A 55,923-nucleotide genomic window follows, 5' to 3' on the forward strand; every position below is an offset into this window, starting at 1 on the left:
GGGGTCCATGTTCGTTCACGCCGCGCGAGCAGCAGATTCGCGCGTTGCCGTTGTGTCGTTTGCGTTGTTTGCGTCGCTTGAGCCGCTTGAGTCGTTTGCACCGGCAGCTTTCTGCACGCCGGTTCCGGGAGCGAAACGCTCCGGATAGCGGATGCAGAAGCGAATACTGCTGTCGTAGGGAAAGAAGTCGGGCAGTTCGCCTTTCAGTAAATGATCCTTATGTCGTTGCCATAGCGCCGGATCGAAGAAGTCTGCGTGATGCTGCATGAAAGCGCGGCGCACGCGCGGGTCGCCGAGCAGGAAGGTACCGTAGGTTTCGGGAAAGATGTCGTGCGGGCCAACCGCGTACCACGGCTCGCCGGACATCTCGTCTTCCTCGTTGCGCGGCGGCGGCACCGCGCGCACATTGCAATCGGTCAGGTATTCGATCTCGTCGTAGTCGTAGAACACGACGCGGCCATGACGTGTCACACCGAAGTTCTTGTACAGCATGTCGCCGGGGAAGATGTTCGCCTGCATCAGCTCCTTCACCGCGTCACCGTATTCGCGGATGCCGTGATCGACGTCCTCGTCGCTGCCATTTTGCAGATAGAGGTTCAACGGCACCATGCGGCGCTCGATGTACAGATGGCGGATCACGAGGTTGTCGCCCTCGTATTCGAGCATCGACGGCACTTCCTTTTCGAGTTCGCGCAACAGCGCTTCGTCGAGGCGCGAGACAGGCAGCGCCACGCTCGAATACTCCAGCGTATCGGCCATACGTCCTAAACGGTCGTGTCGTTTGACGAGCTGATATTTGCCCTGAATCTGTTCGCGCGAGGTTTCCTTGGGCGGCGGGAAATTGTCCTTGATCAGCTTGAACACATAAGGAAACGACGGCAGCGTGAACACCAGCATCACCATCCCTTTGATGCCGGGTGCGATGATGAACTGATCGCTCGAATGCGACAGGTGATGCAGCAGGTCGCGATAGAACAGATTCTTGCCCTGCTTCTGCAAGCCGAGCGAGGTATAGATTTCCGCCTTGGGCTTGCCCGGCATGACGGTGCCGAGAAACTCCACGTACGCGGACGGCACTTCCATATCCACCAGAAAATATGAGTGCGAGAAGCTGAAGATGATCAGCAACTGGTCGCGCTTGAGCAGCACGGTGTCGAGCGTGAGCAGACCGGGCTTTACGTGACGCAGCGGCACGGCGAATGGGAGCAGCGCGTCACCGTTGATGATGCGCCCCACGATATACGCCGACTTGTTGCGATAGAACAGCGACGACAGCACATGAATCTGGAAATTGGCGGCTTCGTCGAAGGTGCCGAACGCGTCGTGAATGGACTGCATCACGCAGCCAACATCGCGCTGCAGATCCTCAAACGGGGGCTCCAGCTGGAAGTTGGTGACGACGCGCTCGAGCGTTGCAGCGAGACCGTCCTTACCGGGGTAATACGCGCGATAGGTCGGTTTGGCCGCGGGTTCGTCGTTCTCGATGTATTCGGTCGAGATCGCTGGCCGCACGAAAATAAAATCGTTGTTGAAATACGAGCGATGCAGAATCTTGCAGCACACCGAATTGAAAAACGTTTCCGCGCATTCAGGCTGATGATGCGTGGTCAAGAGGCCGATGTAGTGTAGCTTGATCTGCTGCCACACCTCGTCGTCGATATTTTCGGCATCGTATTCGTCTTCGAGCAGCTTGACGCATTCCGCGACCCGTTCGTCATACGAAGTAATCCGTTCCCGCGCAAGTCGTTGCAGGCCATGCCAGTCACCGGCTTCGAACAGGGCCTTCGCGTGGATCGCGGCCTCGCGGAAGACGCGATAGTGGCGATCGAATCCTTCGAGCATCGTCTGCGCAAGATCGAAGCCAATCTGCGACGACAGCAGTTTGGGAAAGTGATTCATGTCGAGCGGGCGTCCGACACCAACCCTTGCGGCTCGCGTTCGCCGCTTTCAAGCAGCGCGCGCGCCTGGGCTTCGTATTGCGCGAGGTCTTCGAGCGTCGCGTTCAGGTCTTCGAGCTGGCGCTCCAGCACTTCGCGATGCCGTGTCACGGTGGCGAGAAACGCGTGCAATTGCTGAGCCGTGTCGGTCGGCGATTCGTACAGATCGAGCAGATCGCGGATTTCCGACAACGTAAAGCCGAGCCGCTTGCCCCGCAACGTGAGTTTCAGACGTGTCCGGTCGCGGCCCGAGTAGACGCGCCGCAGTCCACCTGACCCTTCACGGCTTGGTGAGAGTAAACCCTGGTCTTCGTAGAAGCGGATCGCTCGCGGGGTGACGTCGAATTCACGCGCGAGCTCGGTGATGGTGTATTGCGTGTTCATGGGACGCCCCGTGGCCGGGCAGAAAAACCGATTGGACGATAGAATCGACGTTTACGTTATCGTCAACTTGAGTAAAGCGCAACCAGGGCGCGCGGCGACGAAGTGGCAGGTATTGCCGCGACGCCGACCGCATGACCGATGGAAAAAGACCCCCACAATGAATGCTCTCGAACACCAGCTCGACTACCCGTTCAACGACACCTTGCCGGAGGCCGGCCACGCATTCGAAGTGACGCCTGGCGTGTTCTGGCTGCGTATGCCGCTGCCGTTTGCGCTGGACCACATCAACCTGTGGTTGCTGCGCGATGAGATCGATGGTCAGAAGGGTTGGACGGTGATCGATTGCGGCATCACCTCGGACACGATCAAGGCGAACTGGGAGCAGGTGTTCGACACGGTGCTCGAAGGCCTGCCGGTGCTGCGTGTGATCGTCACGCATTGCCATCCGGATCACATCGGTCTTGCGCACTGGATCTGTAAGGGCGGCGACAAGCAGCGCTGGGACGTGCGTCTGTGGATGACGCTTGGTGAATACATGCAGGCGCGCGTGATGGCGTCAGGCGACGGCTCGAACGCGGGTGGCGCCGGCGCAGCGCGCCACTTCGCACTGCATGGGCTCACCGACGAGGCCTCACTCGACAAACTGCGCAATCGCACGAGCTACTACTCGAACCTCGTTCCGGCGATACCGGGCCAGTATCGGCGCGTGCGTGAAGGACAGGGCATCGATATTGGCGGCAAGACGTGGCGCGTCGTGACCGGCTTTGGTCACTCGCCGGAACACTGCGCGCTGCATAACGAAGCGGACGGCGTGCTGATTTCGGGTGACATGGTATTGCCGCGTATCTCTACCAACGTTTCGGTGTTCGACATGGAGCCGGAAGGTACGCCGCTCGCGCTATATCTGGAATCGCTCGGCCGCTACGAGACGATGGCTGAGGATACGCTCGTACTGCCGTCGCACGGCAAGCCGTTTCGCGGCGTGCGAACCCGTATCAGGCAACTGCGCGAACATCACGATGCCCGGCTCGCCGAAGTGCGCGAAGCCTGCGCGCAGAAGCCGCAAAGCGCCGCGGATATCGTGCCGTTGATGTTCAAGCGGCAGCTCGATATCCATCAGATGACGTTCGCCATGGGCGAGGCGCTCGCGCATTTGCATCTGCTGTGGCTTGCGGGCGAGTTGAAGCGCACGCACGACGCGGACGGCGTGATCCGGTTCTCGCCGCTCTAGACTCTTTGCTGGTCTGGTCCACGAAAAGAGAAAGGCCCGGTGCAACGCAACCGGGCCTTGTTGTTTGTGCTGGCAGCTTTTCGGCTCGGCGCCGCAGTCTTACTGCACGACCACTGACGTAAAGTTCTGCCGCCCAAACGGACTCACGTGATACCCGCTCACATCGGTCCGCGTGATAGCCGCAGCCGTCGGATACCCAAGCGGAATCCACAACGCCTGATCGTGGATGAGCTGCTGCGCAGCTTCATATGCCTTCGCGCGTTTGGCCTGATCCGGCGTGGCCTTCGCATCGGCGATCAGCTTGTCGAGATCGGCGTCGCAAAAGCGCGCGAAGTTGATGCCCGACTTCACCGCGTTGCAGCTAAACAGCGGCGACAGGAAGTTGTCCGGATCGCCGTTGTCGCCGGCCCAACCCATAAACAGCGTGTCGTGCTGGCCCTGCTTGGCTTCCTTGATCAACTCACCCCACTCGATCACCTTGACGTCCGCTTTCACGCCGATCTTCGCGAAGTCGGCCTGCAGCAGTTCGGCGCCGGCCTTCGGGTTCGGATTGAGCACGCTGCCCGTCGGCCGCACCCAGATGGTGGTCGAGAAACCGTTCGGAAAGCCTGCCTCGGCGAGGAGGTTCTTCGCCTTCACCGGGTCGTACGGCCACGCCTTGACTGACTTGTTGTAGCTCCAGGTGTTGGGCGGATACGGATTCACAGCCGGCGTCGCCGTATTGTCGAACACGGTCTTCAGATACGTCGTGCGGTCGAACGCCATGTTCAGCGCGGCGCGAACCTTCTGGTTGTCGAGCGGCTTCTTGTCCGTATTCAGCGCGACGAACGCCGTCATGAACGCGGGCGTCTGCACGATCGCGAGCGACTTGTCGGTCTTCGCGTCAGCCACGTCCTGCGGCTTCGGCGAGAGCGCGATCTGGCATTCGCCGGTCTTGACCTTCTGCGCCCGCACCGTAGCGTCCGGCGTGATCGCGTAGATCAGACGGTCGACCTTCGGCTTGGAACCCCAGTACGTCGGATTCACGTCATAGCGGATCACGGCGTCCCTCGTGTAGCTCTTCAGCACGAACGGCCCGGTGCCAATAGGTTTGGCATTCAGGTCGACCTGCTTGCCCGCTTTCAGCAGCTGATCGGCGTATTCGGCGGAGTAGATCGAGGCGAAGCCCATCGTCAGGATCGAGACGAACGTCGCGTCCGGCTGGTTCAGCTCGAACTTCACCGTGTTGTCGTCGACCTTCGCGACCGATTTGATCAGCTTCGGCAGCCCCATCGATTGCGCGTGCGGGAAGCCGCTCGCCCCCGTCACCTTGTGCCACGGGTTGCTGTCGTCGAGCATCCGGCTGAAGGTGAACACGACGTCGTCGGCATTCAGCGCATGGGTGGGCTTGAAGTAGTCAGTGGTCTGAAACTGCACGTTGGGGCGCAGATGGAACGTATAGGTGAGGCCATCGGCGCTCACGTCCCAGCTCTGCGCCAGCGCGGGCACCACCTTCTTCGCGGCTTCGTCGTAGGCGACCAGCGAGTTGAAAATCACGTCGGCTGACGCATTGGTCGTCACGAGCGAATTGAACTGGACGACATCGAAACCGTCGGGGCTCGCTTCGGTGCAGACGGTCAGCGGTTTGGCCAGCGCGAGCGCGGGCGCCGTGACGAGTAGAGCGGCGATTACGGCGACGGGCAATTTAATGCGCATAGGATCTCCCATAACAAGCGCGGCCGGGCACGCGGCCTGCGCGGACCACCGACTTCATTGTGATACGTTTCCGGCGCTGGCGCAGGTCGTGCCTGCGCGAAACCGCCAGCGCGCAAGCTTATCGAACGGTGGTTGTGCCGACAACAACCGAATCGGCATATCCATATGGACGCAGCGCCGCGGCTTTGAACACTTTCGCGCTCACGGCCTGCCTACCCTATTCAGCGGCGCGCGGCTTGCGCGGGGCCCGTTCGAAGGCGCGGTCGTAGATCCAGCGCGGCAGCACGTGCAACAGCATGGCCACGACGCGCATCTGCCACGGGAAAATCGCGAAGCGCGTGTTACGCGCAACTGCGTCGGCGACCTTCGCGGCAAAGCGGTCGGCGTCCATCAGAAACGGCATGCGATACGGATTGTGCGCGGTCATCGGCGTGCGGATGTAGCCGGGAGCGATCGTGACCACGTTGACGCCCTTGGGCCGCATCTCGACGCGCAGCGCCTCGAGATACCTGAACGCGGCGGCCTTGGAGGCGCTATAAGCGCCCGAACCGGGCAAGCCGCGCACGCCGGCCACACTCGCCACGCCGACCAGCGAGCCCTTGCCTGCCGCCATCATGGCGGCCGCGAACGGCTCGAAGGTGGCGACCATGCCGAAGTAGTTGACGTCCATGACCTCGCGGAACGCGCGCAGGTCGCCATGTCCGGTGAGCGCGCCGCGGCTGACGCCGGCATTGGCGATCACGATGTCGGGGCAACCGTACTGCGCGATGAACTGCGCAGCGGCGGCCGCGAGCGCATCGGCGTCGCGCACGTCGGCGGGGTAAATCGAGATGGGATGATCCGGATGGGACTGCTGGAAGCTGGCGAGGGCGTCGCCGCGACGGGCAACCAGCCCGAGAATCGCGCCGCGCCGCGCGTATTCGGCGGCGAGCGCGAGGCCGATGCCACTGGAAGCGCCGGTGATGAAAACCTTGAGAGTCGTACTCATACCGGCGCCTCAGGCTTTACATCTTTTTCGCGCGGACCTGGGCGACGAGATAATCGAGGACCTGGAGCGTGCCCGGCAGGCTGTTGGTCGCAGCCGGGCCGGTTTCATACTTGCCTTGCACGGCCAGCGTCGGCACACCGTCGATCTTGTAGTCGTCCAGCATCTTCTTGTCGCGCTGGATCTCGCTTTGCGTCGAGAACGAGTTGTACGCGTCCATGTACTTCTTCGGATCCACGCCGTTCTTGGCAAGGAATTTCTGCTGGTCTTCCGGCGTCAGCAGATAGTCCTTGTTGACGTGGATTTCGTTGAAGACCACCGGCGTGAGCTTTTCTGCAAGACCTAGCGCGTCGAGCGCGTGGTACATCTTCGAATGGGGGATGAAGTCGTCGCGGAAGGCCACCGGCACACGTTTGAACACGACGTCTGGGCCTTGCTTCTTGATCCACGTTTCGAGGTACGGGTTGAATTCGTTGCAGTGCGGGCAGCCGTACCAGAAGAATTCGGTGACTTCGATCTTGCCGGCCGGCACGTCCACCGGCTGCGCCTGCGGCAGCACGGTGTAGTCCTTACCGGCGACCGGGGCACCAGGAGACGCCTCTACGGCCGCACTGACGAGGCCGATAGAGAGAAAGAGAATGCTCAGCAGTTTTTTCATGTCTTGTTGACCCAATTAGGCGGAGTAACGATGCGACGGCGGTGCGGTGACCGTCCAGGCCGCTCCGTTATGAGGTTTTGGCGGCAGGCCTCTAAGGTGCTTGAGACTCGCGCCGCACGCTGAGGTTCAGCGGCGGCGCATGACGGAACATTACTGCTTGGTAAAGCGGATCACGGCGGTATCGACGCCGGCGTCGGACAGACGTTGGCGGGCCGAATTCATGTCCTCGAACTTCGAGAACGGCCCGATGCGCACGCGGTAGTAGGTGACTCCGCCGGCATCGCGCTGCGTGACCTTCGATTCGAAGCCCTGGAAGGCGAGGCGGGCGCGCTGCTGCTCCGCATCCGCCGACGTCTTGTACGCGCCAACCTGCAGGAAATAGCCGCTGTTCGCATCGGCTGCGTTCGAGGCCGGCGCGGCCGCCGTGCTGGACGGAGCGCTAGTGGCCTGCTGCGGTTTCTTCACGGTACCGGAGGCGGCCTGATCCTGTGCGGGCTGCGGCGCAACCGCGACGCCGTTATTCGCTGCCGGGCTGCTGGCCGGCGGTACTTCGACGATTTGCGGTTCCTGCAACATGCCGCCCGGCGGATTCGCGCCGTTGGTCTGGCCCGGCGCGGTGTTCGGCGGCGCCGGCTGGTTAGCCTGCGGCACCGGCTGGCCTGGTGTTTTGCCTTGCAGCGGACGGTTCGGATCGTATTGCGCCTCGCTCGCGCTGGTGTCGGAAGCCGCAGGCGGGGCGACCTTGGCGACGAATGGCGTAGGCGCCCGGGTGATATACAGCGCCACCACTACCGCGATTGCCAGGCCGACAATCAGGCCCAGTACGATGCCGAGAAATGTGCCCCCGGTTTGTTTCGACTGCTTTGTTGTGCGGCGTGGTTTTGCCATCGTCTAAATCACCTGCAAAAAGAATCCTGGAACGGTCGTCGATTATAACGACGGCCGAGTGCATGTCGTGCCGGAGGACTTACATCTTTTCGGGAGCAGAGACGCCGATCGTCGCAAGGCCGTTTGCCAGCACCTGGCGCGTGGCGGCGAGCAATGCAACGCGGGCGTTACGCGCCGCTTCGTCGTCGACGAGGACGCGTTCAGCCTTGTCATTGTAGAACGAGTGGAATTCGCCCGCGAGGTCGCGCAGATAGAAGGCGACCGCGTGCGGCGCGAGTTCGTCGGCGGCGTGTTGCAGCATGTCGGGGAATTCCGCGAGTTTTTGCAGCAGTGCCATGGCCCGCTCGCTGGTCAGCAACGACACGTCCACCGACGGCAGAATGGCCTCGTCGGCGTTGTAGCGCGTCTTCCACTCGCTGATGACCGAGCATATCCGGGCGTGCGCGTATTGCACGTAGTGCACCGGATTTTCGTCGTTCTGCTTGAGCGCCAGGTCGATATCGAACACAAATTCCGTGTCGGCTTTGCGCGAGATCAGGAAGAACCGCACGGCGTCGCGGCCACGGCGAATCGTTGCTTCGTCGAGCAGATCCGGCGAGGTTTCCGAGCCCGGCGTCGCGCCGCCCGACCATTCGATCAGGTCGCGCACCGTCACATAGCTGCCCGCGCGCTTCGAAATCTTCACTTCCTCGCCATCGCGCATCACCGTGACCATCTTGTGCAGGATGTAGTCGGGATAGCCCTTCGGAATGCCGATGCCGAGACCCTGCAGACCGGCGCGCACCCGCGCGATCGTGCCGTGATGGTCCGAGCCCTGCACGTTGATGACCTTGGTGAAGCCGCGTTCCCACTTGGCTACGTGATAGGCGACGTCCGGCACGAAGTAGGTGTAGGTGCCGTCGGTCTTGCGCATGACGCGGTCTTTGTCGTCGCCGTCGTCGGTCGTGCGCAGCCACAGCGCGCCTTCCTGCTCGTAGGTCTTGCCGGCGGCGATCAGCGCCTTCACCGTTTTCTCGACGCGGCCTTCCGCATACAGCGACGATTCGAGGTAGTACTGGTCGAATTTCACGCCGAAGGCCTGCAGGTCCATGTCCTGCTCGTGGCGCAGGTAGGCCACCGCAAAGCGGCGGATGGCCTCCAGGTTGTCCACGTCGCCTTCGCCCTTGACCGGCTCGACGTCTTTCGCGGCGACCGTTTCACCGTTCATGTAGTCGTGCGCAATATCGGCGATGTAGTCGCCGTTATAGGCCGACTCCGGCCAGCCGGCATCGCCCGGCTTCAGGCCGCGCGCACGCGCCTGGGTGGAGACGGCCAGCGTATGGATCTGCACGCCCGCATCGTTATAGTAGAACTCGCGATGCACGCCGTAGCCCTGCGAAGCGAGCACGTTAGCGAGCGCATCGCCCAGCGCCGCCTGGCGGCCATGGCCGACGTGCAGCGGGCCAGTTGGGTTGGCCGAGACGAATTCGATCAGCACACGCTTGCCGGCATCGCGCTGCGAGCGGCCGAACGCTTCATGTTCCGCGAATACGGCGGCGATCACTGCCTGTTTGGCCGCGGGCGAAAGGCGCAGGTTGATGAAGCCGGGGCCGGCCACTTCTGCGGCTTCCACGAGACCTTGCGCTTGCGGATGGGTGAGCACTGCATCGACGATCTGCTGCGCGAGCTGGCGCGGATTCGCGCGCAGCGGCTTGGCGAGCTGCATCGCGACGTTGCAGGCGACATCGCCGTGAGCGGCGACCTTCGGGCGTTCCAGCGTAATGGTGGGGGCGACGAAGGCGGCTTCGGCCGTGCCTTGGGTCGCTTCGGCGACCTGCTTCACGGTGTCGGCGAGGAGTAGTTCGAGCGTTTGTTTCTGTGCGGGCAGCATGCTTGTTGCGAGTCCAGTGAGGCAGTGCGGTGAAACGGGAGCAGCGCGCGAGGCGGGGGCAGACCACGGCCGATCGGCCGTGCGAACCATTGTCCGGCACGGAGCGGCGCGCTTTTGCGTCAGGACGGATTTTAGCAGGTGCTAATATGTCCAATGAGATGCCCAACACAGGGCCGTGGCCGCCGGCGCTCGCCGGCCCGCCAACGAAACGCACGCTGACGGTCGTCCCACGGCCATCGGCGCGTAAATCAAACAAATGAAAAAGGGAACTGTCATGCTGATTACTTTCAAATGCCGCGCCGCTCCGGACGTGATGATGCTGGAAAATCTGGCGCAATACCTTGTTGGCATTGTCGGCAAACGTCTTGGTGAGCGAGGGGTCATCATGCACGATGAACTGGGCGAAGCAATCACCAAACTGGAATCGGCCATCAGTTCCGACAAGCAGGAACGTGCCGAGCACGAGGGCCACTTTCACGAAGGCGAAGAGGGCCACGAGCACCACGAGATTCCGGTCGGTCTGGCGCAACGGGCCTATCCGTTCCTCGACATGCTTCGCGCCGCGCAAAAGGAAAACGCCGATATCGTCTGGGGCGTTTGACGGGCGTCAGCGCGCTGCTGCGGCGTTGCCGCGCGGCTCCTGCGCGATGCGATAGCTCCGAAGTCGGCGCCCGGGTCGGACCTTGCCCCGCGTAATCGACACATCCAAACACAAGAGCCCGCTTCAAGCGGGCTCTTGTGTTTTATGCAACCGCATAAGCCAGCTATCCGTCTCGCTGCAACAACAACGAGCGTGACAGCGACGGGCTGCGGGCGCGCGACTGTCCAGCCTTTCGGGCCGGCGCGGCTTATTGGCTGGCGGCCGGTGCGGCTGCTGCGGACGAGGCACCCTTCTTCATCTTCTGCTTCTTCGGCTTTTTGACGTGCTTCTGGGTAGGCGGCGAGTACGAGCTGACCGCACTGCTGCCACCCGGAGCGGCTGTCTGCGCGAAGGCTACGGAAGTGCCGACTGCAAGCGAAAGACCAGCCAAAATCAACGTCAGCTTTTTCATGCGAGATTCTCCGTGTCGGTTGCAAGTAGTTGAGCCGACGCGTTTTATGGCCGCGTCTGGCAGGTAAAGCGCTTGCAGTCTACAAAGCCGAAAATCTGCCTGCCTGAAATATTCAGCCTTACGTTCTGGATATAGTGGGGCGATTTTTGGCGGTGCTATGCCGCTGACCTTACAGCAGCGGGGCCAAGGCCCGTTCCGCGTCCTGCTTCGACAAGGCCATCCGTTTCGCGAAGTCTTCCACCTGATCCGCGGCAATCTTTCCGACCGAAAAATAGGTGCTTTCCGGATGCGCCAGATAAAAGCCTGAGACGCTCGCTGCCGGCAACATGGCGAGCGATTCCGTGACGCTCATGCCGATTTCGTTCGCATGGAGCACCTCGAACATGTCGCGTTTCACGAGGTGATCCGGGCAGGCAGGGTAACCGGGCGCGGGACGGATGCCGCGATACTTTTCACCGATCAGCTCGTCGTTGGAGAGCGTTTCGTTCGTCGCGTAGCCCCACAGGTCGCGGCGCACGCGGGCGTGCATCGCTTCGGCGAAGGCTTCTGCGAAGCGGTCGGCGAGCGCCTTCAGCATGATTGCGCTGTAGTCGTCGTGATCCTTTTCGAACTGCTTTTCCTTCACGTCGACGCCGAGTCCCGCCGTCACCGCGAACATGCCGATGTAGTCGGCGACGCCCGAATCCTTTGGCGCAATGAAGTCGGCGAGCGACCGGTTCGGCCGCATCACGCCGTCCACCACTGGCCGCACGCTTTGCTGGCGCAGGTTGCGCCACGTCAGCGCGACTTCCGAGCGCGATTCGTCCGTGTAGATTTCGATGTCGTCGTCGTTCACCGTATTGGCCGGCAACAACGCGATCACACCATTGGCCTGCAGCCAGCGACCCTGGATCAGGCGTGCGAGCATCGCCTTGCCGTCGGAGAACACGCGCCGCGCCGATTCGCCGACGATCTCGTCATTCAGAATCGCAGGGTATGGGCCGGCCAGATCCCAGGTCTGGAAGAACGGCGCCCAGTCGATATAGTTCGCCAGCTCGCTGAGGTCGAAATTCTTGAAGACGCGACGGCCGATGAACTTCGGCTTGACCGGCTGGTAGCTGGCCCAGTCGATCTTCGTCTTGTTGGCGCGAGCTTCGGCCAGCGTGACCATGGGCTGCGCCTTGCGGTTGGCGTGCTGGTCGCGGATACGGTCGTAGTCGGTCTTCAGTTCTTCCAGGTATCTTGCGGCGCCTTCGTCGGACAGCAGGCTCGAGGCCACCGAGACCGAGCGCGACGCGTCGGGTACATATACCACCGGCCCTTCGTAGTGCGGTGCGATCTTCACGGCCGTGTGCACGCGCGAGGTCGTTGCGCCGCCAATCAGCAGCGGAATCTTCTTGATGCGGAAGTAGTCGTCGCGCTGCATTTCCGATGCGACGTACGCCATTTCTTCGAGGCTCGGCGTAATCAGACCGGACAACCCGATGATGTCCGCGCCTTCGACCTTCGCTTTCGCGAGGATGTCGTTGCACGGAACCATCACGCCCATGTTGACCACTTCGAAGTTATTGCACTGAAGCACCACCGAGACGATGTTCTTGCCGATGTCGTGCACGTCGCCCTTCACCGTGGCGATGACGATTTTGCCCTTGGCGCGCACGTCGGCGCCGGCTTCGGCCATCAGCTTCTTTTCTTCTTCGATGTACGGGATCAGATGGGCGACTGCCTGCTTCATCACGCGTGCTGACTTCACTACTTGCGGCAGGAACATCTTGCCCTGACCGAACAGGTCGCCGACAACGTTCATGCCGTCCATCAGCGGGCCTTCGATCACGTTGATCGGACGTCCGCCTGCTGCGGCGATCTTGGCGCGCACTTCCTCGGTATCTTCGACGATAAAGTTGGTGATGCCGTGCACCAGCGCGTGCGAGAGGCGTTTCTCGACGGGCTGGTTGCGCCACTCGAGGTTCTCTTCCTTCTTCGCTGCGCCCGTCTTGAACTTGTCGGCGATCTCCAGCAGACGGTCGGTGCCGTCTGCACGGCGGTTCAGCACGACGTCTTCAACACGCTCGCGCAATTCGGGATCGAGGTCTGCGTACACGCCGAGTTGGCCGGCGTTGACGATGCCCATGTCCATCCCCGCCTGGATCGCGTGGTAGAGGAACACGGTGTGGATCGCTTCGCGCACCGGGTCGTTACCGCGGAACGAGAACGACACGTTCGAGACGCCACCGCTGACCTTCGCGTACGGCAGGTTTTCCTTGATCCAGCGCGTGGCGTTGATGAAGTCGACGGCGTAGTTGTTGTGCTCTTCGATGCCTGTGGCGACCGCGAAGATGTTCGGGTCGAAGATGATGTCTTCGGGCGGGAAGCCGACTTCATTGACGAGGAAGTCGTACGAGCGTTTGCAGATCTCGGTCTTACGCTGGTAGGTATCGGCCTGGCCTTTTTCGTCGAAGGCCATCACGACGGCTGCGGCGCCGTAGCGGCGGATCAGGTTGGCATGATGACGGAACGCATCCTCGCCTTCCTTGAGCGAGATCGAGTTGACGATCGCTTTGCCTTGCACGCACTTCAGGCCCGCTTCGATCACTTCCCACTTCGACGAGTCGATCATGATCGGCACGCGTGCGATGTCCGGTTCCGATGCGATCAGATTCATGAAGCGGACCATCGCCGCTTTCGAATCGAGCATGGCCTCGTCCATGTTGACGTCGATGATCTGCGCGCCGTTTTCGACCTGCTGACGCGCGACCGCGATCGCGTCGTCGAACTGGTCGTTCAGGATCATTCGCGCGAACGCCTTCGAGCCGGTCACGTTGGTGCGCTCGCCGACGTTGATGAAGAGCGTCCCGGATGTGACGTTGAACGGCTCGAGGCCGGAAAGGCGCATGGTGTGATCGGTCATGGCGTGTGTGCGGTTCGGTTGCGTGCGTCGACTACTTCGTGCGGGTGATGCGGCGCGGCTTAGGCCGCGTCCCGGTACTGACCGGGCCATTTGCGCGGTTTGATTTCGGCGAGCGCTTTCGCAATCGCCGCAATATGCTCCGGCGTCGTCCCGCAGCAGCCGCCCGCAATATTCACAAGCCCCGCGCTGGCAAACTCCTTCAGGAGCCCGGACGTATCCGCGGGCAATTCGTCAAAGCCCGTATCGCTCATTGGATTGGGCAAGCCAGCGTTCGGATAGCAAGACACGTACGTATCGCACAGCTTCGCCAGTTCCGCGACATACGGGCGCATCAACGCAGCGCCGAGCGCGCAGTTCAAACCAAAGGTGAGCGGCTTCGCATGACGCAGCGAATTCCAGAACGCTTCGACCGTCTGCCCAGACAGGATGCGCCCCGACGCGTCGGTGACTGTGCCCGAGATCATGATCGGCAAACGCTCGCCGGTATTTTCAAACAGTTCATCGAGCGCAAACAGCGCGGCCTTCGCGTTGAGCGTATCGAAGATCGTTTCGACGAGGAACAGGTCCGAGCCGCCATCGAGCAACGCCTTGGCCTGCTCGTAGTAGGCCGCGCGCAATTCGTCGAAGGTCACGTTGCGCGCGCCCGGATCGTTCACGTCAGGCGAAATGCTCGCTGTCTTCGGCGTCGGTCCGATTGCGCCCGCAACGAAGCGCGGCTTGTCCGGTGTCGAGTATTTGTCGCAAGCCGCTCGCGCGAGTTTTGCCGATTCGAGATTCATTTCGACCGCGAGATCTTCCATCCCGTAGTCGGCCTGCGCGACAGTGGTGGCGCCGAACGTGTTGGTTTCGATGATGTCGGCGCCCGCCGCCAGATACTGCTCGTGGATCTCGCTGATGATCTGGGGTTGCGTGATCGACAACAGTTCGTTGTTGCCTTTGATGTCGCGCCCGTAGTCCTTGAAGCGCTCGCCGCGATAGCGGGCTTCGTCGAGCTTGTACCGCTGGATCATCGTGCCCATCGCCCCGTCCAGAATGAGGATGCGCGATTGCAGAAGCGCGGGCAACGCCGTACCGCGCGTATAAGCGGTCTGGCGGGCTGAGCTGACGGTCGGGGCGGGCTGGTTCATGGCAGAAGTAGGCTTGCGCGAGTCTTTTTCAGGGAACCCGTCATTGTATCCGCAGCGCGAAGGCCTCGCCGGTCTTGAGCGCGCGGTGAAAGGGCTTATCAAAGCTTCCAGGCGGAGACGCAGCGCGCTGCAGGCGGTAAAAGATGCCACCTTGCATGCATCGGGACGCGCTTCGGGATTCAATCCCCCTATGAATGGCGAAAACTGAAACGCCGTATTCCTTCGACAATGACAAAAAACCCCGCCCGGCAAGCCGGACAGGGTTTTAGGTACGTGTCGCCGAGGCGTTGCGTGTCAGTGGAGGATCACCGGTTGATGCATCAAACTGTCGAATTGACCGAGGAATTCGTCTACTTCGTCCAGCGACGGTTCTTCTTCGATCAGCTTGGTGACGTGCTCGCGAAAGCGTGCCGCCATAGCGCCATCAATGTAGATCTCGCGTTGCATGTTTTTGTCGACGATCTCGTAACCACCTGACTTCATGGCGAGAGGACCGTCCTGCGGTGGGAACTCGACGACACAATAATTGGGGCTGTTGTAGATCATTTGCATGGCGACACTCCTTATTTCCGTTGGCTCCTGGCCGTCCCTGCGCCATAAGTGGAGCGTATGGTGTGGAATTCAAGGGGTGGGTCCGGAGTGACGCTGGTAAAAATCCCGGACCTTCAAGTTAGACCCGTGCTTCGAGAAACGTTTCAAGCAACGCAGCAAAACGGTGAGATTGTTCGACCGGCGCCAGATGTGCCGCATCCAGCAGTTCGTATTGTGCACCCTGAATCGATTTCGCGATCAATTGTGTTGCAGCAGGTGGCGTACCCGTGTCGTGGCGGCCTGCAATTGTCAACGTGGGTAGACGAATTTCATGCAACCGCTCGTGCACATTGAAGTCGCGCAATGCCTCGCAGGCAAGGGCATAGCCTTCGGGCCGCGTGTGCAGCAGAACCTCGTGGATCGGCTCGACGGCTTCCGGATGCGACCTCTGGAAATCCGGCGTCAACCATCGTTCCAATGTGGCGGGCACCAGTGAGGCCATGCCGTCGCGACGTGCGGTGGCGGCGCGCTGGTCCCAAACGGCGCGATTCTCGGGCAGGGTGCCGGCGCTCGTGTCGGCGAGGACGAGCGTGTCGATGCGCGATGGATGATCGAGCGCGAACTGCTGCGCAATCATGCCGCCCATCGACATGCCGACCAGATGCGTATGCGGGGCGCCGAGCGCGTCGAGTAAGGCGGCCAGGTCGTTCGAGAGGTCAGCGATGCTGAAGGGTTGATCAGGCACGGCAGTGTGGCCGTGTCCCCTTACGTCGTAACGTAGCACGGTGAAATCGTCGCGGAAGTAACCGGCGAGTTGGTCCCATACGGACAGATCGCCGCCCAGTTGATGGACGAGGGTCAGCCAGGGGCCGCCGCCTTCATTGTCGAGGACATAGCGCGTGTCGATACCGTTGAGTTTCACTTGCATGCAGGCTCCTGTCAGCGGTGATGCGGTGGAAGGCCGGGCGCGGCGCTGCGGCGCCTGCCGCGCTGGTAATAAACGGTGATGCACGGCGGGTGATCCACAGCGGACTTTGTTCGTCAGCAAACCGTGTTCCCATCGGCGCGGCGCAACGGCGCCGCTTGTCGTGCGAGTCGTGACGGCGATGGAAGTTTCGGCACATTGTCGAATATCTGCTCGGCTTTAGGGCTTGTCTGCGGTGGGGGGTGAGGTGGTGTCGGGTGCGGGTGGCGACAGGGCTGCCGCGGGTGGCGTTGAGGGTTCTGTCGGCGCAGGGCTGGAGGGAGCGGTCGTGGGGTTGACCGGTGGGTTCGACGCTGGGTTTTCGGCGGGACTCGCTACGGGACCGTCGCCTGAAGCCGATACGCCACCTCCCTGGCTTCCCTGAGAATTCGCACTGCCCGCATTGCCGCTACCGCCCGCGAGGTTCAGCGGTCCGCGCCACAGCAGTTCAACTTCAGTGCCATTCGGCTCAGTCTGTACAAGCCGCGCGGGCAACCACCCAAGTGACGGCGCGAGCCATACATCGATGCGTCGTTGATCCCCCGCATGGCGCGGCAGACGCATGAAGTGGCGCGCGCTCAGGTAGCCATCCTGAGTGCGGATCGTTTCGTCGCCGATCGTCTCGACCGGCCAGATCTCGCCGCTATCGTTGTCTACGACAAAGAACTGCCGGGTAACGCCAGGTTTGTAGGCATCCGGATTGCCACGCACGAGGCTGGCGAGTTGCATGACCATGCTGAAACGGTCCTGTGCGCCATCGCTGAGCGGCAGGGATGCGGGCGTACGGGTGAACACGATCTGCTTTGTCGTGCGGTTGAAGATCGACACGTCTTCCGGCCGATGCCCGCGCTTTTCGACGTACTGGTCTGGCGCGAGTCCGAAGGCGTCGATATGGCCGTGGCTCGAGTAAGTGAACGAGCCGATGAATGGCACGGGCAGCGATACGACCATGTCGTAGGTTTTGCCGTCGCTTGACCAGTGGATCGTGCCGGGCTGGTTGCGCACACCGTTATAGAACGTGTCGTACTGCAGATCGCCCGAAGGTGGCACCGAGAATTTCACGCCCGCATCGGCTTTTGCAGCCGCCGCGTGCGCACTGGCTGCGGCGCTTGCTGCTGCTGCGTTTGCTGCCGCCGCTGCTGAGGCTGCAGCTTGTGCCGCCGCGCTCGCCTGCGCCGCGGATGCTGCCTCCGCTGCGACGGCAGACGCCGCCGCGACTGCGGCCGCGCGCTGCGTGGACGTCGCAGTGAGCACCCGCTCGCGCGGCTTGCTCGCCGCCGCTGCGGGCCTGGGTTTAGCCGGTGCGGCCGGATGTGGCGTCGACGCGGCCGGTTGACGCTCGATTCGCTCGGGCGTCAGCAGCGCAATCTGCACGGGCACATGGGCCGTGTTCTCGGGCGTGAACGTGGTTCGGTTGCGCTCGATCCACTGAGCCGCAATCCAGTGCAGGCACAGCACGACCGCCAGCACGGCGAGCCAGCGCCATGCCCGCGTGCGGCGGGGCCCGGCGTGAGGTAACGTGCGTTCGGAGCGGCTGACTGCGGAGGGAAACGACATCGAGCGGCGCGGTTTTAACGGGTAAAAATGCGATGGAGCGTGTCGCGCCAGCGAGATGCCAGCGCTGGACGCAGTGAACGGGTTCGACAGGCAGGCTACCGGCGATGTTCCGCGGCAATCGTGTCGTTGTCTTACATCCTAACGCGGCGCGGGGCTATACCCCAGTTCGTACGACAATTTTCGAGCGCACTCGCGCAGTGCCGTGTCGACTTCACCGCCCCAGCGGATATCGAATGCGCCTTCGTGACCAAGCGCAATCAGCCCGAGTGCGAGATCGCCGGTCGAGTCGAAAACCGGCATGCAGAACGCGTGAATGGTTGCCAGCAGCACACCTTCGACGCGTGCGGCCTGGTGAGCGCGTACTTCCTCGAGCACACGCTCAACCTCCTCGTGCGTGCGCGGACCAGCCGTCTGCGACGAGCGTCGCGAATCGGCCAGTTCACGTTCGATCATCGTCGCGGTCTTGCTGGCCGGCAGATAGGCCGCGAATAGCAGGCCGGTGGCGGAACCCAGCAACGGCATCACGTCGCCGAGCTTGAGCGAGGCCTTCGCCGGATGGCTCGATTCCATCCAGTGCACGACTGTCGGCCCCTGATTACCCCACACGGCAATGCCCACCGTCAGGTCGAGCCGGTCGCGCAGCTCCGCCAGCGCAATCCGCGCGAGCTTCACGCCGTCAACCCGCGCGAGCCGCGCCAGGCCCAGTTGCAAGGCGAAGCCACCCAGTTCATAGCGTCCCGAAAGCGCGTCCTGCGCGACCACGCCGAGCCGAAGGAAGCTCACCAGATAGCGATGCGCCTTCGCCGGGCTCATGCCTGCGCGTTGCGCGAGGTCGCGCAGCATCATCGCGCGCGGCTCGTGGGTCAGCACCTCGAGCAGGCGAAAGCCCACCTCGATCGACTGGATGCCCGAGCGCAGTTTCTCCTCGCCGGTATCGGCGGTATCGTCGTCCGAAGCGTCGAGCGGATCGGCCGGGTCGGCGTCGGAGCGGGCAATTGAAGGCATAGGCAAGGCGCACGGAGCGCGAACGGTGCATTGAAACGAAGGGAGGCTGCGCGGCACGGCGGGTCGCGCAAACCGCAACCTCAACCCAGCCTGTTTGGGGCAGGGCGATTCACCATCGTAGAATAGATTCCCTCTATCGTCACTAACACGGCTCATTCCTCCTATGAAACTTGCCACGCTGAAGGACGGCACGCGCGACGGCCAGCTGATCGTCGTGTCGCGCGACCTGCAAACTGCGGCCATCGCCGATGCGATCGCGCCGACGCTGCAACGCGTCCTCGACGACTGGACCTTCTACGCGCCGCAACTGCAGGATCTGTACGACACGCTCAATCAGGGCCGCGCGCGCAACAGTTTTCCGTTCGAGGCCAAGGAATGCATGGCGCCCCTGCCGCGCGCGTTCCAGTGGGCCGATGGTTCGTCGTACGTGAACCACGTCGAACTGGTGCGTCGCGCGCGCGGCGCGGAAATGCCGCCCGAATTCTGGACCGATCCGTTGATGTACCAGGGCGGCAGCGACGACTTCATTGGCCCGAAGGACGACGTGGTTTGCGCCTCGGAGGACTTCGGCATCGACTTCGAAGCGGAAGTCGCGGTGATCACCACCGACGTGCCGATGGGCGCGAGCCCCGAGCAGGCGCTCAAGGGCGTGCGGTTGATCACGCTCGTGAACGACGTCTCGCTGCGCAACCTGATCCCGGCGGAGCTGGCTAAGGGCTTCGGTTTCTTCCAGGGCAAGCCGGCCACCTCCTTTGCGCCGGTTGCCGTTACGCCCGACGAACTGGGTGAGCACTGGCGCGAAGGCCGCGTGCATCGTCCGATGATCGTCCATTGGAACGGCAAGAAAGTCGGCCAGCCGGACGCCGGCACGGACATGGTGTTCCACTTTGGCCAGCTGATCGCACACGCCGCGAAGACGCGCAACCTGCGCGCGGGGTCGATCGTGGGCTCAGGGACCGTCTCGAACAAGGATGCGAAGCGCGGCTACTGCTGCATCGCCGAGAAGCGTTGTCTCGAGACCATCGAGCATGGCGCACCGCAGACCGAATTCATGAAATACGGCGACACGGTGAAGATCGAGATGTTCGACGAAGCAGGCAAGTCGATCTTCGGTTCGATCGAACAGGGCATCGCACCGGTCGACGGCGCGCGCTGACCCGCCGTCGGCAAAGGCCTGTGCAATCCGCAGCTCGAACCAGGCCCGCAGCGCATTCGTTCACCATCGCCAGGAGGGTTTCGCCCGATACCGGCGCGGTCGGGCGCCGCTACACTGACTGACGCGCGGTGGCCCGCAGGCCAGCCCACGGCGGCGGCGCAGCCGACACCGACATATCAATCTGCCGCGCTTCCGATCTACCGGACCAAGCGACCACCATGTCTCACGACTCACCGATCAACGATCCCGCCTTCTATGCGCACTACCGCTCGCTGCGGTTGCGGCGGCATCCGCATGGCATCCTCGAAGTCATCATGAGCGGCGAGGGCGCCAACAAGAGCGCACTGGCGACTGCCGACGCGCGGATGCATTTCGAGCTCGCCGAGATCTGGCGCGATATCGACCGCGACCCGGACACGCGCGTCGCGGTGATTCGCGGCGAAGGCAAGGGCTTTTCGGCGGGGGGCGACCTGCATCTCGTCGAGCAGATGGCGACCGATTTCGAAGTTCGCACGCGCGTCTGGCGTGAGGCGCGCGATCTCGTCTACAACGTGATCAACTGCAGCAAGCCGATCGTCTCGGCCATGCACGGGCCTGCGGTAGGGGCAGGGCTGGTAGCGGGTTTGCTCGCCGATATCTCGATTGCGACGAAGAGTGCACGCATCATCGACGGCCACACGCGGCTAGGCGTCGCGGCGGGCGATCACGCGGCGATCGTCTGGCCTCTGCTGTGCGGCATGGCGAAGGCCAAGTACTACCTGCTGCTGTGCGAACCGGTCAGCGGTGAGGAGGCCGAGCGGATCGGACTGGTGTCGCTAGCCGTCGACGAACATGATCTGCTGCCCAAAGCATTCGAAGTGGCCGGGAAACTTGCACATGGCTCGCAGACGGCGATTCGCTGGACCAAATATGCGTTGAACAACTGGCTGCGCTCGGCGGGGCCCGCTTTCGATACCTCGCTCGCACTCGAGTTCATGGGCTTTGCCGGACCGGATGTGCGCGAAGGCGTGAGCTCGCTGCGTGAGCGCCGTGCGCCGGATTTCCACGGCGGCGGCGGGGCGCCGGGCGGCTCCACGGGACGCGGTTCATCCGGCGGGCATTCGGCCTGATCCACCTGACTTAGGCGCGCGACAACCCCGTTGCGCGCGGTATGATCGGACGAAACGCGCGTGGTGGACCTGCGCCATTTCTATCCCCTGTCTGCTGCGAGGAGAAAAACATGACCGATACACCTGGCTCCACGCCGCCCTTCCCCGGTTTCCCGGGTTTCCCGCCTGGCGAGATGATGGACCGCATGTGGGACATGATGCGGCTCACGCCTTTCGGCTCCGCGTTCCCGGGTGTCCAGACAGGCGCGGCCCATGGCCTCGGACCATCGCTGTCGATGATGTCCGACATGATGGCGCCGCTTACCAACGTCGAAGAACTCGACAAGCGCATCACCGATATGCGAGCGGTCGAACAATGGCTCAAGCTGAATCTGAACATGCTGCAATCGGCGATTCAGGCGCTCGAAGTGCAGCGCGCCACGCTTGCGACGCTGCGGGCGTTTGGAGCCTTTGCGCAGCAGTCGATGGCGCAGCCTGCGGCTGCGGCGGCTCCGTCTCCAGCGGCAAGGCCGCGCCCCGAGCCTGCGGCTGCGCCGCGTCCCGAAGCTGCTGGCGCAGCAGGCGCCGCGGAACCGGAAGCAGGTGATAACGCGAACGCGCCGGGCTTCGATGCGTCCAGCTGGTGGAACCTGCTGCAATCGCAGTTCAACCAGATCGCGCAGTTCGCGATGGCACAACCGGCGGCGGGCGGCGACGCTGCTGCCGATTCGCCAGTGGCCGCGGGTCAAGCGAAGACGGAAGCCACAAAGGAACCCACCGACGGATCTGCTGCCGACAAGTCCACCGCAAAGGAACCGGCCGCGAAGCGCGCGCCTGCGAGTGGCGGCTCGGCAAGCCGGCCGCGCACCGCCAGAAAGACGCCGTCGCAACCCGAGTGAAGCGTCCCGGCGTGACCAATAGCGAGTTCCGGGCATGCGGCTCGCATTAGTTCTGATGGGCGGCGGTGCACGCGCCGCTTACCAGGCGGGCGCGCTGCAGGCACTTGCCGAGATCGCGCGCGAAGTCGCTCCTGCGTCTCGCGCGTCGCCGTTCAGCGTGATCTGCGGCACATCGGCTGGCGCGATCAACGCCACCTCGATTGCGAGCCATGCCGACGACTTCTCGCGTGGCGCGGACCGGCTTGTGCGCGTCTGGTCGGATATGCATGCGCATCACGTGTACCGCACCGACTGGCCCGGCGTCGTCGCCGCGGGTGCCCGCTGGCTTGCTGCGATGAGCTTCGGTTGGGCCGCGCGCCGTTCGCCGCGTGCGTTGCTTGATAACTCGCCGCTGGCCCGGCTGCTGCGCGATGCGCTCAGTTTCCGCCGTATCGAGCAGATGCTCGATACGCGCGCGCTGCATGCGCTGTCCATCACTGCGCTCAGCTATTCGTCAGGACAACATCTGACTTTTTACCAGGCGAGCGAGCCGATCCAGGCCTGGCGGCGCGCGCAACGCACTGCGCGGATGGTTGAGCTCACGCCTGCCCATCTGCTTGCGTCGTCAGCGATTCCTTACGTGTTTCCCGCTGTGCCGCTGGAGCTGGACGGACATCACGAATACTTCGGCGACGGCTCGATACGCCAGATCGCACCGCTTAGTCCTGCGATTCACTTCGGCGCGCACCGCATCCTCGTGATCGGCGCGGCGACGCCGCGGCCGGAAGTGCCGGCGGACGGGCGCGACGACGCCTACCCCTCGCTTGCGCAGATCGGTCAGCAGGTGATGGCGAGCGTGTTTCTCGATGCGCTCGGCGCGGACATCGAGCGAATCGAGCACGTCAACCGGATGGTGTTGCATCTTCCCCACGTGGTCGAGCCGGAAAGCGGCTGGCGTCATATCGACGTGCTGGCGATTGCGCCGAGCGAGCGTATCGAGCTGATTGCGGCGCGCCACCTGCAGCGTCTGCCGCTTACGGTCCGTGGGCTGCTGGGTGCCGTGGGCGGCAACCGGGCGTCGGGGGCGTCGTTTGCCAGTTACCTGCTGTTCGAAAGTGAATTCACGCGTGAACTGATCGAACTTGGGCGCCGCGACGCGCTCGCGAAGCGCGCCGAGATCGCGGCTTGGATCGCCGCTCCGGCAGGGGACGGCACCTCCTGACCGGCGGGATGCGAGGCAAGCTGACGGGACGGAATCATGCAGGCTCAAGCACACCTAAACAGGTTTCGTCACAAGCGGAACATGAATCTCAGCTACTTTGTTGCGAACGATCAAGGTGGCGAACCCTTGTGACCCTATGTAAGGAAAAGGTGTCAGGGCAGCGTGCTATCATGATGTAAGCTTGTTTGGCCCTTGGGCGTGCTCTGAAAACAACGAATCCGCCGCCCCGTAGTCACCGGTTGTCACAGGTTCGACCGGCGCGGGGCTGGATAACGGCTTCCATCTGGCAAGGCTGGGCCGGTTGCGTTGGGCAGGTTCACGCACGGTTGGCCATGCGGCGCGAGACTTCGGTGTCCGCGCAGCACGAATGCCGCAGGACTTCTTTCCCGCACGGTGCGTCCGAGTGGCCGATTCCCGCGTAAAATTGAATGCTTGGCTCGTGAACGCGTGTGTTTCGTTCGCCGTTAGCAAGAGTTGCAAAAGACACAAACAGACGTCGCAATGCGCAGAACAGGGGTGGGACTATGAACACCATGCTTTATCCGGAACTTTATAAATCGCTCGAATCCGTTCGATGGGACATGGAGAAAGACATTCCCTGGGACACGTTCGATGCATCGCTCTTGACCGACGAGCAGGCCGCGACGATCAAGATGAACGCGATCACCGAATGGTCTGCGTTGCCCGCAACGGAAATGTTCCTGCGCGACAACCATCATGACAGCGATTTCTCCGCCTTCATGAGCGTGTGGTTCTTCGAAGAACAGAAACACTCGCTGGTGCTGATGGAGTATCTGCGCCGCTTCAAGCCGGAAATGTGCCCGACCGAAGAGGAGCTGCACGCGGTGCGCTTCGAGTTCGATCCGGCGCCTCCGCTGGAAACGCTGATGCTGCACTTCTGCGGCGAGATCCGCCTGAACCACTGGTATCGCCGCGCGGCCGAATGGCACACGGAACCGGTGATCAAGGCGATCTACGAAACCATTTCGCGCGACGAAGCGCGTCATGGCGGTGCCTATCTGCGTTACATGAAGAAGGCCATGTCGAATTTCGGTGACGTTGCGCGCGCGGCGTTTGCGAAGATCGGCGTGCTGATGGCGTCGGCGCGTCGTACGGAAAAGCCGTTGCACCCGACCAATCTGCACGTGAATCAGGCGCTGTTCCCGCGCGACACGATCCAGTCGCGCCTGCCCGATCCGGAGTGGCTCGAACGCTGGCTCGACGAGCAGATCCGTTTCGACGACGGCTGGGAAAAGAAGGTGGTGGAGCGCATCCTGCACAACCTGTCCATCCTGTTCGAGCGCACTTTCAATACGGCGCAGGAATTGAACCGCTATCGCAAGGAAGTGGTGGCACGTTTGCAGGCCGATCAGAAGTCGGCTGAGCAGCCGGCCTGACGGTCCCGCGTTGCGCCTTGGCGCGAGTCGCCAGTGAAACGTAACGCATGAAATGACGGCCCGACAGGTGCAAGCCTGCCGGGCCGTTTGCATGATTTCTCTTTTCTTTGATTTCCCATGGCCGCCACTTTCGAACGCAAGCTCACGACCCGCGATGCCCTGGCGCAACTGCGCCCCTCGCTTATCGGACCGGTGGTGTTCACGAACGGTGTGTTCGACATCCTGCATCGTGGACACGTGACCTATCTGGCCGATGCGAAGGCTCTGGGCGCCTGCCTGATTGTTGGCGTGAACAGCGACGCGTCGGTACGCAGACTAGGCAAAGGCGATGACCGACCCATCAACAACCAGGCCGACCGGATGGCCTTGCTCGCGGCGCTGGAAAGTGTCGATTGGGTGGTGTGCTTCGAAGAGCAGACGCCGGTGTCATTGATCGAAGCGCTGCATCCCGATGTTCTCGTCAAGGGCGGCGACTACGATATGGACACGCTTCCTGAGTCGGCGCTGGTACGCGGCTGGGGTGGCCGTGCGCTGGCCATTCCGTTCGAGCACGATCGCTCGACGACCGCGCTGCTCAAGAAGGTCCGCGCGCAGGGCTGAGAGGGCAGGCTACTGCCCCAGCTCTGACGCCGCTATGGCCGGCGTCGGAGCGGGTCCGCCGACCACGGCGAGATCCGCTGCGTCGGCCGCCGAAACGGGCTGCACCTTCAGCATCTCCGGATGAAGCTGGCGATTCAGGTGATTCGACTCACGCGCGCCCGCAAGGGGCGTCGGCCCGAACGCGCCGCGTACCGTCGCGAACGCGAGCAGGTTGGCAAGAAACAGAATAGCGATCAGCCAGCGCAGCATTATTGGAGTCTCCGTCTAAAGGGTGCGGCCTGCGTTCATGGCGAATCTCAATGGTGCGCGGCCGGTGCGCTTTCGGCGGCAATCAGCGCGAGGCCGGACAACACGAGCGAATCGTGGCGAGTATGCGGCACTTTGAGGGCGGCTGTCACTTCGTCGAGGGCGCCGCCACCCACTACCAGGCGCACGGGCATCCCCCACGCCTCCTGCAGGTCGCTCCACATCCGCTCGATCAACCCGGCCTGCGCCAGCGCGCAACCGGCGGAGAGCGAGCGTGGGGTGTCCGTGGCGAAGAATGGGCCGCGGCGCGGTTGGTCACCGGCGGGTGTGCTTGCGCCGGGCGTTAGCAGACCGCGGGCCGCGTTAGCATCGAGCGTGGGCAGTTGGGCGGTGTGCTCGCCGAGCGAGCGCATCATCAGCGACCACCCAGGCGCGATCAGGCCGCCGACGAATACGCCGTCGGCGCGCAACGCTTCCAGGGTGGTGGCCGTGCCGAATGTCGCGATCAACAGCGGCTCGCCTGGAAATGCCGCGTGCGCGCCGATCAGCCCGGCCCAGCGGTCGCTGCCCAGCGCGGAAGGCGTTGTGTAGCTGTTGGTCACGCCGCATTGCCGCTCGCGGGCGCGAATCGTTGTGCACGGCAGGCTGGGCCAGTGGGCGTCCAGCAAGGCGGTGAGGCGTTGCGCGACTGCCTCGCCGGCGACGTTGGAAAGCCACGCGCTGGCAGGGGCGGGCAGGCTGGACCAGTCGGGCTCGTCGGTGCGGGAGGCTTGATCTGCGGGCAACAAAGTAGCCGAGGCCGTTGTCGAAAGCGCGCCGAGCCTGGCAGAAGCAGCAGAATTAACTGAAGCACCCGCGCCCGATCCACCATGCGCAAACGCACCCGCATGACTCTGCGAGCCATCGGCCTGCACCAGCGCCCACTTGACGCGGCTATTGCCGGCGTCGATCAGCAGAAAAGGCGCGCCGCTCATGCGGCCCCGTCGGCGAGACGCAACGAGACGTCGCCGGTCGCAATGGCCTGGCGTCCCGACGGCGTGTCGAGCAACAACTGCCCGAGTTCGTCGACGCCCGCTGCCACACCGCGCGTCACTTCAACCCCTTGCTCGAGCAGTACCACTTCACGGCCCGCATAGGCATGACAGGCGTTCCAGCGCGGCTGGAACGGCTCGAAGCCGTCCTCGGCGAAGCGCTTGAGCGCCGGTTCGAGCGCGTTCAGTTCGGCCGCGAGCGTATCCGTCAGATTGGCGGTGGGCAGCGCCCGCGATAGCGCCGTCGGCACCGTGCCGCGCGCCTGTGGCGGCACATCCGTATTCAGTGCGCCGACCTTTGCAGCCAGTTCGTCCGCGCCCTTGACGTTCGTGCCGATGCCGATCACCACCGCGCTTGCGTAGTCGGTACTCCAGGCCGTTTCGATCAGAATGCCAGCCAGCTTATCGCCTTCCAGCAACACATCGTTGGGCCATTTGAGGGCGATCTGGCCAGGTCCTGCGACCGGTAGCGAGCGCAGTCCGTCCACCAGCGCGACGCCCACCGCCAGACTCAGGCCCGCGAGTTCTTCGAGCGGCCGCGGCAGCACGCAGGCCACGGAAAACAGCAGCGCATTGCCCGGCTCCGCATACCATGTGCGTCCGCGCCGGCCGCGGCCGGCTGTCTGCAGATAGGCGACCCGTACGATCGGCCGAGGCAGTGCATTCGAGCGGCGCGGCAGCGCCTTGACGCGGGCCATCAGGTCGGCGTTGGTCGAGCCGGTTTCCTCGACGATTTCGATCGGCCAGTCTTGCGCGTGAGCACCGAACAGCGCGACAGCGCGCTCGCGGTCGATGCGCCAGTCGCCCGATGGGCCGGGTTGGGATGAGGTCTTGGAGGCGTTCATGCCGCATATTGTAGCGACAGGGGACGCGCGAGAACCACTCGAAACGCAGTAGCACCTCTGCTGCGCGCCGCGTTCGCTACAATGGCCCCTGATCCGACAACCAGAATCCCGCGATCCTTGAACTACGACACTCCGCCCGGCCTTGAAGTCGCGGCAGGCAGCCAAGGCAAGATCGTCCGGCTCTCCGGCCAGTGGACGGCGCTCGCGCTTGCGCGCGACCGCGCCACCGGCAAGGTCGTACCCCGTCTGCGCTCTCTGATCGGGGTCGAGGGGATGCATTGGGATCTATCGCGCATCGAGCGCATGGACCACGTCGGCGGCCAGGCGCTGTGGCGCGTCTGGGGCCACAAGTTGCCGCCCCAACTGGTCGAACTGAACGACACCCAGCGCGACATTTTCAATCGCATCGCCTTGCTCGATTCGATGCGCGATTCGCCTGAACCGGTGGTGAAGTTCGATCCGTTCACCCGGCTCGGCCTGGGGTTGTTCTCCTTCTTCGAGCACCTGTACGGCGGCATTGCCATGCTCGGGCGCTTCGTGCTCGACCTGCTGGCGATTGCGCGCAATCCGAAGATCACGCCGTGGACCGAAATCTCGGCGAACGTCTACAACGCGGGCGCGAGGGCGCTGCCCATCACTGCGCTGGTCGCGTTTCTGATCGGTATCGTGTTGAGCTATCTGTCCGCGCAGCAGCTACGGCTGTTCGGCGCGAACCAGTACATCGTCAACATTCTCGGCCTGTCGGTGATCCGCGAACTTGGGCCGGTGCTCTCGGCGATTCTGGTGGCCGGCCGCTCGGGTTCTGCGATCACCGCGCAGATCGGTGTGATGCGCGTCACCGAGGAACTCGATGCGATGCGCGTGATGGGCATCCCACATGGCTTGCGGCTGATCCTGCCGCGCGTGATTGCGCTCGGCGTGGCGATGCCGCTGCTCGTGATGTGGACCAACATCGTCGCGCTCGCCGGCGGGGCGCTCTCGGCACAAGTCGTGCTGGGCATCGACATGGGTTATTTCTTCCGGGCGCTGCCGAGCGTGGTGCCGATCGCAAATCTGTGGATCGGCCTGGGCAAAGGCGTGGCCTTTGGCATGCTGATCGCCATCGTCGGTTGCCATTTCGGCTTCCGTATCAAGGCGAATTCACAAAGCCTTGGCGAGGGCACGACCACCTCGGTGGTGTCTTCGATCACTATCGTGATCCTTGCCGACGCGGTGTTCGCGATCCTGTTTCAGAACGTGGGGCTCGGATGAGCGCGCCGCTTGCCCAATCCGTGCGCGGCCAGCCGCTGCCCTCGATCGCCGAACCGGTGATCGAGGTGCGCGATCTGACCAAGCGCTACGGCCGAAACATCGTGCACCAGCACCTGAACTTCGAGGTGCGGCGCGGCGAGATCGTGTCGATCGTCGGCGGTTCGGGCTCCGGCAAGACCACGCTCGTGCGGCAGATTCTCGGCCTCGAGAGGCCGTCGTCCGGCACGATCAGGCTGTTCGGCGAGGACCTCGCGACCATCTCGCCTGACACCGCGCTGCTGATGCGCAGCCGTTCCGGCATGCTGTTCCAGCGCGGCGCGCTGTTCTCGTCGCTGTCCGTGTTCGACAACGTCGCGCAGCCGTTGCGCGAACTCGGCAAGATCCCCGAAGACCTGCTGCGCGACATCGTCATGCTGAAGCTCGAGATGGTCGGCCTGCCGTGCAAGCATGCGTCGAAGATGCCGTCGGCGCTGTCGGGAGGGATGATCAAGCGGGTGGGCATCGCTCGCGCGATCGCGCTCGAACCGGAACTGCTGTTTCTCGACGAGCCGACCGCGGGACTCGATCCGCAGGCGTCGGATGAGTTCGTCGAACTGATCAGCACGCTGCATCGCGCGCTTGGCCTGACCGTCGTGATGGTGACGCACGATCTCGACACCATGGTCGCGCTGTCGACCCGCGTTGCCGTGCTGGCCGACCGCAAGGTGCTGGTCGCGGCGCCGGTAGAGGAAGCCGCGGGTGTCGATCATCCGTTTATCCGCGAGTACTTCCTCGGCCTGCGCGGCCGCCGCGCGCTGCAGGCGTTGCCGCCGGAGCGCCGCGCGAAGCTGCCGCCCGCGGCGCTCGAACCCGCATCGTCCGAATTGCCGCTGTGAAAGAGGGAATCTGAAATGGAAAACAAATCACATGCGTTCTGGGCTGGACTCTTCACGGTGGTGCTGCTGGTGGCGATCGCGGCGACGGTGTTTCTGTTCAAGGTCGACCGTTCGGTGCGCGTGCCGTACGACCTGATCGCGCGCACCAACGTCACCGGGCTGTATACGGACGCTGCGGTGCGCTATCGCGGTCTCGACGTGGGCAAGGTGGCGTCGATCAAGTTCGACCGCGACCATCCCGGGCAGATCCTGATCCGCATTCTGGTTGACACGCACGCACCAATCACGCATTCAACCTTCGGCAGCCTCGGCTTTCAGGGCGTGACGGGGCTTGCGTTCATCCAGCTCGACGATACGGGACGCGATATGGAGCCGCTGGCGTCGTCGGAAAAGCAGGTGGCGCAACTGCCGATGCGGCCTGGTCTCTTAGACCAGTTGCAGCAGCGTGGCGATATTCTGCTGCGCAAGCTGGAACGTATCGCGGACGACGTCAACGATACGCTGTCGCCGCAAATGCGCGATCAGTTGCTGGCCACGGCGGCAAGCCTGCAGCACGCCGCCGATGGCGTAACGACGTTGACGAAGCAGATGCAGCCGGCCGCGGGCAAGCTGCCGCAGACGATTGACGAGCTGAATCGCACGCTTGCCTCGACCAATCAGTTGATCACGGGCCTGAATCGCCCTGACGGTCCGTTCGAATCCAATCTGAACAAGGTTGGCACGGCGGCCCAGCAGGCCGGCGACGCGCTGACCTCGATGAATGCGTCGGTGCAGGAACTGTCGGCGCGGGTCGGTTACGACACCTTGCCGCGCGTCAATTCGCTGGCTGACGATGTGCGTTCCGCCGCGCGTTCGGTGGATCGCGCCGCCGACATGTTCAGCACCAGTCCGCGCAGTGTGCTGTTCGGCGCGCCGGCCGCTGCGCCTGGCCCGGGTGAGCCCGGATTTTCGTGGCCCACAGCCGGCACGGCAAAGTGATCTGAAAGGAAGAATGTCATGGCACGCTCGCTTTCCAGTCTGCTTCATCGCTCGCTTTGCGGCGGGCCTTTTAGCCCAGCTCGTAGCGCGACGCTTCGGCCAACTCAGCGTGTGCGCTCCGCTGGCGCTGCGCTAGCCGTCGCGCTCGCCTTCGGAGTGTTGGGCGGCTGCGCGGGCAATCCGGCGGTGCATGCCGACGCCCGCTATGACTTTGGGCCGCCCCCGCAAGTGGCCACCTCGGGTCCGATGCCGGCCGTCAAGGTGCTCGATGTGACCGCACCCGCGACGCTGGCGTCGGACAAGCTGGTCTACCGTTTGAGCTACGCCGACGCGCAGCAGACCGCGTCCTATGCGAACAGTCACTGGACCATGGAGCCGTCCGCGTTGCTCACGCAGCGCCTGCGCGATGTGCTGTCGCAGCGCGGCACGGTGCTGACGGGCTCCGATGGCGTGCGTGCGCCGGTGCTGCGGGTGGAGCTGATCGAGTTCGAACAGGTTTTCGACAGCCAGACGCAAAGTCATGGCGCCGTCGCCGCGCGAGTGACCTTGACGCAAAGCGGCAAGGTCGTCGCGCAGCGTAGCTTCACCGCGCAGGCGCCGGCCAGTTCGGCCGATGCGGCCGGCGGTGCGCGAGCGCTCGCGACGGCAAGCGACGATCTGGTGGCGCAGATATCCGCATGGTTGAGTTCCCAGGCGTTGGTTGCCGGGCAGTGAGCGGCTCGCCCGGGCGTGTAACTTGCGGTGGGGCTTAACAGAACCAGACAGCGCAGGCGCGAACAGCGGGCCCCGGCCCCGCTCGCTATAATCGTTCCACTACAGGCGCGCCGCGGTGCTTGCACACGCTGGCGGCCATCGAATTTCCCCTGATACGGTCTCTCCGCGGACACCATGGATTCTTTCTACAAGTACCACGTCTTCTTCTGTCTCAACCAGCGCGATCCCGGTGCTGAGCGCCCGAGTTGCGCGAATTGCAACTCGCAGGCCATGCAGGAGCATGCGAAAAAGCGCGTGAAGCAACTGGGCCTCGCGGGTCCGGGCCAGGTGCGCATCAACAAGGCGGGTTGCCTCGATCGCTGCGAGGAAGGTCCGGCGCTTGTGATCTATCCGGAAGGCACGTGGTACACCTATGTCGACGAGAGCGACATCGACGAGATCGTCGAATCGCATCTTGCGAATGGCAAGGTCGTCGACCGTCTGAAAATCGATCAATAAGCGGCGTCATGAACGTTCATACGAAACAGTTCCTGATCGATGGTCCGGTCGGCAAGATCGAGGTTGCGCTCGATCTGCCCGATGAAACGCGCGACAACGGCGCGGCGCCGCGCGGGATTGCGCTGGTGGCGCATCCGCACCCGCTGTTCGGCGGCACGATGGACAACAAGGTCGCGCAGACGCTTGCCCGCACGCTTGTGCAGCTGAATTACGTGACCTATCGCTCGAACTTCCGCGGAGTGGGGCAGACCCAGGGTGAACACGACGCGGGTGTCGGCGAGCGCGACGACTTGCGCGCAGTGCTCGATTACATGCGCGCACAGCCTGGGCAAGCCGATCTGCCCCTCGTGCTGGCGGGCTTTTCGTTCGGCACCTTCGTGCTCTCGCATGTGGCGGCGCGGCTCCTCGAAGAGGGCCAGGCGATCGAACGCATCGTGTTCGTCGGCACGGCGGCGAGCCGCTGGGAAGTGGCGCCCGTGCCGGAAAACACGCTGGTGATTCACGGCGAAATCGACGATACGGTGCCCATCCAGTCGGTGTACGACTGGGCGCGGCCGCAGGAATTACCGGTGGTGGTGATCCCCGGTGCCGAGCATTTTCTGCATCGCAAACTGCACGTCCTGAAGCGCATCATCGTCGACGCCTGGCGTTGACGGCTGGGGTGGCACGCGTTTTCCGGGGTACAGGTACGCGTCAAATGAAAATTTATCCGCACGCGATGCGCAAAGTTGGCTCCCCGGCGCGCGTATAATGAGCGCTCTTTTTTGGGCGCAGCGCGGCCCGTCCGGTTGATTGGCGCATCGTCAGCGCCGTTGGTTGATTGCAAGGCCGGATTGTGGGGCGCGTTGCGCGAACCGATCGTGTGGCCGGAAGTCCAACGGGCGCCGCGTTGCGTTTACGCGGCCAGCGCTCGCCGACCGGCTCTTCCAATCTGCGCGCCCTTGGGCGCGATGCAAATTTCTGCCCGAATCGATCCTATGCGTTTTTCCACCTCCGGCTTTTCGTCACTCTCGTCCTTCGTTCCCCATACCATCAGCCGTGCTGTGACGCTCGGCGTGCTGCTGCCGGCCGCGCTGGTGGCTAGCACCGCGGCCCTCGCGCAGGTCCCGCCGCCGGCGGTGAATGCGCGCTCGTGGGTACTCGTCGATGCGACCAGCAATCAGGTGCTCGCGTCCGGCAACGCCGATGAGCGCGTCGAGCCGGCTTCGCTGACCAAGCTGATGACCGCGTATCTGGTCTTCGAAGCGCTGCAGACGAAGAAGATCACGATGGAGCAGATCGTTAACCCGAGCGAAGCGGTGCGCCGCGTCAAGACAGACGAATCGCGCATGTTCATCGAGGCGAACAAGCCGGTCTCCGTGCACGACTTGGTCTACGGCATGATCGTGCAGTCCGGCAACGACGCCGCAATCGCGCTGGCAGAACTGGTGGGCGGCAGCGAATCCCAGTTCGTCAACATGATGAACACCGAGGCGCAGCGCCTCGGCATGACGCATACCCACTTCGCCGACGTGAACGGTATGCCCGACGCGCAGCACTACACGAGCGCGGGCGATCTGGCGATCCTGTCGGCGCGCCTGATCCGCGACTATCCCGACTACTACAACATTTTCTCGGTCAAGGAATTCACCTACAACAAGATCAAGCAGCCGAACCGCAATCGTCTGCTGTGGATCGATCCGACGGTCGACGGTCTGAAGACCGGTCACACCGAGGCCGCCGGTTATTGCCTGATCGCGAGCGCCAAGCGGCCGCTGCCGGGCGCGCCGGACGCATCGCGTCGTCTGGTTTCGGTGATGATGGGTGAAGTGAAAGAGCACGACCGTGTCGAAGACAGCCTGAAGATGCTGAACTACGGTTACAGCGCGTACGACACGGTGCGTCTGTACAAGGCCGGCCAGGTGATCGAGACGCCGCGCGTCTACAAGGGTGCGGAAGACACGGTGAAGATCGGCGTGAAGGCCGACCAGTACATCACGGTGCCGAAGGGTCTCGCCGACAAGGCCAAGCCGCAGGTCGAGCATATCGATCCGCTGATCGCACCGATCACCGAGGGCCAGCAGGTCGGCACGGTGAAGCTGGTGGCGGATGGCAAGGTGGTCTCGCAGTTCCCGATCGTGGCGCTTCAGGCCGTGCCGCAAGCCGGCGTGGTGGGCCGCGTGTGGGATTCGCTGATGCTGATGTTCAACAAAAAGAAGTAAGCGCTGATGCGCGCGGGTGCGTGCAGTTGCGCGCATTCGCGTGACGGCGGCTCCGACAGGCATGCTGCCGGGCCGTTGCCGAGGAGTGAAAGATGCAACCTGACAATGATTCGCTGTTTGAGTTTCCCTGCGATTTCCCGATCAAGGTGATGGGCAAGTCGCATCCCGAATTCGCCGAGACGATCGTGACGGTGGTCAAGCAGTTCGATTCCGAGGTCGACCCGTCGCGTGTCGAGATGCGGCCGTCGAGCGGTGGTAACTACACGGGCCTCACGGTGACGGTGCGCGCCACCAGTCGTGCCCATCTCGACGATATCTATCGCGCGCTCACCGGCCATCCGATGGTGAAGGTCGTGCTGTAAGCAGCGGGGCGCGCCTCGCGTCCCCAGTTGCGTTTATGGCGTGACGTGCAATGCGTCCGCCGCGCTTTGCGGCCCTGCCGAGCAGGCCCGTTCGAAGAGCAGTTTGAAGCTTCTCACCTCGTCGAACACCCAGTCCCGGAATGCCCGTACCCGCTCCGTCTGCAGACTTTGCGGCGTGCAGATGAAGTAGTACTGCCACGGGCTTGGACCGTCCACATCGAAGAGCCTGACCAGCCGTCCTGACGCGACCTCGTGCATCGCCAGCGAGCGGCGCGTGAGTGCAACCCCTTGTCCGTCGATTGCCGCCTGCAGCAGGTTTGACGAGTCCTGGTACAACACGCCGCGTTTCGGTTCCGGCCATTCGGTCAGGCCCGCGGCGTCGAACCAGGGGCGCCACAATTCGTCATCGGAACGCAGGAGCGGGACCTTGGCCAGATCGGCCGGTACTTTCGGCAGATTGCCGCCGTTGAAATTCGGCGCGCAGGCGGGAAAGAAGATTTCTTCGAGCAGCAACTCGGCGTGCAGGCCCGGGTATTTGCCGAAACCGAAGCGGATCGCCGCATCGACGTCGTCGCGGGCGAAGTCTGTCAGCGAATTGGTGGAGAGCAGTTCGAGATCCCATTGGGGGTGAGCTTCGATGAAACTGCCGATGCGCGGCGTCACCCAGCGCGCCGCGAACGACGTCAGCATCGACACCACCAGACGCCGCTCGCGGTCGCCGGCGCGCAGTTCGCGGGTGGCGTCGGCGAGCGCGGTCAGCGCCGCGCGCACCTGCCCCGCGTAACGGCGGCCGACTTCCGTCAGGCGCACGCGCTTGCCGTCGCGGGCGAACAGCGTCACGCCCAGCTCGGCCTCGAGCGCGCGAATCTGATGGCTGACCGCGCCGTGGGTCACGAACAGTTCGTCCGCGGCACGCGAGAAGCTTTCGTGGCGGGCCGCGGCCTCGAATGCCTTGATGGCGTTCAGCGCTGGGAGTTGTCGTAGGTCCATCGCAATTTTTCTCACATAGAGGTGAAATTTGATCGTTTTGCGTAAACCCTTGCTGCGCCTACGATTGTAGTCACGAAACGGCTTTTTGCGAGGTTGTCATGCGAGAAATTTCCTCTAGTATCACATTTGAAATCAGGTCTGGCGAGACGGTTCCGATGAAGGTTGTGCGCAGCACGCGGCTGGCGGTGAGCGGTTCTGCGGTATGGGTAACACGCAGCGACGACACCGAAGACTATTGGCTCGAACCGGGCCATACGTTGCGCCTGCGGCGCGGAGAACGGCTGTGGCTGAGCGTAGAAGCGGATTCGCAGGCGCGGGTGGCGTTCGACGTTCCGGCGCGCGCCGATGTGCGGGCGGTCGACTGGCTGGTGCGTCTTGCCGACCGGCTCGGTATGCGTTTGCGCGACGGCTGGCGGACCGTTTGAGGGTGAGTGCGGCGAGGGTTCCGGCGGGGATCTCAGTATTTCGGTAAACTACCGGGATCATGTGTGCCACGCCGGTTTCTTCGCCTTCTCTGCCCCCCGAGCTCGTTCCAGCTGACCTGGCTGATCCGGTGGCGCCGGTTTCGGCCGGTCTCGTTCCCTCTACGCAGGCCGAACCGGTCGCAGTGGGTTTGCCCACTCCCGTTCCAACGCTGCGCTGGCGCGGTGTCGAATCCTACGAAATCAGTTTCGAGGCGATGCGAGCTTTCACGGACGCGCGCACTTCAGAAACCGCGGACGAAATCTGGCTGGTCGAACATCCCCCTGTTTTCACCCTGGGCCAGGCCGGCAATCCGGCGCATCTGCTATCCGCAGACAGCGGCATTCCGCTGGTCAAGGTCGACCGCGGCGGACAGATCACGTATCACGGGCCAGGGCAGGTGGTCGCTTACCTGCTGCTCGACTTGCGCCGCCGCAAGCTGATGGTGCGTGAACTGGTGACGCGCATCGAGCAGGCCGTGATCGACACGCTCGCGGCGTATAATCTCGCCGGAGAACGCAAGGCGGGCGCCCCTGGTATCTACGTGGCGCCCGGTCCGGATGCCGGGTCGCATGCGGGCGCCAAGATCGCCGCGCTGGGCCTGAAAATCCGTAACGGTTGCAGTTATCACGGGGTCAGCCTGAACGTGAAGATGGATCTGCAGCCGTTTCTGGCCATCAACCCATGCGGGTACGCGGGGCTCGAAACTGTCGATATGGCGACGCTCGGCGTCGCTGCCGGCTGGGACGACGTAGCCCGGACCTTTGCTGCATGCCTCACCGCAAACATCGACGGCACGCCCGCGGCCGTCGCCCAACCGCAGGCTGGTGTCGTGACCGCCTGACTGGATCGAACCAATGACTGACGTTACCGCGAACCTCGCCGGCACTGCCACTCCTGACGCCGCTACCGCACCGGCTGCTTACGATGCTACGGCGAAGCAGAAGGCGCAGGCGAAGACTGCACGCATTCCGATCAAGATCATCCCGATCGAAAAGCTGAAAAAGCCGGACTGGATTCGCGTGAAAGCGGCCACCGGCAATTCGCGCTTCTACGAGATCAAGCAGATTCTGCGCGAGCACAATCTGCACACGGTCTGTGAGGAAGCGAGTTGCCCAAACATCGGCGAGTGTTTCGGCAAGGGCACCGCCACGTTCATGATCATGGGCGACAAGTGCACGCGCCGTTGCCCGTTCTGCGACGTCGGCCACGGCCGTCCTGATCCTCTGGATACCGAAGAACCGGGCAATCTCGCCCGCACGATTGCTGCGCTGAAGCTGAAGTACGTGGTGATCACCAGCGTGGACCGCGACGATCTGCGTGACGGCGGTGCGGCTCACTTCGTTGAATGCATCCGTCAGACGCGCGAACTGTCGCCGGAGACGCGCATCGAAATTCTGACACCGGATTTCCGTGGCCGTCTGGATCGCGCGCTGGGCATTCTCAATGCCGCTCCGCCCGATGTGATGAACCACAACCTCGAAACGGTGCCGCGTCTGTACAAGGAAGCACGCCCGGGGTCGGACTACGCACACTCACTGAAGCTGCTGAAGGACTTCAAGGCGCTGCATCCGCATGTCGCCACCAAGTCGGGCCTGATGGTCGGTCTTGGCGAGACGGAAGAAGAGATCCTCCAGGTGATGCGCGATCTGCGCGAGCACGACGTCGATATGCTGACGATTGGGCAATACCTGCAACCGTCTGAGCACCACCTGCCGGTTCGCTCGTACGTGCATCCGGATACCTTCAAGATGTACGAGGAAGAAGCCTACAAGATGGGCTTCACGCACGCGGCCGTTGGCGCGATGGTGCGTTCGAGCTATCACGCGGATCTGCAGGCGCACGGAGCCGGGGTGGTCTGAGGTTCTTGCCGGTAGTTTGCTTCGATATAAAGCCCGCAATTGTTGCGGGCTTTTTTACGTCTGCGGCCACTCGAGGATTTGAGGCGCTGAGCTGGGCTTTGCTGCTTGCGCCGGTTAGTGCCAGAAGAAGAGCCGGGCGATCAGCAGGCTGGCGGAGTAGATACCGCTTCCAATAAACATGAAGTAGGCGATGTACATCATGGCGCGATGTCGAACATCGTCGTTCTCGAGGAGGTAGTCGATAAGATTAGGCATGTTAAGTTCTCGCTTGACCGGTTGTTATTATAGCTCGATTGGTTTAAATATTTAGCTCAACGCAAAATGGGATATCGAGAAGCTCGTCGCGACGAATGCTGTCGCGAGGAACGATACCCACATAAGCGTTCTGCTGGGAACGTCGCTGCTGGCCGGATCGCTGAAATATTTCCGCGCGTCGGCGGCGCCAAAGACGACCAGTACAGACGATCCAATGATGAACGCTACGTGCCACACGAGGCCAATCCGCACCCACGCATAGCTTCCAGTTGACATCGGTTGGTCGAGAGCACAACCCAGTTCGTAGCATGCGGCGGCACTCATCGCGATGACGGTCCAGAACAGTTGGCCGTGTTGCAATGCGGCCTTCAAAACATCGCCGGCAATCTCGCGATAGGCAAGTGAGAAATTCAGCAGTGGCAGCAGGGCGATGGGTGCAAGAATGGGCACCGCGATATTGGATAAGAGCCAGCTTAAGTGGGCTAAAAATTCGATCATGGTTTGAAGCGCATAGTGAAGAGATCTAACCCATGATCCGGTCCAGGCCATACGGCGGTCAATCGACCGAACGACCAGCTTGCGCTCCACCGCCAACCATGCTGCGTTCCGCGCCAAGCCACTACGCGTTCATCGCAACGGACTTACGCATCCAACCCAACGTAAAAAGCAATGCCCAAGCAGCGTGATTAGCAATCATGAATTCGTTAGAACCGCCTGTCTCCAAACTCCCTATAGTCGAAAGCCTCCCAAACACCTTATTAAAACGGGGCTTCTCGATGAACCGATTCTTCCGTCCGCTGGCCGCACTCGTCACGCTGCTTGCTGTTTCCGCGCCTTTCGCGAGCGCCGCTCACGCCGATACCAAAGAGGTTGTGATCGCCTATCAGGACATGGTCTTGCCGTGGCGTTACGCGCAGGCCACCGGCGAGGTCGAGAAGGAAACGGGCTACAAGGTGATCTACCGTCAACTGGGCAGCGGCGCGGAAGTGGTCCGTGCGTTGGCCTCGGGTTCGGTGCAACTCGGTGAAGCTGGTTCCAGTCCGATTGCGGCAGGCCTGTCGCAGGGCGTCGATATCTCGCTGTTCTGGATTCTCGACAACATCAACAATGCCGAGGCCCTGGTGGTGCGCGACGGTTCGGGCGTGACGAGCATCGCCGGTCTGAAGGGTAAAAAGATCGGCGTGCCGTTCGTGTCCACCTCGCATTTTCATACGCTGGTCGCGCTGCAAAACGCGGGTGTGAACCCGTCTGACGTGAAGATCGTCAATCTGCGCCCGCAAGAAGTAGCGGCTGCGTGGGACCGCGGCGACATCGACGCAACCTACATATGGGACCCGGTGCTCGCCAAGGTGAAGAAGAACGGCAAGGTACTGATTACCTCAGGTCAGGTTGCACAGGAGACGGGTAAGGCGACCTTCGACGGCTTCGTGGTCGACCGCAAGTTTGCCCAGCAAAACCCCGAGTTTGTCGCACGCTTCGTCAAGGTGCTAGCTGAAAGCGATGCAAGCTATCGCGATCACACCTCGGCATGGTCCGCTACTTCGCCGCAGGTCGCAGCCGTTGCCAAGGAGTCCGGAGCGAATGCCCAGGACGTACCGGCGAGCCTTGCACTTTATGCTTTCCCGTCGGCGGCTCAGCAGGCGTCCAGCACGTGGCTCGGCGGCGGCGCGCAATCCGGTGCGGCGAAATCGCTGGCGGCGACGGCAGTGTTTCTGAAGACCCAGGGGACGATTCAAAATGTGCTGCCCGACTATTCGGCGGGTGTCGATCCGCACTTCGTTCAGCAGGCGGCGCACGAGTAATGCGGTAATGATGGCGCGTCCTCAGGTCGCGCCTGTACCGCGTCCTATTGGGAACCCACAGGCGTTTTATGAGTAGTCTGGAGATCCGGCGGCTGCACGTCGCCTACGAAGGTGCACGTGGCGCGCTCCCTCATGTCGCGCTGGCCGATGTCGATCTGAGCATCGAGTCCGGTGAGTTCGTCGTGGCGCTTGGCGCGTCCGGCTGCGGCAAGACGACCCTGCTCAATTGCATTGCTGGCTTTATCCAGCCGAGCGGCGGTGAAGTCCGTCTGAACGGTGAGCTAGTCAATGGCCCGGGCGCCGATCGCGGCGTGGTGTTCCAGAAATACGCGTTATTGCCGTGGCTCGACGTGCTCGACAACGTCGCGCTCGGTCTTCGTTTTCAGCGTGTGCCGAAAGCGCAGCGCGAACGTATCGCGCTGCAGATGCTTGCGCTCGTCGGACTGGAGCAACATGCTCGCTCAAGGGTGTACGCCTTGTCGGGCGGGATGCAGCAACGCGTGGGGATCGCGCGCGCGCTCGCCAGCGATCCGCAGGTACTGCTGATGGACGAGCCGATGGGCGCACTCGATGCCATGACGAGAGAGTCGATGCAGGAACTGGTGCTCGACGTCTGGGGCCGAACCCACAAGACCGTCTTCTTCATCACGCATAGCGTCGAAGAAGCCCTGTTTCTGGCGACGCGCCTCGTCGTGATGACACCCGGACCCGGGCGCATTGCCGAGAGCTACGATCTGCCGTTCGCCCGGCGTTTTCTGGAGACGCGCGACGCACGCGCAGTGAAGTCGTCGCCGGAATTTATCGAGTGGCGTGAGCGGTTGGTGCGGCGCCTGCATCAGCGCGCACCGGAAGAGGTGCTCTCGTGACTGTGTCGAATGATTCACTTAACCAGGTGCCCCTGGCCTCGTCCGGCGTTACCGTGAAAGATTCGCCGCTTGCATCGTCGTCATCCGCGCCGCTCCCGGAGAGGCGCGTGAGACCGGTACGCGCATGGCGCATGCCGGGTGAAGGGCCGACCGCGGCGCTGAGCATCGCTTCGGTGATTGCGCTGACGGCGTTGTGGTGGATCGCGACGCATCTGCACTGGCTGCCGCCGCTGTTCCTGCCGACGCCGGAAGCCGTCTGGAGCGCATTCATCGACGCTTGTCATGGACGCATCCAGGGCGGCCTGCCCTTGTCGCAACACCTTGCGTGGAGCGCGCTGCGTGTGTTTGGCGCTTTTGCGCTGGCTACGGTGACGGCGATTCCGGTCGGCATCCTGATGGGCGTGAGCCGGGTGGCGCGCGGGTTACTTGATCCGCCGCTGGAGTTTTACCGGCCGCTGCCGCCGCTCGCTTACCTGCCGCTCGTGGTGATCTGGTTCGGCATCGACGAGACGGCGAAGATCGTCGTCATTTACCTCGCCTGTTTCGCACCGATCGCCATGGCTGCCCGTGCCGGCGCGCGCAGCGCCACCGTCGAGCAGATTCATGCGGCCTACTCGCTCGGCGGTTCGTTCGCGCAGATCGTGCGCCATGTGGTCTTGCCCGCAGCATTGCCGGAGATTCTGACCGGACTGCGGATTGCAATCGGCTTTGGCTGGACCACGCTTGTCGCCGCCGAGATGGTGGCCGCGACCGCGGGCCTCGGTCAGATGGTGCTCAACGCGTCGAGCTTTTTACGCACCGACGTCGTGGTAATGGGCATCGTGCTGATTGGTCTGATCGCGTGGATTTTCGATCTGGGCATGCGAGCGCTGGAACGGCGTCTGGTGCCCTGGAAGGGGCGGGTGTAATGCGTCTTGTGGCTCTTAGACAAACAACTCAATCACCGGCCAGTTCCGTTCCAGCGCAATCGCGCGCAGCCGCTCGTCCGGATTGGTCGCCACCGGGTCGGTGACGCGCTCGAGCAGCGGCACGTCGTTGATTGAATCGCTATAGAAGTAGCTTTTCGGAAAGTCCTGCAACGCGTACCCGAGCGACGCCAGCCAGCTTTCCGTGCGCACGATCTTGCCTTCGCGGAACGTCGGCACGCCGACGGCCGCGCCGGTATAGCGGCCGCGCGGATCGCCACCCTCGGTGCCGAGTTCGATGCCGAGCAGATGCTCAAACCCGAGTGCCTTGCCGATCGGCGCCGTCACGAACACATTCGTCGCGGTGACAATGCAGCACAGGTCGCCGGCATCGAGGTGCCGTTGGATCAGTTCGCGGGCGGCCGGCCGGATCGCCGGCACAATCACTTCGCTCATGAACACCGCATGCCATGCATCGAGTTGTGCGCGTGAATGACGTGTCAGCGGGGCGAGCGTGTAGTTCAGGAAATCGCTCATATCGAGTGTGCCCGCCACGTATTGGCGGTAGTACGCGTCGATCTCCTGCGCGTGCCGCTCGGCGCCTTCCACACCCAGCTTCGCCATGAAGTGGGCCCAAGCCTGATCGCTGTCGAGCGGCAGCAGCGTATGGTCCAGATCGAACAGCGCGAGGTTACGACTCATCCCAGATTCCTTGCATCCAACGCTTCGACACCAACCCCATTGCTGGATCGGCACGCTTTTCCCATCCTCGCAGATCGTATATTTAAGTGCACAAAATTACAATAAACCAAATTTGTGCAACACTATCGTCATATTTCTCCGGATGTCGCCAGGTGGCCGCATGCGGGTCGGGTTACGGTTAGAGCATTGAGAAGCGTCGTGCCTTATGTTGATTCTCCTGAACCTTCTCTCCGGTGTGGCTTTGCTCGTATGGGGGTCGCACATCGTCCGCACGGGCATCCTGCGCGTGCTCGGCGCGGATCTGCGCAGCGCCCTCGGGCGCAGCACCGGCAGCCGCCTGCGCGCGTTCGGGTCCGGCATCGCGGTGACCAGCCTCGTGCAAAGCAGCAATGCCACTGCGGTGATTGTGACGTCGTTCGCAGCCCAGGGTTTGCTACCGCTTGCCAGTGGTCTTGCCATCATGTTGGGCGCGGATGTCGGCACGGCCTTGATGGCGCGGGTGCTCACGCTCGATCTGTCGTGGCTGTCGCCAATCCTCTTGCTGCTCGGCGTACCGTTGTTCCTGACGCGCAAGCAGACGCGTGTGGGCCAGGCGGGCCGTACGGCGATCGGCCTTGGGCTGATCCTGCTGGCGCTGCATCTGATCGTCGAAGCCGCGCAGCCGATGATGCAAGGCGCCGGCGTACGCGTGATGTTCGGTGCCTTGACCGGCGACACGATGCTCGATGCCCTGGTTGGCGCCGCCTTCGCGGTGATTTCCTACTCGAGCCTCGCGGCCGTGCTGTTGACGGCGACGCTGGCATCGTCCGGAGTGATTTCGCTGAAAGTGGCGTTGTGCCTCGTGATCGGTGCCAATCTGGGCAGCGGCCTGCTGGCGTTGAGCGGCACGTTGGCGCAAAACGCCGCGGCACGGCGCCTCGCACTCGGCAGTCTGGTGTTCAAGCTCGCGGGTGCGTTGCTCATCCTGCCATTCGCTTCCCTGTTGGCGCGTGGCTTGCCCGTGCTCATCGGCAATCCGCGTGAGGCGGTGGTCGGGTTCCATTTGATCTACAACGCGCTGCGTTGCTGCGCGTGCCTCGCGCTGATCGACCCGGTTGCACGCGTCTGCAGCCGGCTGCTGCCGGACCGGCCGCAGCAGGACGGCGCACTGCGGGCGCTACATCTCGACGTGGCCGCACTTTCCACGCCGTCTCTGGCACTGGCCAATTCGGCGCGCGAAGTGCTGCGCATCGGCGACATCGTCCGGACCATGCTCGACAACGTCGCCGGGCTGCTTCATCACAATGATCTTGCCAAGGCACGCGAGACGATTCGTATGGACGACGACATCGACCAGCTTTATGCCGCGGTCAAAAGCTACCTCGCCAGAATTTCCCGCGAGCAGCTCGACGAGGCGGACAGTCGGCGCTGGACCGACATCATCGCGCTCACCATCAATCTTGAGCACGCGGGCGACATCATCGAGCGTATCGTCAACAATATCGAAGAGAAAAAGATCGCCCACCGGCTTGCGTTTTCGGAGCAGGGTCTCGGCGAACTGGAGGATCTGCACGCTCGCCTCGTCAGCAATCTGCAACTCGGGTTATCGGTGTTTCTCAACAATGACCTGCGTTGCGCGGAGAGCTTGCTGGCTGAGAAGGAGCGCTTCCGGGATCTCGAGCGGGTCTACTCCTATGCCCACCTCGACCGCCTGGCCGGGCAAACCTTGCGCAGCGTCGAGACGAGCGCGCTGCATCTCGACATGATCAGCGACATGAAGCGGCTAAATTCGCTGTTCTGCTCGACGGCCTATCCGGTGCTCGACGCAGCCGGCGCGCTACACGATACGCGCTTGCGCAAACGCGTCCTGGATACCCTGCACGCGCCGGAATAGCCGCTATCGCCTCTACGCGAGAATGACCCGCGCCACCTTCTTCTTCAGCGGCGCGAATTCGGTGGACTCGGCCGCCTTCTTGTTGGTGATCAGCACGTCGACGTCCTCGGCCGGGCAGTACGAGATGCGACTGCGCTGACCGATCTTGCTGTAATCGGCGAGGATCACTACGCGTTGCGCGTTGGCGACCATCGCCCGTGCCACCTCGGTTTCTTCGTGATCGTAATTGGTGGCGCCATGCCGATGATCGATGCCGACTGGCGACAGCAATGCCACGTCGGCCCGGTAGCGATGAATGTCCAGGATTGTCGTGCTGCCGCCCGTCGCCATGGCCCGGTCGCTGATCGATCCGCCGAGCAGTATGACCTCATTGCGGGCTTCGGCTTGCTGCTCGGCGGCGCCACGCATTTTCAGCGCGACGTCAATCGAATTGGTCACTACCGTCAGATTGGCGAGCTTCGCCAGCTCTTCCGCCAGCGCCGAGGTCGTCGTGCCGGCGTCGATAAACAAGGTCTGGCCGCTGGAGATGACCCCCATCGCAGCCTTGGCGATCGCCGTCTTCGATTTGACCCGGGTGTGGGCGCGTTCGGCGATAGGTGCTTCGTCAGCGGGCTTGATTGCACCGCCATGCACCCTCCGCAATTCGCCGAGTGCTTCCAGATCGAGCAGATCGCGCCGCACGGTTTCGCGCGAGACACCGAGATCCGCCATGATCCGTTCGGTCGACACCCGTTGCAGTGTCGAGAGCAGCGCGCGAATTCTCTGATGACGGTCTTCCTGCCACATGCATTTCCCTCTGCGATCAAGTCGTCTGGACGGTTTTTCTACGTAACATCACTGACATGATTGTGTGTCGCCCCGATGTCATTGGCCCCACTTTAACCGTTTTGCGTTGTATTTTTTTGGTCCCTTGCAAATTTGTGTATTTAAATTTAGCCTTCGCAGATTGGACGACTGTCATCGAATCCGAACACGGAATGTTCGAAAAGGAATTGAAGTGTCCCGTTTTCGAACATCGGTTGTCGCTTTTGCAGGCAACCGACTGTATGCTGCCTCCATCCTAAGCCAGGTGGCCCATTTCGCCGTCCGTTTCGATGCCGTGCCGCAGCATGACAGCTTGCTGACGAATAATACCGTTCGGTTCGTCATCCTGACGACCAGACGATGTGCCTGGTGAAGCGTGCGGTACATAAGAGACCATTTCGAAGGTGCGTAGACGTGGGAACTGGAATTGATCGTACTGTTGCCGACTGGCCGTATCTGCGGCTCGTCGCGCACCGCTGCGGCGGAACGCTCGCACCGGAAAATACGCTGGCGGGCTTCGACGCCTGCAAGCGTTATGGGTATCGCATGGTCGAATTCGACGCCAAGCTATCGGCGGACGACCAGCTCTTCCTGCTCCACGACGACACGCTCGAGCGCACGACCAACGGCCACGGCCCTGCCGCTGAGCAGACGTGGGAACAGTTGGCGAAGCTCGATGCCGGCTCATGGCGCGACGCCGCGTTCGCCGGCGAACGCCTGCCGACACTCGCCGAGGTTGCCGCACGCTGCAAGCAGGACGGCATCGCCGCCAACATCGAAATCAAACCGTGTCCCGGCCGAGATACCATCACCGGTCAGCTCGTCGCAGCCGCTGCGCTGGAGCTCTGGCAGGGCCATACGCAGCCGCTGCTGTCATCCTTCTCGTACGAAGCGCTCGCCGCCGCGCGAGATGCCGCGCCGTCGCTGCCGCGCGGGATGTTGTTCGAAGCGGTGCCGGACGACTGGCTGCGCATTGTGCGCGAACTCGATTGCGTGTCGCTGCACGCCAGCCACAAATATCTGACTGCTGAACAGGTCGCCGAGATTCGCGCCGCAGGTTTGCGCGTGCTCGTCTACACCGTCAACGACCCGGAGCGCGCGGAGCTGCTGGCGCAATGGGGTGTCGACATGTTTTGCACCGATCGACTCGATCTGCTCGCGCACGACATGCTGTCCACGCCGAATAGCCCGGACTAACGCGGCTCGCGGCGTAACCGGCAGACATGGCAGGCAGGCGCCCGGCATCGGGCGCCGAAGACAACTATCAGATGCAGTTTTCCTAACGTACTAATTTTCGGCAAAGGATGGGGAATACTATGAACCGCACGTGGCTAAGCCGTGTTCTCTCGATGTCAACGGTTGCGGGCGTCGCCGCAGCGGGTGCAGGCAGCGCGTTAGCCGCGCCGCCCGATGCGCTGGTTGCCGCCGCCAAACAGGAAGGTCAACTGACCGTAATCGCGTTGCCGCACGACTGGTGCGGCTACGGCCCGATGATCGCCGCCTTCGAAAAGAAATACGGCATCAAGGTGAACGAACTGAATCCGGACGCGGGCTCGGGCGATGAAGTCGAAGCCATCAAGGCCAATAAGGGCAACAAGGGTCCGCAAGCACCCGACACGATCGACGTGGGCCTGTCCTTTGGCCCCACCGCGAAGACCGAAGGCCTGCTGCAACCGTACAAGGTGTCGACGTGGAAGGAGATTCCGGATTCAGCCAAGGATGCTGACGGCTACTGGTACGGTGACTACTACGGCGTGCTGTCGTTCGAAGTGAACGCCGACATGATCGACAAGGCGCCGGCCGACTGGAGCGATCTGCTCAAGTCCGACTACAAGAACGCCGTGTCGCTCGCAGGCGATCCGCGCTCGGCCAACCAGGCCATCCAGGCGGTCTACGCTGCCGGTCTGTCTTCGGGCAAGGGCGATGCCGCCAAGGCCGCGGACGCTGGTTTGAAGTACTTCGCGGACCTGAACAAGAGCGGCAATTTCGTACCGGTGATCGGCAAGGCCGCATCGCTTGCGCAGGGTACGACGCCGATCGTTGTGCGCTGGGACTACAACGCGCTGGCTGACCGCGACACGCTCAAGGGCAACCCGAAGGTGCAGGTCATCGTGCCGAAGACGGGCGTTGTAGCGGGCGTCTATGTGCAGGCGATCAGCGCGTACGCTCCGCATCCGAACGCAGCGAAGCTGTGGATGGAATACCTGTACTCGGACGAAGGCCAGATCGGCTGGCTGGCGGGCTATTGCCACCCGATGCGCTACACCCAGCTGGTGGCTGCGAAGAAGGTGCCGCAGGCGCTGCTCGACAAATTGCCGCCGGCATCGGCGTACAAGAATGCCGTGTTCCCGACGCTGTCGCAGCAGGATGCGTACAAGGACACGATCACCAAGCATTGGGATGAAGTGGTCGGCGCGAACGTCAAGTAAGCTCCGTAACGCCTGAGAGGGTCGCCTTGCGCGACCCTCGCTTTAGCCTGATTGCTCCAGGGGTGACCTATGACCGCTTCATCGGATATCGGGTCGGCGCAGCCGGAACGCCTGGTTCCCCCGGCGCCTCCGTCCCACGTGAAGGGACCGGCAGAATCGTCGCAGTTCCTGACCTGGCTCGGCGTCGCGCCATTCTTCATCTTTGCGTTGCTGTTTCTGATCCTGCCCACCGGCTTTCTGATGGTGGGCGCGTTTCAGGATCCGCAGGGGCACTTCACCCTCGCAAACTTCCGCGACCTGTTCCAGCCGGGCGTGCTCGAAGCCTACTGGATCAGCTTCAAGGTGAGCGCCGCGTCGGCGATCGGTGGTGCCGTGATCGGCTCGCTGCTGGCGTGGGCAGCGGTGCAAGGACGCTTGCCAGGCTGGATTCGTCCGACGCTGATGACATTCTCCGGCGTCGCCTCGAATTTTGCCGGCGTGCCGCTTGCGTTCGCATTCATCTGCACATTGGGCCGGGTCGGGCTCGTCACGGTGCTGTTGAAGAAGTATGTCGGCATCAATCTGTACTCGACGGGTTTCAGCATCCTGAGTTTCACCGGCCTGACGGTGACCTATCTGTACTTCCAGATTCCGTTGATGGTGCTGATCGTCACGCCGGCGCTCGACGGCCTGAAGCGCGAATGGCGCGAAGCCTGCGACTGCCTCGGTGGCACCTCGTTCCACTACTGGCGCTATGTCGCACTGCCGGTACTGTGGCCGAGCGTGCTTGGCGCGACGCTGCTGCTGTTTGCGAATTCGTTCGGCGCGGTGGCGACGGCCTATGCGTTGACCGGTAGCTCGCTGAACATCGTGACCATCCTGCTGTACGCACAGATTCGTGGCGACGTACTGCACAACCAGAACCTCGGCTATGCACTCGCGCTGGGGATGATCCTCGTGACGGGGCTGTCTAACGGCGGCTACATCTGGCTGCGTTCGCGAGCCGAAAGGGGCCGCAGATGAAAAGTCAATCGCGTGTAGGTGCATGGACCGCGATGATCGTGGGCGCGCTGTATTTCCTGATCCCGCTCGCTGCCACCGTCGAATTCAGCCTGCGCATGCGGCGCGGCGTCTATAGCTTCGACGCTTACAGAGTGGTGCTATCCGACCCGCGTTTTCAGGCCTCGTTTGGTTATTCGATGTTAATGGCAGTCCTGACGATCGTGATTGGCGTGCTGCTGGTGGTGCCGACGGCCTATTGGGTGCGGCTGCGCTTACCGAAGCTGCGGCCCGTGGTGGAATTCATCACGCTGCTGCCGCTGGTGATTCCCGCCATCGTGATCGTGTTCGGCTATCTGCGTATCTATAACAGCAGCTCGATCCTGCCGCTGACCGGCAACGAGCGCGCCACCGATCTGCTGCTGGTGTTCGGCTACGTAACGCTGGCGTTGCCGTACATGTACCGCTCCGTTGATGCGGGTCTCGCCGCGGTCGACGTGCGTTCCTTGACCGAGGCCGCCGAATGTCTCGGCGCCAGTTGGCCGACCATTCTGTTCAAGGTGATCTTTCCGAATATCCGCTCGGGGATTCTGTCCGGGGCGTTCCTCACCTTTGCGGTGGTGATCGGCGAGTTCACGCTGGCTAGCCTGCTCGACCGGCCAGCGTTCGGTCCTTACCTGCAACTGATCGGCGCGAACCGCGCCTATGAGCCGTCAGCACTCGCGATCATCGCGTTCGTCATCACCTGGGCGTCGATGGGGTTGATCCAGGTATTTGGCTCGGCGCGCGGCTCGGCCCGCGCGCTGGCCGGACACAAACCCTGAAGAATTGAGGCGTCGAATCATGGCATTCCTTGAAATCGAAAATCTGCACAAGTCGTTCGGGGCGAACACCGCGCTGCATCACTTCGACATGAAGATCGAGCGAGGCGAGTTCATCACCTTTCTCGGGCCGTCGGGCTGCGGCAAGACAACGGTGCTGCGCATGATCGCAGGCTTCGAAAGCCCGACGCGCGGCGTGATCCGTCTCGATGGCCGCGACGTCACGCATCTGCGTACGCGTCAGCGCAAGGTCGGCATGGTGTTCCAGTCGTACGCGCTGTTTCCGAACATGACGGTTGCCGACAACATTGGCTTTAGCCTGCGTGTGGAGCGTCGTCCGCAGGACGAGATTCGCAAGCGCGTCGGTGAGATGCTGGAGCTGATTAAACTGCCCAATATCGCGGAGCGCTACCCGTGGCAGCTTTCGGGCGGCCAGCAGCAGCGTGTGGCACTCGCCCGGGCGCTGGCGGGCAAGCCGCAGGTTCTGCTGCTCGACGAACCGCTATCGGCGCTCGACGCGAAAATCCGCATCTCGCTGCGGCAGGACATTCGCGCGCTGCAACGCGAGCTTGGCATCACATCGATTTTCGTGACGCACGATCAGGAGGAGGCGCTCTCCATCTCCGATCGCATCGTGGTGATGAACGAGGGGCGCGTCGAGCAGGTCGGCACCTCCTCGGAGATCTACAACTATCCGCGTACGCGGTTCGTGGCGTCGTTCGTCGGCACGCTCAATATTCTGTCCGGACATGTGGTGGATCCGGCGAACGGCAAGATGGCCGTCGACGGGCAGGAACTGGTGACCACGCAAAGGCTTGCACCGGACGACGTCGGCAAGAAGCGTCTGCTGGCGCTGCGCCCGGAGGCGATCGTGCTGGAAGCGCCGGCGGCCGGACGCAATACCTTGGCGGCGACGGTCGAGGAAGTGAATTTCCTTGGCGCGGTGGTGCGGATCAGGACGCGGGTGAAGGAGGCGGTGATTTCTCTCGACGTCTTCAACGATCCGAATCGCCGTTTGCCGGAACGCGGTCAGCCGGTTGCATTGGGTTTTTCGCACGAGAACCTGCTGGTACTGGAGGAGGGGGCGGCGTAGGGGGCTGGCTGTGTGCTTCGAGCAGAGGCTGTGCCCCTCGTGTGGCCAGACTTCGGCTTTTCCGAACAAATACTCCCGGATTAACAGGTTTATCCGATTCAACGTCTGACGCAGACTAGGGCTCATCACCACTGCGGACATCGTCCGCGAAAGGAGCCCAGTCATGCGAAGCTATCCCCGCAACAGTCCTCAGGCAGCCGCGCGCATTGTCGCGCTGGTGCTAACCTCCGACGGGCACGTTTGCAGTTCCGAGGAGCGCGCACTCGACAAGCTCGACATCGCCGGGCAGCTCGGCCTCGCGCCGACCGAATTCGCGCAGATCGTGCAGACGCTGTACGAGGATCACTCAATCGCCCACGCGCCCCTCATGCCGGCGGTCGGCCAGATCGACACGAACCTGCTTGGCTCGCTGATCGGCGAGATCGACGACCCGGCGTTGCGCAGCAGGGTGATCCGGCTGTGCGTTGCAGTCGCGACCGCCGACGACCATCTTGCCGATGGCGAAATCGCCGTGCTGGCGGCCATTCTTGGCGCGTGGGGAACCACTCCGGCGGCGGTCACGGTTCGCCGCGATGCCACGCCAGCCGTCTTGCGTGGTCACGGACGCACGGCGTCGATCACCTGAGAAGCGAGCGCATGATGCTGGCCGCGCCACGAGCGGATGGCGTGGATCTCCTCGATCACGCCGTCCGCACGTCCAAGCAGGCGCAGTCCGCGCAGCAAGGACACATCGCCGGCACCTAGCTCTGCGAGAGGAAACACGCCGAGCCCGCGCGCGGCGAACACCGCCATCAACGCGCTGTCTTCGAATTCTCCGGCGATCCGCGGCCGGATTCCCGCCGCCTCGAACCAGCGGTCCAGTCGCGCGCGTAGCGCGCCATGGCCGGTGGGCAAGAGCACGGGCAGATCGGCAAGGCATTGCGGGAAGCTGGCGCGAGACGCCTTCTGGACGATTGTCGTGGGCCCATACCAGTCGACGGGCGAGCCGACGAGGCGCTGACTCACCAGACGCAGGTCTGTGTTGTGCAGCGCCGGCTGGCATGCCAGCACCAGATCGAGCTGATGCAACGCGAGTTCCGACAGCAGTTGCGCATGTTCACCCTCGTGGCACAGAAGCCTGAGCGATGGCGTGTCGAGCACGGGCGCGAGTAGCGCATGCGCGGCGAGCTTTGAAATTCCATCGGACAGACCTACGGCGAGCCGTGCAACGCGCTCGCCACCCGCTTCGCGCATTTCGTCGAGCAGCGTTTCGCCGATCTGAAAGATCTGCTCCGCTCGATTGAAGGCCGCCGCACCGGCCTCCGTCATGACGACGCCGCGCCCCGCGGGTTTTAGTAACTGGCGCCCGACCGATTTTTCCAGCTCGCGCACCTGGGCGCTGATGGTCTGCACGGCCATGTCGAGGCGCTCGGCCGCACGCGCGAAGCCACCTTCCTTTACGACGATCCAGAAATAGTAAAGATGGCGGTAGTTCAGCATGGGCGGCGTAAGTTCGATAAAAGCGATCCGTCTTTCAGCTTATCACTGAGTTATTCGAACTCATGAGGCCGCAGTCCGAACCAGGGTCTGCGTCGTCCGGAATCCCCGACGCCTGTCTTCCAGATTTCCGGAAAGCTGGACGTCCCGTTCACCGGAATCTCAAAAACCCGTTATAAATCAAAGCAAAAGACTCGCTATCCAGCTGGCATCGACCTTGCAAAGTAGAAGCGCGGCCGCACAGGCCCGACAACTAAAGCATGGAGACAACGATGTCCGATTTCCCCTCCCGGTATTTCTGAATTCGTCGTCTTGTCGCGGCCCGATGCCGTGCACAGGCGATACGTCTATGCGTTCGCATGATGCGCAGCGTGGCAGGCCATTGGCTCATCCACATCGCAGGAATCGTCATGAAGAAATCCTTCCATAAAGTGCTCTATGTCCAGGTGATCGCCGCGATCATCGTCGGCATTGCTCTCGGCCATTTTTCACCCGCTCTCGCTATCGACATGAAGCCGTTCGGCGATGCCTTCATCAAGCTGATCAAGATGGTGATCGGGCCGATCATCTTCTGTACCGTCGTGACCGGCATCGCCGGCATGCAGGATATGAAGAAGGTGGGACGGGTCGGCGGCAAGGCGCTGCTGTACTTCGAAATCGTTTCGTCGTTTGCGCTGGTGCTCGGTCTGCTGGCCACGCACCTGCTGAAGCCGGGCGCTGGCTTTAACGTCGATCCTGCGACGCTCGACGGCAAGGAAGTCGCTTCGTACGCCGCCAAGGCGCATGGCCAAAGCACCGTCGATTTCCTGATGCACATCATTCCGAACACGATCACGGATGCGTTCGCCCAAGGTGAGATCCTGCAGATCCTGCTGATTGCGATGCTGTTCGGCAGCGTGCTCGCAACGCTCGGCCAGCGTGGCAAGGTGGTTACGGATCTGGTCGAAAGCCTGTCGAGCGTGCTGTTCGGCGTGGTGCGCATCATCACGAAGCTCGCACCGATCGGCGCGTTCGGCGCGATGGCCTTCACCATCGGCAAATACGGTATCGGTTCGCTGCTGCCGATGCTCAAGCTGATCGGCACGTTCTATCTGACCTCGATCGTGTTCGTGGTGGTCGTGCTCGGCGCGATTGCACGGATGGTCGGCTTCAGCGTGCTGCGCTTCGTGGCGTACATCAAGGAAGAAATGCTGATCGTACTCGGCACGAGCTCCTCGGAAGCCGCGTTGCCGCAACTGATGCTGAAGCTTGAAAAGCTCGGCTGCTCGCGCTCGGTGGTGGGCCTGGTGGTGCCGACCGGTTACTCGTTCAACCTCGACGGCACCAACATCTATATGACGATGGCCGTGTTGTTTATCGCCCAGGCGACCAACACCGATCTGACGCTGACGCAGCAACTCACCTTGCTGGCCGTGACCATGCTGACGTCGAAGGGCGCAAGCGGTGTGACGGGCGCCGGCTTCATCACGCTGGCGGCGACGCTTGCCGTGGTGCCGACCATTCCGCTGTCGGGCATGGTGCTGATTCTTGGTATCGACCGCTTCATGAGCGAATGCCGCGCGTTGACGAATATTGTCGGCAATGGCGTGGCCACCGTGGTGGTGTCGGCGTGGGAGAAGGAACTGGATCGTAACAAGCTGCGGGCGGTGTTGCGTGGTGACGTGGCTGCGATCAAGGAAACGGAAACCGCGGGTGCCTGAACCCGAGCAGCGCGGCGGGCGGAGCGTTGAGGTGATATACCGTCGGCATATGCCACAATAACCGTACCCTACCGACCGGAATCCACTAACGTGACGCGCCGCCTGCTGATCCTCTTCGCGCTCGTCGCCGGGCTCGTGGCAGCGTGCGGGCTCACGTGGAGCATCACGTGGCGGGGAGGCATCGACACTTTGCGGCGCAACGCTGCCGTGCGCGTCGACCGCACGACCAACGCACTCAAGAGCACGCTTGAGCGCTACGAATCACTCCCTTATCTGCTGGCCGAGCATCCGTTCGTGCAGGACGTGCTCGTGAGTCCAACCGCGCCCAACGTCGAGCGTGCCAATCGCTACCTCGAAGATCTCAACGTCCACGCCCGGGCCACGGCAACCTACATCATCCAGACGGACGGGTTGTGTGTCGCGGCTAGCAACTGGCACGAGCCCGATAGCTTTGTCGGCGCGGGGTATCAGTTTCGGCCGTATTTCGTGGATGCGGTGAAGGGTGGCGTAGGCCGCTTCTTCGGCATCGGCACGATTTCGCACGATCCGGGCTACTACATCTCGCAGCCGGTGCGGCGGGACGGCAACGTCGTCGGCGTAGCGGTCGTCAAACTCAATCTGGAATGGTTCCAGGGTGTGGATGCCGCGGAGCCGCTGATCGTCACTGACGATCACGGGGTGATTTTCCTGTCGTCGGTGCCGGCGTGGAAATATCACACGGTGCGGCCGTTGTCGGGCGCGGTGGCCGATTCGATCTATCAGACGCGCCAGTACGCGCAGCAGGAGATCCCGCCGTTGCCGGTGACGATCGAACGCACGCTCGAAGGCGATGCGCAGATCGTGCGTGTGGGTGGCGGACGGTATGCGCCGCGTTATCTTGCCTCGCGGCGTGCAATAGGCGAGCCCGACTGGCAATTGATCACCATGGCGAGCGTCGCCCCGGTCGATGCCGATGCGCGCAACGCTGCCATCGTCACGGGCTTCGGTTACATCACGCTGTGCCTGCTCGCGTTCTACTGGAGAATGCGGCGCGCCCGTGTGCGCGAGATGATGCGCAGCCGCGAGTTGTTGCAACGCGCTTATGCGGAGTTGAATCAGCGGGTAGCGGAGCGAACGGCGGACCTGTCGCAGGCGAACGACCAGTTGAAGAAGGAAGTGAGCGAGCGCACGCGCGCCGAACAGGAGTTGCGCGCAGCGCACGATGAGCTGATCCAGGCGAGCAAGCTGGCTGCGCTCGGTCAGATGGCGGCGGGCATTACGCATGAGTTGAATCAGCCGCTTGCTGCATTGCGAGGGTTCTCGGACAACACACGCGTGCTGCTCGAGCGCGGCGATCAGGCCTCGGCGCGCGAGAATCTCGAAGCGATCGCGGCGCTCACCGAGCGCATGGGCAAGATCACCAATCAGTTGAAACTATTTGTGGGACGGGCACGGCCGCGTAGTGCGCGGGCGCCGCTCGCACGGGCGCTGCGCAATGTGCTGGCGCTGCTGCAAAAGCGTCTGCAGGGCGTGGACGTGACTTTGACGGTGGTCGAGAACGAGGCGGGCGCGCAGACCCAGACGCGGACCCGCTTCGATCCGTCTGACGAGCATCCGGAACTCATCGCAAACTGTGATGACCTGCGGCTTGAGCAGGTGTTGATCAATCTGCTTGGGAATGCATTGGATGCAACGGGGGATCTGGCGGAAGTTAATCTCGCGGCCGGACGTCCATCGGTCACCGCGACGCTCCCTCGCATCGAGATCGAAATCGAAGCTGCCGCGGCGACGTTATCGATCTCGGTCCACGATAACGGCCCCGGCATTCCGGACGACGTCCTGCCGCGCCTCTTCGAGCCGTTCTTTACGACAAAGGAAATGGGCCAGGGATTGGGACTCGGCCTCGCGATTTCTTCGTCAATTGCGCGTGACGCCGGCGGTTCGCTCGTGGCCCGCAACGCGCCGGACGGCGGCGCGCTGTTCGTGCTAACGCTGCGCCGGGCGCGTGTGCAGGCAACCGATCCGCTCATTGCGGGGTCCTGAATTCAGACGGCTTCAGATGCGCCTGGACGCTTTTAGGTGGTGAGGACAATGGTCAACAATAGTTTGCCCGTGCTGTATATCGAGGACGACGAACTGGTGCGTCGCGCGAGCGTGCAGAGCCTGCAGCTCGCCGGGTTCGACGTCATTGGACATGCGTCGGTCGAATCAGCGGCGCGTTCGATCAACGCGGATTTTCCGGGCGTGATCGTGAGCGATATCCGCTTGCCCGGCGCGAGCGGTCTCGATCTGCTCGCGCAATGCCATGAGCGTGCGCCCGAAGTGCCGGTGATTCTCGTCACCGGTCACGGCGATATCTCCATGGCCGTCCAGGCAATGCGCGACGGCGCCTACGATTTCATCGAGAAGCCGTTTGCCTCCGAGCGTCTGATCGAGACAGTGCGGCGCGCGCTGGAACGCCGCACGCTGGTGCTGGAGAATCACGCGCTACGCCGTGAGCTGGCGGGGCAGAACGCGGTGGCGCCGCGCATCATCGGCCGTAGTCCGGTGATCGAACAGGTGCGGCGGCTGATCGCGAATGTGGCGCCGACCGACGCGTCGGTGCTGATCAACGGCGATACCGGTGCGGGCAAGGAACTGATCGCGCGCAGCCTGCACGAACTGTCGCCACGGCGTGACAAGCCGTTTCTCGCGGTCAATTGCGGTGCTCTGCCGGAACCGATGTTCGAGTCGGAGATGTTCGGCTATGAGCCCGGCGCTTTTACCGGCGCGGCCAAGCGGCGCATCGGCAAACTCGAGCACGCTTCGGGCGG

At 62.8% G+C, this 55,923-nt stretch carries 54 protein-coding genes and 1 pseudogene (1 of these 55 cut by a window edge); 32 read left to right on the forward strand and 23 right to left on the reverse strand.

Features of this window, described 5'->3' with window-relative positions; genetic code table 11:
* Positions 1–15: 15 nt before the first annotated feature.
* The gene (gene aceK / locus P3T17_RS12380; protein WP_429406947.1) at positions 16–1,899 is read right to left on the reverse strand and encodes a bifunctional isocitrate dehydrogenase kinase/phosphatase; all 1,884 of its coding nucleotides are present in this window, start codon (positions 1,897–1,899) and stop codon (positions 16–18) included.
* On the reverse strand, positions 1,896–2,321 hold the full coding sequence (locus P3T17_RS12385) for a MerR family transcriptional regulator (protein WP_429406949.1): 426 nt from the start codon (positions 2,319–2,321) through the stop codon (positions 1,896–1,898). The genes aceK and P3T17_RS12385 overlap by 4 nt, the downstream gene beginning before the upstream one ends.
* A gap of 157 nt (positions 2,322–2,478) precedes the next feature.
* Between P3T17_RS12385 and P3T17_RS12390 the strand changes: the two genes are divergently transcribed.
* Complete coding sequence (locus P3T17_RS12390) at positions 2,479–3,552, forward strand: MBL fold metallo-hydrolase (protein ID WP_429406951.1); 1,074 nt, start codon at positions 2,479–2,481, stop codon at positions 3,550–3,552.
* A gap of 99 nt (positions 3,553–3,651) precedes the next feature.
* On the opposite strand, the gene P3T17_RS12395 is transcribed toward P3T17_RS12390, so the two are convergent.
* From P3T17_RS12395 to argS, 5 genes are all read right to left on the reverse strand, one after another.
* Positions 3,652–5,247 carry an ABC transporter substrate-binding protein gene (locus P3T17_RS12395; RefSeq protein ID WP_429406953.1) on the reverse strand — a complete coding sequence of 532 codons (1,596 nt, stop codon included), beginning with the start codon at positions 5,245–5,247 and terminating at the stop codon, positions 3,652–3,654.
* Between the two features lie 217 nt (positions 5,248–5,464).
* Entirely contained in the window at positions 5,465–6,235 is a 771-nt protein-coding gene (locus P3T17_RS12400) for an SDR family oxidoreductase (protein WP_429286703.1), read from the reverse strand.
* Positions 6,236–6,251: 16 nt separating this feature from the next.
* Positions 6,252–6,890, reverse strand: coding sequence for a thiol:disulfide interchange protein DsbA/DsbL (locus tag P3T17_RS12405; RefSeq protein WP_074263193.1), 639 nt, complete (start codon positions 6,888–6,890; stop codon positions 6,252–6,254).
* Between the two features lie 150 nt (positions 6,891–7,040).
* Positions 7,041–7,778 carry an SPOR domain-containing protein gene (locus tag P3T17_RS12410; protein WP_429406954.1) on the reverse strand — a complete coding sequence of 246 codons (738 nt, stop codon included), beginning with the start codon at positions 7,776–7,778 and terminating at the stop codon, positions 7,041–7,043.
* 79 nt (positions 7,779–7,857) lie between these two features.
* Complete coding sequence (gene argS, locus P3T17_RS12415; protein WP_074263195.1) at positions 7,858–9,648, reverse strand: arginine--tRNA ligase; 1,791 nt, start codon at positions 9,646–9,648, stop codon at positions 7,858–7,860.
* Positions 9,649–9,922: 274 nt separating this feature from the next.
* On the opposite strand from argS, the gene P3T17_RS12420 reads away from it, so the two are divergent.
* On the forward strand, positions 9,923–10,249 hold the full coding sequence (locus P3T17_RS12420; protein ID WP_074263196.1) for a DUF1840 domain-containing protein: 327 nt from the start codon (positions 9,923–9,925) through the stop codon (positions 10,247–10,249).
* A 247-nt stretch (positions 10,250–10,496) separates the two neighbouring features.
* Here the strand turns inward: P3T17_RS12420 and P3T17_RS12425 are convergent, their stop codons facing one another.
* The 7 genes and pseudogenes from P3T17_RS12425 to P3T17_RS12455 form a co-directional block, all read right to left on the reverse strand.
* Entirely contained in the window at positions 10,497–10,700 is a 204-nt protein-coding gene (locus P3T17_RS12425) for an acid-shock protein (protein WP_429406956.1), read from the reverse strand.
* Positions 10,701–10,869: 169 nt separating this feature from the next.
* Positions 10,870–13,599: pseudogene (metH, locus tag P3T17_RS12430) on the reverse strand (methionine synthase); the annotation flags it as partial.
* A gap of 47 nt (positions 13,600–13,646) precedes the next feature.
* Complete coding sequence (locus tag P3T17_RS12435; RefSeq protein ID WP_429406958.1) at positions 13,647–14,714, reverse strand: homocysteine S-methyltransferase family protein; 1,068 nt, start codon at positions 14,712–14,714, stop codon at positions 13,647–13,649.
* Positions 14,715–15,008: 294 nt separating this feature from the next.
* Positions 15,009–15,266, reverse strand: coding sequence for a BTH_I0359 family protein (locus tag P3T17_RS12440; protein ID WP_074263200.1), 258 nt, complete (start codon positions 15,264–15,266; stop codon positions 15,009–15,011).
* Between the two features lie 118 nt (positions 15,267–15,384).
* Positions 15,385–16,173, reverse strand: coding sequence for a 3-oxoadipate enol-lactonase (gene pcaD, locus P3T17_RS12445; protein WP_429286705.1), 789 nt, complete (start codon positions 16,171–16,173; stop codon positions 15,385–15,387).
* A gap of 216 nt (positions 16,174–16,389) precedes the next feature.
* Positions 16,390–17,766 carry a DUF3108 domain-containing protein gene (locus tag P3T17_RS12450; protein WP_429406959.1) on the reverse strand — a complete coding sequence of 459 codons (1,377 nt, stop codon included), beginning with the start codon at positions 17,764–17,766 and terminating at the stop codon, positions 16,390–16,392.
* A 138-nt stretch (positions 17,767–17,904) separates the two neighbouring features.
* Complete coding sequence (locus tag P3T17_RS12455; protein ID WP_074263203.1) at positions 17,905–18,771, reverse strand: IclR family transcriptional regulator; 867 nt, start codon at positions 18,769–18,771, stop codon at positions 17,905–17,907.
* Between the two features lie 163 nt (positions 18,772–18,934).
* Between P3T17_RS12455 and P3T17_RS12460 the strand changes: the two genes are divergently transcribed.
* The 6 genes from P3T17_RS12460 to rfaE2 all read left to right on the forward strand — a co-directional run bounded on the left by P3T17_RS12460 (position 18,935) and on the right by rfaE2 (position 25,112).
* The gene (locus P3T17_RS12460) at positions 18,935–19,927 is read left to right on the forward strand and encodes a fumarylacetoacetate hydrolase family protein (RefSeq protein WP_429406961.1); all 993 of its coding nucleotides are present in this window, start codon (positions 18,935–18,937) and stop codon (positions 19,925–19,927) included.
* Between the two features lie 218 nt (positions 19,928–20,145).
* A complete protein-coding gene (locus P3T17_RS12465; protein ID WP_429406963.1) occupies positions 20,146–21,036 on the forward strand; it encodes an enoyl-CoA hydratase/isomerase family protein in 891 nt (296 codons plus the stop codon).
* 110 nt (positions 21,037–21,146) lie between these two features.
* A complete protein-coding gene (locus P3T17_RS12470) occupies positions 21,147–21,914 on the forward strand; it encodes a PhaM family polyhydroxyalkanoate granule multifunctional regulatory protein (RefSeq protein WP_429406964.1) in 768 nt (255 codons plus the stop codon).
* Positions 21,915–21,948: 34 nt separating this feature from the next.
* Positions 21,949–23,115, forward strand: a complete 1,167-nt coding sequence (locus tag P3T17_RS12475) for a patatin-like phospholipase family protein (protein WP_429406966.1) — start codon at positions 21,949–21,951, stop codon at positions 23,113–23,115.
* A gap of 524 nt (positions 23,116–23,639) precedes the next feature.
* The gene (locus P3T17_RS12480; protein WP_074263208.1) at positions 23,640–24,512 is read left to right on the forward strand and encodes a ferritin; all 873 of its coding nucleotides are present in this window, start codon (positions 23,640–23,642) and stop codon (positions 24,510–24,512) included.
* Between the two features lie 117 nt (positions 24,513–24,629).
* Positions 24,630–25,112 carry a D-glycero-beta-D-manno-heptose 1-phosphate adenylyltransferase gene (rfaE2, locus tag P3T17_RS12485; protein WP_429406968.1) on the forward strand — a complete coding sequence of 161 codons (483 nt, stop codon included), beginning with the start codon at positions 24,630–24,632 and terminating at the stop codon, positions 25,110–25,112.
* Positions 25,113–25,121: 9 nt separating this feature from the next.
* On the opposite strand, the gene P3T17_RS12490 is transcribed toward rfaE2, so the two are convergent.
* From P3T17_RS12490 to P3T17_RS12500, 3 genes are read right to left on the reverse strand one after another with little or no spacing between them, the layout of a single operon-like run.
* The gene (locus P3T17_RS12490) at positions 25,122–25,361 is read right to left on the reverse strand and encodes a hypothetical protein (RefSeq protein ID WP_074263210.1); all 240 of its coding nucleotides are present in this window, start codon (positions 25,359–25,361) and stop codon (positions 25,122–25,124) included.
* Positions 25,362–25,408: 47 nt separating this feature from the next.
* Positions 25,409–26,332 (reverse strand): type III pantothenate kinase, encoded by a 924-nt coding sequence (locus P3T17_RS12495; protein WP_429406970.1) that lies wholly within the window; start codon positions 26,330–26,332, stop codon positions 25,409–25,411.
* Positions 26,329–27,234 carry a biotin--[acetyl-CoA-carboxylase] ligase gene (locus P3T17_RS12500; RefSeq protein ID WP_429406972.1) on the reverse strand — a complete coding sequence of 302 codons (906 nt, stop codon included), beginning with the start codon at positions 27,232–27,234 and terminating at the stop codon, positions 26,329–26,331. The genes P3T17_RS12495 and P3T17_RS12500 overlap by 4 nt, the downstream gene beginning before the upstream one ends.
* 117 nt (positions 27,235–27,351) lie before the next feature.
* On the opposite strand from P3T17_RS12500, the gene P3T17_RS12505 reads away from it, so the two are divergent.
* The 8 genes from P3T17_RS12505 (at position 27,352) to P3T17_RS12540 (ending at position 34,113) form a co-directional block, all read left to right on the forward strand.
* Positions 27,352–28,485 carry an MlaE family ABC transporter permease gene (locus tag P3T17_RS12505; protein WP_074263213.1) on the forward strand — a complete coding sequence of 378 codons (1,134 nt, stop codon included), beginning with the start codon at positions 27,352–27,354 and terminating at the stop codon, positions 28,483–28,485.
* Positions 28,482–29,360, forward strand: coding sequence for an ABC transporter ATP-binding protein (locus P3T17_RS12510; protein ID WP_429406974.1), 879 nt, complete (start codon positions 28,482–28,484; stop codon positions 29,358–29,360). Before P3T17_RS12505 ends, P3T17_RS12510 begins: the two co-directional genes overlap by 4 nt.
* A 15-nt stretch (positions 29,361–29,375) precedes the next feature.
* The gene (locus tag P3T17_RS12515; protein WP_074263215.1) at positions 29,376–30,338 is read left to right on the forward strand and encodes an MlaD family protein; all 963 of its coding nucleotides are present in this window, start codon (positions 29,376–29,378) and stop codon (positions 30,336–30,338) included.
* An 18-nt stretch (positions 30,339–30,356) separates the two neighbouring features.
* Positions 30,357–31,052 (forward strand): ABC-type transport auxiliary lipoprotein family protein, encoded by a 696-nt coding sequence (locus P3T17_RS12520; protein WP_429406976.1) that lies wholly within the window; start codon positions 30,357–30,359, stop codon positions 31,050–31,052.
* Positions 31,053–31,226: 174 nt separating this feature from the next.
* The gene (locus tag P3T17_RS12525; protein ID WP_074263216.1) at positions 31,227–31,550 is read left to right on the forward strand and encodes a (2Fe-2S) ferredoxin domain-containing protein; all 324 of its coding nucleotides are present in this window, start codon (positions 31,227–31,229) and stop codon (positions 31,548–31,550) included.
* An 8-nt stretch (positions 31,551–31,558) separates the two neighbouring features.
* Complete coding sequence (locus P3T17_RS12530) at positions 31,559–32,203, forward strand: alpha/beta hydrolase (protein ID WP_429406978.1); 645 nt, start codon at positions 31,559–31,561, stop codon at positions 32,201–32,203.
* Between the two features lie 324 nt (positions 32,204–32,527).
* Positions 32,528–33,751, forward strand: coding sequence for a D-alanyl-D-alanine carboxypeptidase family protein (locus tag P3T17_RS12535; RefSeq protein WP_074263218.1), 1,224 nt, complete (start codon positions 32,528–32,530; stop codon positions 33,749–33,751).
* A 92-nt stretch (positions 33,752–33,843) separates the two neighbouring features.
* Entirely contained in the window at positions 33,844–34,113 is a 270-nt protein-coding gene (locus tag P3T17_RS12540) for a DUF493 family protein (RefSeq protein ID WP_074263219.1), read from the forward strand.
* A 33-nt stretch (positions 34,114–34,146) separates the two neighbouring features.
* Here the strand turns inward: P3T17_RS12540 and P3T17_RS12545 are convergent, their stop codons facing one another.
* Entirely contained in the window at positions 34,147–35,103 is a 957-nt protein-coding gene (locus tag P3T17_RS12545; RefSeq protein ID WP_074263220.1) for a transcriptional regulator GcvA, read from the reverse strand.
* A gap of 98 nt (positions 35,104–35,201) precedes the next feature.
* Between P3T17_RS12545 and P3T17_RS12550 the strand changes: the two genes are divergently transcribed.
* From P3T17_RS12550 to lipA, 3 genes are read left to right on the forward strand one after another with little or no spacing between them, the layout of a single operon-like run.
* A complete protein-coding gene (locus P3T17_RS12550) occupies positions 35,202–35,528 on the forward strand; it encodes a DUF2917 domain-containing protein (protein ID WP_429406980.1) in 327 nt (108 codons plus the stop codon).
* Between the two features lie 59 nt (positions 35,529–35,587).
* Positions 35,588–36,409 carry a lipoyl(octanoyl) transferase LipB gene (gene lipB / locus P3T17_RS12555; RefSeq protein ID WP_429406982.1) on the forward strand — a complete coding sequence of 274 codons (822 nt, stop codon included), beginning with the start codon at positions 35,588–35,590 and terminating at the stop codon, positions 36,407–36,409.
* Between the two features lie 13 nt (positions 36,410–36,422).
* Positions 36,423–37,427: a lipoyl synthase gene (lipA, locus tag P3T17_RS12560; RefSeq protein WP_074263223.1), complete on the forward strand. Its 1,005-nt coding sequence runs from the start codon at positions 36,423–36,425 to the stop codon at positions 37,425–37,427.
* Positions 37,428–37,541: 114 nt separating this feature from the next.
* Here the strand turns inward: lipA and P3T17_RS12565 are convergent, their stop codons facing one another.
* Positions 37,542–37,682: a hypothetical protein gene (locus P3T17_RS12565; protein WP_429406984.1), complete on the reverse strand. Its 141-nt coding sequence runs from the start codon at positions 37,680–37,682 to the stop codon at positions 37,542–37,544.
* 51 nt (positions 37,683–37,733) lie between these two features.
* Positions 37,734–38,180 carry a hypothetical protein gene (locus tag P3T17_RS12570; RefSeq protein WP_074263224.1) on the reverse strand — a complete coding sequence of 149 codons (447 nt, stop codon included), beginning with the start codon at positions 38,178–38,180 and terminating at the stop codon, positions 37,734–37,736.
* Between the two features lie 278 nt (positions 38,181–38,458).
* Between P3T17_RS12570 and tauA the strand changes: the two genes are divergently transcribed.
* From tauA to P3T17_RS12585, 3 genes are all read left to right on the forward strand, one after another.
* The gene (tauA, locus tag P3T17_RS12575; protein WP_429406986.1) at positions 38,459–39,484 is read left to right on the forward strand and encodes a taurine ABC transporter substrate-binding protein; all 1,026 of its coding nucleotides are present in this window, start codon (positions 38,459–38,461) and stop codon (positions 39,482–39,484) included.
* A gap of 68 nt (positions 39,485–39,552) precedes the next feature.
* Positions 39,553–40,350, forward strand: a complete 798-nt coding sequence (locus P3T17_RS12580; protein ID WP_429406988.1) for a taurine ABC transporter ATP-binding protein — start codon at positions 39,553–39,555, stop codon at positions 40,348–40,350.
* On the forward strand, positions 40,347–41,258 hold the full coding sequence (locus tag P3T17_RS12585; RefSeq protein ID WP_074263227.1) for an ABC transporter permease subunit: 912 nt from the start codon (positions 40,347–40,349) through the stop codon (positions 41,256–41,258). Before P3T17_RS12580 ends, P3T17_RS12585 begins: the two co-directional genes overlap by 4 nt.
* 15 nt (positions 41,259–41,273) lie before the next feature.
* On the opposite strand, the gene P3T17_RS12590 is transcribed toward P3T17_RS12585, so the two are convergent.
* On the reverse strand, positions 41,274–41,957 hold the full coding sequence (locus tag P3T17_RS12590) for an HAD family hydrolase (RefSeq protein ID WP_429406990.1): 684 nt from the start codon (positions 41,955–41,957) through the stop codon (positions 41,274–41,276).
* A gap of 205 nt (positions 41,958–42,162) precedes the next feature.
* On the opposite strand from P3T17_RS12590, the gene P3T17_RS12595 reads away from it, so the two are divergent.
* Positions 42,163–43,830: a Na/Pi cotransporter family protein gene (locus P3T17_RS12595; protein ID WP_074263229.1), complete on the forward strand. Its 1,668-nt coding sequence runs from the start codon at positions 42,163–42,165 to the stop codon at positions 43,828–43,830.
* A gap of 12 nt (positions 43,831–43,842) precedes the next feature.
* Here the strand turns inward: P3T17_RS12595 and P3T17_RS12600 are convergent, their stop codons facing one another.
* Positions 43,843–44,616, reverse strand: coding sequence for a DeoR/GlpR family DNA-binding transcription regulator (locus P3T17_RS12600; protein ID WP_074263230.1), 774 nt, complete (start codon positions 44,614–44,616; stop codon positions 43,843–43,845).
* 432 nt (positions 44,617–45,048) lie between these two features.
* Between P3T17_RS12600 and ugpQ the strand changes: the two genes are divergently transcribed.
* From ugpQ to P3T17_RS12630, 6 genes are all read left to right on the forward strand, one after another.
* Positions 45,049–45,831: a glycerophosphodiester phosphodiesterase gene (gene ugpQ / locus P3T17_RS12605; protein ID WP_429406993.1), complete on the forward strand. Its 783-nt coding sequence runs from the start codon at positions 45,049–45,051 to the stop codon at positions 45,829–45,831.
* Between the two features lie 119 nt (positions 45,832–45,950).
* Positions 45,951–47,063, forward strand: coding sequence for an ABC transporter substrate-binding protein (locus P3T17_RS12610; RefSeq protein WP_429406995.1), 1,113 nt, complete (start codon positions 45,951–45,953; stop codon positions 47,061–47,063).
* Positions 47,064–47,132: 69 nt separating this feature from the next.
* Positions 47,133–48,065: an ABC transporter permease gene (locus P3T17_RS12615; RefSeq protein ID WP_429406997.1), complete on the forward strand. Its 933-nt coding sequence runs from the start codon at positions 47,133–47,135 to the stop codon at positions 48,063–48,065.
* On the forward strand, positions 48,062–48,865 hold the full coding sequence (locus P3T17_RS12620; RefSeq protein ID WP_429406999.1) for an ABC transporter permease: 804 nt from the start codon (positions 48,062–48,064) through the stop codon (positions 48,863–48,865). Before P3T17_RS12615 ends, P3T17_RS12620 begins: the two co-directional genes overlap by 4 nt.
* 19 nt (positions 48,866–48,884) lie before the next feature.
* Positions 48,885–49,955 (forward strand): ABC transporter ATP-binding protein, encoded by a 1,071-nt coding sequence (locus tag P3T17_RS12625; RefSeq protein ID WP_074263235.1) that lies wholly within the window; start codon positions 48,885–48,887, stop codon positions 49,953–49,955.
* 163 nt (positions 49,956–50,118) lie between these two features.
* A complete protein-coding gene (locus tag P3T17_RS12630) occupies positions 50,119–50,580 on the forward strand; it encodes a TerB family tellurite resistance protein (RefSeq protein ID WP_074263236.1) in 462 nt (153 codons plus the stop codon).
* On the opposite strand, the gene P3T17_RS12635 is transcribed toward P3T17_RS12630, so the two are convergent.
* Positions 50,553–51,434, reverse strand: a complete 882-nt coding sequence (locus P3T17_RS12635) for a LysR family transcriptional regulator (protein ID WP_429407002.1) — start codon at positions 51,432–51,434, stop codon at positions 50,553–50,555. The two genes, P3T17_RS12630 and P3T17_RS12635, sit on opposite strands and share 28 nt — an antisense overlap.
* 407 nt (positions 51,435–51,841) lie before the next feature.
* Here P3T17_RS12635 and P3T17_RS12640 point away from each other — a divergent pair, with 407 nt between their 5' ends.
* From P3T17_RS12640 to P3T17_RS12650, 3 genes are all read left to right on the forward strand, one after another.
* On the forward strand, positions 51,842–53,131 hold the full coding sequence (locus P3T17_RS12640; RefSeq protein ID WP_429407004.1) for a dicarboxylate/amino acid:cation symporter: 1,290 nt from the start codon (positions 51,842–51,844) through the stop codon (positions 53,129–53,131).
* A gap of 90 nt (positions 53,132–53,221) precedes the next feature.
* Positions 53,222–55,153 (forward strand): sensor histidine kinase, encoded by a 1,932-nt coding sequence (locus tag P3T17_RS12645; protein WP_429407006.1) that lies wholly within the window; start codon positions 53,222–53,224, stop codon positions 55,151–55,153.
* Between the two features lie 48 nt (positions 55,154–55,201).
* On the forward strand, positions 55,202–55,923 hold the 5' portion of the coding sequence (locus P3T17_RS12650; RefSeq protein ID WP_074263239.1) for a sigma-54-dependent transcriptional regulator. Its footprint extends 631 nt past the window's final position; 722 of the gene's 1,353 nt are visible here — the first part of the coding sequence; the start codon lies at positions 55,202–55,204; the stop codon falls past the right edge of the window.

Origin of the sequence: Paraburkholderia sp. GAS82, assembly GCF_050436285.1 — a bacterium.
In the GTDB taxonomy this organism is placed as follows: Bacteria; Pseudomonadota; Gammaproteobacteria; order Burkholderiales; family Burkholderiaceae; genus Paraburkholderia; species Paraburkholderia phenazinium_B.

Excerpts from the sequence above, each read along its gene's own strand:
- aceK (WP_429406947.1), bottom strand. The coding sequence starts at position 1,899 with ATGAATCACTTTCCCAAACTGCTGTCGTCGCAGATTGGCTTCGATCTT.
- P3T17_RS12385 (WP_429406949.1), bottom strand. The coding sequence starts at position 2,321 with ATGAACACGCAATACACCATCACCGAGCTCGCGCGTGAATTCGACGTC.
- P3T17_RS12390 (WP_429406951.1), top strand. The coding sequence starts at position 2,479 with ATGAATGCTCTCGAACACCAGCTCGACTACCCGTTCAACGACACCTTG.
- P3T17_RS12395 (WP_429406953.1), bottom strand. The coding sequence starts at position 5,247 with ATGCGCATTAAATTGCCCGTCGCCGTAATCGCCGCTCTACTCGTCACG.
- P3T17_RS12400 (WP_429286703.1), bottom strand. The coding sequence starts at position 6,235 with ATGAGTACGACTCTCAAGGTTTTCATCACCGGCGCTTCCAGTGGCATC.
- P3T17_RS12405 (WP_074263193.1), bottom strand. The coding sequence starts at position 6,890 with ATGAAAAAACTGCTGAGCATTCTCTTTCTCTCTATCGGCCTCGTCAGT.
- P3T17_RS12410 (WP_429406954.1), bottom strand. The coding sequence starts at position 7,778 with ATGGCAAAACCACGCCGCACAACAAAGCAGTCGAAACAAACCGGGGGC.
- argS (WP_074263195.1), bottom strand. The coding sequence starts at position 9,648 with ATGCTGCCCGCACAGAAACAAACGCTCGAACTACTCCTCGCCGACACC.
- P3T17_RS12420 (WP_074263196.1), top strand. The coding sequence starts at position 9,923 with ATGCTGATTACTTTCAAATGCCGCGCCGCTCCGGACGTGATGATGCTG.
- P3T17_RS12425 (WP_429406956.1), bottom strand. The coding sequence starts at position 10,700 with ATGAAAAAGCTGACGTTGATTTTGGCTGGTCTTTCGCTTGCAGTCGGC.
- P3T17_RS12435 (WP_429406958.1), bottom strand. The coding sequence starts at position 14,714 with ATGAACCAGCCCGCCCCGACCGTCAGCTCAGCCCGCCAGACCGCTTAT.
- P3T17_RS12440 (WP_074263200.1), bottom strand. The coding sequence starts at position 15,266 with ATGCAAATGATCTACAACAGCCCCAATTATTGTGTCGTCGAGTTCCCA.
- pcaD (WP_429286705.1), bottom strand. The coding sequence starts at position 16,173 with ATGCAAGTGAAACTCAACGGTATCGACACGCGCTATGTCCTCGACAAT.
- P3T17_RS12450 (WP_429406959.1), bottom strand. The coding sequence starts at position 17,766 with ATGTCGTTTCCCTCCGCAGTCAGCCGCTCCGAACGCACGTTACCTCAC.
- P3T17_RS12455 (WP_074263203.1), bottom strand. The coding sequence starts at position 18,771 with ATGCCTTCAATTGCCCGCTCCGACGCCGACCCGGCCGATCCGCTCGAC.
- P3T17_RS12460 (WP_429406961.1), top strand. The coding sequence starts at position 18,935 with ATGAAACTTGCCACGCTGAAGGACGGCACGCGCGACGGCCAGCTGATC.
- P3T17_RS12465 (WP_429406963.1), top strand. The coding sequence starts at position 20,146 with ATGTCTCACGACTCACCGATCAACGATCCCGCCTTCTATGCGCACTAC.
- P3T17_RS12470 (WP_429406964.1), top strand. The coding sequence starts at position 21,147 with ATGACCGATACACCTGGCTCCACGCCGCCCTTCCCCGGTTTCCCGGGT.
- P3T17_RS12475 (WP_429406966.1), top strand. The coding sequence starts at position 21,949 with ATGCGGCTCGCATTAGTTCTGATGGGCGGCGGTGCACGCGCCGCTTAC.
- P3T17_RS12480 (WP_074263208.1), top strand. The coding sequence starts at position 23,640 with ATGAACACCATGCTTTATCCGGAACTTTATAAATCGCTCGAATCCGTT.
- rfaE2 (WP_429406968.1), top strand. The coding sequence starts at position 24,630 with ATGGCCGCCACTTTCGAACGCAAGCTCACGACCCGCGATGCCCTGGCG.
- P3T17_RS12490 (WP_074263210.1), bottom strand. The coding sequence starts at position 25,361 with ATGCTGCGCTGGCTGATCGCTATTCTGTTTCTTGCCAACCTGCTCGCG.
- P3T17_RS12495 (WP_429406970.1), bottom strand. The coding sequence starts at position 26,332 with ATGAGCGGCGCGCCTTTTCTGCTGATCGACGCCGGCAATAGCCGCGTC.
- P3T17_RS12500 (WP_429406972.1), bottom strand. The coding sequence starts at position 27,234 with ATGAACGCCTCCAAGACCTCATCCCAACCCGGCCCATCGGGCGACTGG.
- P3T17_RS12510 (WP_429406974.1), top strand. The coding sequence starts at position 28,482 with ATGAGCGCGCCGCTTGCCCAATCCGTGCGCGGCCAGCCGCTGCCCTCG.
- P3T17_RS12515 (WP_074263215.1), top strand. The coding sequence starts at position 29,376 with ATGGAAAACAAATCACATGCGTTCTGGGCTGGACTCTTCACGGTGGTG.
- P3T17_RS12520 (WP_429406976.1), top strand. The coding sequence starts at position 30,357 with ATGGCACGCTCGCTTTCCAGTCTGCTTCATCGCTCGCTTTGCGGCGGG.
- P3T17_RS12525 (WP_074263216.1), top strand. The coding sequence starts at position 31,227 with ATGGATTCTTTCTACAAGTACCACGTCTTCTTCTGTCTCAACCAGCGC.
- P3T17_RS12530 (WP_429406978.1), top strand. The coding sequence starts at position 31,559 with ATGAACGTTCATACGAAACAGTTCCTGATCGATGGTCCGGTCGGCAAG.
- P3T17_RS12535 (WP_074263218.1), top strand. The coding sequence starts at position 32,528 with ATGCGTTTTTCCACCTCCGGCTTTTCGTCACTCTCGTCCTTCGTTCCC.
- P3T17_RS12540 (WP_074263219.1), top strand. The coding sequence starts at position 33,844 with ATGCAACCTGACAATGATTCGCTGTTTGAGTTTCCCTGCGATTTCCCG.
- P3T17_RS12545 (WP_074263220.1), bottom strand. The coding sequence starts at position 35,103 with ATGGACCTACGACAACTCCCAGCGCTGAACGCCATCAAGGCATTCGAG.
- P3T17_RS12550 (WP_429406980.1), top strand. The coding sequence starts at position 35,202 with ATGCGAGAAATTTCCTCTAGTATCACATTTGAAATCAGGTCTGGCGAG.
- lipB (WP_429406982.1), top strand. The coding sequence starts at position 35,588 with ATGTGTGCCACGCCGGTTTCTTCGCCTTCTCTGCCCCCCGAGCTCGTT.
- lipA (WP_074263223.1), top strand. The coding sequence starts at position 36,423 with ATGACTGACGTTACCGCGAACCTCGCCGGCACTGCCACTCCTGACGCC.
- P3T17_RS12565 (WP_429406984.1), bottom strand. The coding sequence starts at position 37,682 with ATGCCTAATCTTATCGACTACCTCCTCGAGAACGACGATGTTCGACAT.
- P3T17_RS12570 (WP_074263224.1), bottom strand. The coding sequence starts at position 38,180 with ATGATCGAATTTTTAGCCCACTTAAGCTGGCTCTTATCCAATATCGCG.
- tauA (WP_429406986.1), top strand. The coding sequence starts at position 38,459 with ATGAACCGATTCTTCCGTCCGCTGGCCGCACTCGTCACGCTGCTTGCT.
- P3T17_RS12580 (WP_429406988.1), top strand. The coding sequence starts at position 39,553 with ATGAGTAGTCTGGAGATCCGGCGGCTGCACGTCGCCTACGAAGGTGCA.
- P3T17_RS12590 (WP_429406990.1), bottom strand. The coding sequence starts at position 41,957 with ATGAGTCGTAACCTCGCGCTGTTCGATCTGGACCATACGCTGCTGCCG.
- P3T17_RS12595 (WP_074263229.1), top strand. The coding sequence starts at position 42,163 with ATGTTGATTCTCCTGAACCTTCTCTCCGGTGTGGCTTTGCTCGTATGG.
- P3T17_RS12600 (WP_074263230.1), bottom strand. The coding sequence starts at position 44,616 with ATGTGGCAGGAAGACCGTCATCAGAGAATTCGCGCGCTGCTCTCGACA.
- P3T17_RS12610 (WP_429406995.1), top strand. The coding sequence starts at position 45,951 with ATGAACCGCACGTGGCTAAGCCGTGTTCTCTCGATGTCAACGGTTGCG.
- P3T17_RS12615 (WP_429406997.1), top strand. The coding sequence starts at position 47,133 with ATGACCGCTTCATCGGATATCGGGTCGGCGCAGCCGGAACGCCTGGTT.
- P3T17_RS12620 (WP_429406999.1), top strand. The coding sequence starts at position 48,062 with ATGAAAAGTCAATCGCGTGTAGGTGCATGGACCGCGATGATCGTGGGC.
- P3T17_RS12625 (WP_074263235.1), top strand. The coding sequence starts at position 48,885 with ATGGCATTCCTTGAAATCGAAAATCTGCACAAGTCGTTCGGGGCGAAC.
- P3T17_RS12630 (WP_074263236.1), top strand. The coding sequence starts at position 50,119 with ATGCGAAGCTATCCCCGCAACAGTCCTCAGGCAGCCGCGCGCATTGTC.
- P3T17_RS12635 (WP_429407002.1), bottom strand. The coding sequence starts at position 51,434 with ATGCTGAACTACCGCCATCTTTACTATTTCTGGATCGTCGTAAAGGAA.
- P3T17_RS12640 (WP_429407004.1), top strand. The coding sequence starts at position 51,842 with ATGAAGAAATCCTTCCATAAAGTGCTCTATGTCCAGGTGATCGCCGCG.